This window comes from Leptospira borgpetersenii serovar Javanica, assembly GCF_003046425.1.
GTDB lineage: Bacteria > Spirochaetota > Leptospiria > Leptospirales > Leptospiraceae > Leptospira > Leptospira borgpetersenii.
The window spans coordinates 67,501-112,500 of record NZ_QAJG01000001.1 but is presented as its reverse complement, the minus strand read 5'-3'; the positions used below and the strand labels follow the sequence as shown (position 1 = coordinate 112,500).

The 45,000-nt window shown below is 40.7% G+C and carries 39 protein-coding genes and 1 pseudogene (2 of these 40 cut by a window edge); 27 read left to right on the top strand and 13 right to left on the bottom strand.

What is annotated here, in order from left to right:
- Together CLV95_RS00465 and sppA are read right to left on the bottom strand one after the other, a co-directional pair.
- On the bottom strand, positions 1 to 186 hold the beginning of the coding sequence (locus tag CLV95_RS00465; RefSeq protein ID WP_002731759.1) for an MBOAT family O-acyltransferase. It extends 1,236 nt beyond the left edge of the window; only the first 186 of its 1,422 coding nucleotides appear in the window; it begins with the start codon at positions 184 to 186; the stop codon falls past the left edge of the window.
- Positions 187 to 225: 39 nt separating this feature from the next.
- Positions 226 to 1,218, bottom strand: a complete 993-nt coding sequence (gene sppA, locus CLV95_RS00460; protein WP_002729280.1) for a signal peptide peptidase SppA — start codon at positions 1,216 to 1,218, stop codon at positions 226 to 228.
- Positions 1,219 to 1,404: 186 nt separating this feature from the next.
- On the opposite strand from sppA, the gene CLV95_RS00455 reads away from it, so the two are divergent.
- From CLV95_RS00455 to CLV95_RS00435, 5 genes are all read left to right on the top strand, one after another.
- On the top strand, positions 1,405 to 2,304 hold the full coding sequence (locus CLV95_RS00455) for an aldose 1-epimerase (RefSeq protein WP_026054903.1): 900 nt from the start codon (positions 1,405 to 1,407) through the stop codon (positions 2,302 to 2,304).
- A 183-nt stretch (positions 2,305 to 2,487) separates the two neighbouring features.
- Positions 2,488 to 4,197, top strand: a complete 1,710-nt coding sequence (locus CLV95_RS00450) for a DNA repair helicase XPB (protein ID WP_002729348.1) — start codon at positions 2,488 to 2,490, stop codon at positions 4,195 to 4,197.
- Between the two features lie 65 nt (positions 4,198 to 4,262).
- Positions 4,263 to 5,480: a pyridoxal phosphate-dependent aminotransferase gene (locus CLV95_RS00445; protein WP_002730562.1), complete on the top strand. Its 1,218-nt coding sequence runs from the start codon at positions 4,263 to 4,265 to the stop codon at positions 5,478 to 5,480.
- Positions 5,481 to 5,483: 3 nt separating this feature from the next.
- Positions 5,484 to 6,416 carry a hypothetical protein gene (locus CLV95_RS00440; protein ID WP_002729259.1) on the top strand — a complete coding sequence of 311 codons (933 nt, stop codon included), beginning with the start codon at positions 5,484 to 5,486 and terminating at the stop codon, positions 6,414 to 6,416.
- Positions 6,404 to 7,234: an alpha/beta fold hydrolase gene (locus CLV95_RS00435; protein WP_002729302.1), complete on the top strand. Its 831-nt coding sequence runs from the start codon at positions 6,404 to 6,406 to the stop codon at positions 7,232 to 7,234. The genes CLV95_RS00440 and CLV95_RS00435 overlap by 13 nt, the downstream gene beginning before the upstream one ends.
- On the opposite strand, the gene CLV95_RS00430 is transcribed toward CLV95_RS00435, so the two are convergent.
- A complete protein-coding gene (locus CLV95_RS00430; protein ID WP_107694826.1) occupies positions 7,191 to 8,666 on the bottom strand; it encodes a sodium:solute symporter in 1,476 nt (491 codons plus the stop codon). The two genes, CLV95_RS00435 and CLV95_RS00430, sit on opposite strands and share 44 nt — an antisense overlap.
- Positions 8,667 to 8,900: 234 nt before the next feature.
- Between CLV95_RS00430 and thrB the strand changes: the two genes are divergently transcribed.
- On the top strand, positions 8,901 to 9,866 hold the full coding sequence (gene thrB / locus CLV95_RS00425) for a homoserine kinase (RefSeq protein ID WP_032850695.1): 966 nt from the start codon (positions 8,901 to 8,903) through the stop codon (positions 9,864 to 9,866).
- 180 nt (positions 9,867 to 10,046) lie between these two features.
- Here thrB and CLV95_RS00420 read toward each other — a convergent pair whose 3' ends face one another.
- Together CLV95_RS00420 and CLV95_RS00415 are read right to left on the bottom strand one after the other, a co-directional pair.
- Complete coding sequence (locus CLV95_RS00420; RefSeq protein ID WP_100219945.1) at positions 10,047 to 10,637, bottom strand: hypothetical protein; 591 nt, start codon at positions 10,635 to 10,637, stop codon at positions 10,047 to 10,049.
- 66 nt (positions 10,638 to 10,703) lie between these two features.
- Complete coding sequence (locus CLV95_RS00415; RefSeq protein ID WP_016749692.1) at positions 10,704 to 11,009, bottom strand: hypothetical protein; 306 nt, start codon at positions 11,007 to 11,009, stop codon at positions 10,704 to 10,706.
- A 272-nt stretch (positions 11,010 to 11,281) separates the two neighbouring features.
- On the opposite strand from CLV95_RS00415, the gene CLV95_RS00405 reads away from it, so the two are divergent.
- The 9 genes from CLV95_RS00405 (at position 11,282) to serB (ending at position 19,745) form a co-directional block, all read left to right on the top strand.
- The gene (locus CLV95_RS00405) at positions 11,282 to 12,328 is read left to right on the top strand and encodes a DsbA family protein (protein WP_002731816.1); all 1,047 of its coding nucleotides are present in this window, start codon (positions 11,282 to 11,284) and stop codon (positions 12,326 to 12,328) included.
- A 26-nt stretch (positions 12,329 to 12,354) separates the two neighbouring features.
- The gene (locus CLV95_RS00400) at positions 12,355 to 13,335 is read left to right on the top strand and encodes a malate dehydrogenase (RefSeq protein WP_002729305.1); all 981 of its coding nucleotides are present in this window, start codon (positions 12,355 to 12,357) and stop codon (positions 13,333 to 13,335) included.
- A gap of 19 nt (positions 13,336 to 13,354) precedes the next feature.
- Positions 13,355 to 14,485: an aminotransferase class I/II-fold pyridoxal phosphate-dependent enzyme gene (locus CLV95_RS00395; RefSeq protein ID WP_002729342.1), complete on the top strand. Its 1,131-nt coding sequence runs from the start codon at positions 13,355 to 13,357 to the stop codon at positions 14,483 to 14,485.
- On the top strand, positions 14,485 to 15,150 hold the full coding sequence (bioD, locus tag CLV95_RS00390; RefSeq protein WP_002729292.1) for a dethiobiotin synthase: 666 nt from the start codon (positions 14,485 to 14,487) through the stop codon (positions 15,148 to 15,150). Before CLV95_RS00395 ends, bioD begins: the two co-directional genes overlap by 1 nt.
- Entirely contained in the window at positions 15,147 to 16,448 is a 1,302-nt protein-coding gene (bioA, locus tag CLV95_RS00385; RefSeq protein ID WP_002731775.1) for an adenosylmethionine--8-amino-7-oxononanoate transaminase, read from the top strand. Before bioD ends, bioA begins: the two co-directional genes overlap by 4 nt.
- Before the next feature lie 41 nt (positions 16,449 to 16,489).
- Positions 16,490 to 17,554 carry a biotin synthase BioB gene (gene bioB, locus CLV95_RS00380; RefSeq protein ID WP_002729323.1) on the top strand — a complete coding sequence of 355 codons (1,065 nt, stop codon included), beginning with the start codon at positions 16,490 to 16,492 and terminating at the stop codon, positions 17,552 to 17,554.
- Positions 17,555 to 17,924: 370 nt separating this feature from the next.
- A complete protein-coding gene (locus CLV95_RS18665; RefSeq protein WP_000875511.1) occupies positions 17,925 to 18,101 on the top strand; it encodes a hypothetical protein in 177 nt (58 codons plus the stop codon).
- 7 nt (positions 18,102 to 18,108) lie between these two features.
- Positions 18,109 to 18,852, top strand: a complete 744-nt coding sequence (locus tag CLV95_RS00375; protein ID WP_002729321.1) for a GDSL-type esterase/lipase family protein — start codon at positions 18,109 to 18,111, stop codon at positions 18,850 to 18,852.
- 11 nt (positions 18,853 to 18,863) lie between these two features.
- Positions 18,864 to 19,745, top strand: coding sequence for a phosphoserine phosphatase SerB (serB, locus tag CLV95_RS00370; RefSeq protein WP_002731826.1), 882 nt, complete (start codon positions 18,864 to 18,866; stop codon positions 19,743 to 19,745).
- Here the strand turns inward: serB and mutS are convergent.
- Both mutS and CLV95_RS00360 read right to left on the bottom strand, forming a co-directional pair.
- Positions 19,728 to 22,273: pseudogene (mutS, locus tag CLV95_RS00365) on the bottom strand (DNA mismatch repair protein MutS). The gene serB and the pseudogene mutS overlap by 18 nt on opposite strands.
- Entirely contained in the window at positions 22,270 to 22,920 is a 651-nt protein-coding gene (locus tag CLV95_RS00360; RefSeq protein ID WP_016749694.1) for a phosphoribosylanthranilate isomerase, read from the bottom strand. The pseudogene mutS and the gene CLV95_RS00360 overlap by 4 nt, the downstream one beginning before the upstream one ends.
- A gap of 84 nt (positions 22,921 to 23,004) precedes the next feature.
- Between CLV95_RS00360 and CLV95_RS00355 the strand changes: the two genes are divergently transcribed.
- Positions 23,005 to 23,706, top strand: coding sequence for a purine nucleoside phosphorylase YfiH/LACC1 family protein (locus CLV95_RS00355; protein ID WP_002731695.1), 702 nt, complete (start codon positions 23,005 to 23,007; stop codon positions 23,704 to 23,706).
- Between the two features lie 2 nt (positions 23,707 to 23,708).
- Here CLV95_RS00355 and CLV95_RS00350 read toward each other — a convergent pair whose 3' ends face one another.
- The 4 genes from CLV95_RS00350 to CLV95_RS00335 are packed head-to-tail and all read right to left on the bottom strand — an operon-like array spanning position 23,709 to position 28,207.
- Positions 23,709 to 24,116 carry a response regulator gene (locus CLV95_RS00350; RefSeq protein WP_002729311.1) on the bottom strand — a complete coding sequence of 136 codons (408 nt, stop codon included), beginning with the start codon at positions 24,114 to 24,116 and terminating at the stop codon, positions 23,709 to 23,711.
- Between the two features lie 16 nt (positions 24,117 to 24,132).
- Positions 24,133 to 25,209, bottom strand: coding sequence for a 3-isopropylmalate dehydrogenase (gene leuB / locus CLV95_RS00345; protein ID WP_002729313.1), 1,077 nt, complete (start codon positions 25,207 to 25,209; stop codon positions 24,133 to 24,135).
- Between the two features lie 17 nt (positions 25,210 to 25,226).
- Positions 25,227 to 26,447, bottom strand: a complete 1,221-nt coding sequence (locus tag CLV95_RS00340; protein ID WP_002731864.1) for an aspartate aminotransferase family protein — start codon at positions 26,445 to 26,447, stop codon at positions 25,227 to 25,229.
- Entirely contained in the window at positions 26,444 to 28,207 is a 1,764-nt protein-coding gene (locus tag CLV95_RS00335; protein ID WP_002729304.1) for a phospho-sugar mutase, read from the bottom strand. The genes CLV95_RS00340 and CLV95_RS00335 overlap by 4 nt, the downstream gene beginning before the upstream one ends.
- A 190-nt stretch (positions 28,208 to 28,397) precedes the next feature.
- On the opposite strand from CLV95_RS00335, the gene CLV95_RS00330 reads away from it, so the two are divergent.
- Both CLV95_RS00330 and CLV95_RS00325 read left to right on the top strand, forming a co-directional pair.
- Positions 28,398 to 28,664: a hypothetical protein gene (locus CLV95_RS00330; protein WP_032853405.1), complete on the top strand. Its 267-nt coding sequence runs from the start codon at positions 28,398 to 28,400 to the stop codon at positions 28,662 to 28,664.
- Positions 28,664 to 29,779, top strand: a complete 1,116-nt coding sequence (locus tag CLV95_RS00325) for a pyridoxal phosphate-dependent aminotransferase (protein WP_002729279.1) — start codon at positions 28,664 to 28,666, stop codon at positions 29,777 to 29,779. Before CLV95_RS00330 ends, CLV95_RS00325 begins: the two co-directional genes overlap by 1 nt.
- Positions 29,780 to 30,744: 965 nt before the next feature.
- On the opposite strand, the gene CLV95_RS00320 is transcribed toward CLV95_RS00325, so the two are convergent.
- The gene (locus tag CLV95_RS00320; protein WP_002727362.1) at positions 30,745 to 31,788 is read right to left on the bottom strand and encodes a hypothetical protein; all 1,044 of its coding nucleotides are present in this window, start codon (positions 31,786 to 31,788) and stop codon (positions 30,745 to 30,747) included.
- 140 nt (positions 31,789 to 31,928) lie between these two features.
- Between CLV95_RS00320 and rpmB the strand changes: the two genes are divergently transcribed.
- From rpmB to CLV95_RS00280, 8 genes are all read left to right on the top strand, one after another.
- Positions 31,929 to 32,213: a 50S ribosomal protein L28 gene (gene rpmB / locus CLV95_RS00315; RefSeq protein ID WP_002727368.1), complete on the top strand. Its 285-nt coding sequence runs from the start codon at positions 31,929 to 31,931 to the stop codon at positions 32,211 to 32,213.
- The gene (gene nth, locus CLV95_RS00310) at positions 32,161 to 32,859 is read left to right on the top strand and encodes an endonuclease III (RefSeq protein ID WP_016749696.1); all 699 of its coding nucleotides are present in this window, start codon (positions 32,161 to 32,163) and stop codon (positions 32,857 to 32,859) included. The genes rpmB and nth overlap by 53 nt, the downstream gene beginning before the upstream one ends.
- Positions 32,860 to 32,864: 5 nt before the next feature.
- Positions 32,865 to 33,287, top strand: coding sequence for an acyl-CoA thioesterase (locus CLV95_RS00305; protein ID WP_002727381.1), 423 nt, complete (start codon positions 32,865 to 32,867; stop codon positions 33,285 to 33,287).
- 5 nt (positions 33,288 to 33,292) lie between these two features.
- Positions 33,293 to 33,754 (top strand): peptide chain release factor family protein, encoded by a 462-nt coding sequence (locus CLV95_RS00300; RefSeq protein ID WP_002727377.1) that lies wholly within the window; start codon positions 33,293 to 33,295, stop codon positions 33,752 to 33,754.
- Between the two features lie 124 nt (positions 33,755 to 33,878).
- Positions 33,879 to 35,708: an excinuclease ABC subunit UvrC gene (gene uvrC, locus CLV95_RS00295; protein ID WP_002731802.1), complete on the top strand. Its 1,830-nt coding sequence runs from the start codon at positions 33,879 to 33,881 to the stop codon at positions 35,706 to 35,708.
- Positions 35,709 to 35,769: 61 nt separating this feature from the next.
- Positions 35,770 to 38,781, top strand: a complete 3,012-nt coding sequence (locus tag CLV95_RS00290; RefSeq protein WP_016762592.1) for an LIC11755 family lipoprotein — start codon at positions 35,770 to 35,772, stop codon at positions 38,779 to 38,781.
- On the top strand, positions 38,778 to 40,196 hold the full coding sequence (locus CLV95_RS00285) for an LA_2168 family protein (protein ID WP_002731889.1): 1,419 nt from the start codon (positions 38,778 to 38,780) through the stop codon (positions 40,194 to 40,196). The genes CLV95_RS00290 and CLV95_RS00285 overlap by 4 nt, the downstream gene beginning before the upstream one ends.
- Positions 40,193 to 41,992 carry a phospholipase D-like domain-containing protein gene (locus tag CLV95_RS00280; protein WP_002731868.1) on the top strand — a complete coding sequence of 600 codons (1,800 nt, stop codon included), beginning with the start codon at positions 40,193 to 40,195 and terminating at the stop codon, positions 41,990 to 41,992. Before CLV95_RS00285 ends, CLV95_RS00280 begins: the two co-directional genes overlap by 4 nt.
- A gap of 646 nt (positions 41,993 to 42,638) precedes the next feature.
- Here CLV95_RS00280 and CLV95_RS00275 read toward each other — a convergent pair.
- Positions 42,639 to 43,949 carry a glycosyltransferase gene (locus CLV95_RS00275; protein WP_002727358.1) on the bottom strand — a complete coding sequence of 437 codons (1,311 nt, stop codon included), beginning with the start codon at positions 43,947 to 43,949 and terminating at the stop codon, positions 42,639 to 42,641.
- A 108-nt stretch (positions 43,950 to 44,057) separates the two neighbouring features.
- On the opposite strand from CLV95_RS00275, the gene CLV95_RS00270 reads away from it, so the two are divergent.
- Positions 44,058 to 45,000: the 5' portion of an O-antigen ligase family protein gene (locus tag CLV95_RS00270; RefSeq protein ID WP_016757983.1), read on the top strand. The gene runs 368 nt beyond the window's last position; 943 of the gene's 1,311 nt are visible here — the first part of the coding sequence; it begins with the start codon at positions 44,058 to 44,060; the stop codon falls past the right edge of the window.

Below are 45,000 nucleotides of genomic sequence, written 5' to 3'. Positions count from 1 at the left end.
GAGCGAGAACCAATAATTCATTCCGATCACGAGAAGAAAATGAATCAAAAACGCAATATGGGAATATCCGTAAAACAGGATCGATGAAACGAGGAGTACTCTTTTTTTCGCGGGTCCGTCTACGTTCCAGTAGATTAAATACGTGATTAGAAATAAGAAAAGAAAGGGTAAAGAATTGAATAACATTGATATACCGGAAAATAGATTCTAAATTTCTAATGGAACTTAATAAGACCAGATATATAGAAAACGAACCTGACTTCTTATTCCGAGAATTTTCGAGATTGTAGAATCCTGTCTTAACTCGGGAGATTGAACCTGATAAAAGTTCGCCCTTTTGTCCGTACTCTGAGAATAGTAGATGATTCTCGGGCTATTGCTTCCCGGAGTTTTTCTGTAGTTCGGGAGGGCCATCGTCTCTTGAACCGCGTTGTCAAAATAACCGATCTTATCAATTAGCCCGTGCCCGAGGGCTTGGGACGCCGTGAAAATTCTTCCGTCGGCAATTTTGCGAAGTTCGGCGGGATTTTTTCCGGGTCTTCCGTTCTTTACGACTTCGAAAAATTTTTCAAAAAGATCGTCCACGATGGACTGAAGTAGTTTTCTTTGTTCGGGAGATAGATCTTCTAAGGGAGAGCCGATGGTTTTATTTCCACCAGAACGGATCGACTGATCCTTAACTCCGAGTTTGTCCAAACCCTCTTTTACATTGATTCCGGAAAGAATCACTCCGATGGAACCGGTTACGGAAGTAGGATGTGCGATGATGAGATCGGTCGCCATCGAAATATAATACGCACCGCTCGCCGCAGTATCCATAAACAAGGAGACCACGGGAATTTTCTTTTTCGCTTTAAATTGAAGAATCTCTTTGTAAAGGATGTCGCTTGCGGTTACAGAACCTCCTGGTGAATTGATTTTCAAAATCACGGCTTTGATCTCAGGATCCAGTTCGGCGAGTTCGAGTTGTTTTTTGACTCCAGCTAAGATCGAATCTTCTTGGCCCCCGAAAAAAGTTTTTTCTCCTTCGTCGCTGATTACCCCGTCTATGGGAATGATGAGAATTTTATCTTCGTTTTTACCGGAGAGAAGTTTTTCCCTCAATTCTGCGGTTTTCGAGGAGGGGGCGCCTAAATTTGCATTTACTGGAATATAACAATTGGAAAGAAAAAAACTTAAAAAAAGAATATGGGTCCAAGTTAGAATCGAGTGTTTCAAAGAAATTCTCCTGTCGTCAATTTTCCCTAGTTAAACAAGCTTTCAATTCCTTTCCATCTATTTTAAGGGAACGCTTCGAGTGATTCGTGGTTAGGTTTAGATGTTAAAGAAAATTCCGTGCCATAAAATGTGGGAGTTTTCAAAAATGGATGGAAAAGATTCGGAATTTCCAAGAAGTTTGTGGAAGTGCCGGAAATTTTTAGCGATTGTTCCCGATTAAAATTTACGGATAACGGAGAACAAATCCTTTCTTGGAGCTGGAAACATCCCTTAAGCGGCGAGCGGCTTGAGATTATTTCCGGGTATGACGAAAAAGAACCGTTCTTTTGCTCCGGTTCATATTTGATGTATCCTTGGGTCAATCGTCACACCGACGATCGGATTCGTTTAGGACAAGAGTGGATTTCGCTTTCTTCTATCGGAACTAAAGATAAGAGCGGATATCCTTCTCATGGACTTGTCTATTCTTGGAAACGCAGGATTGTTCGAAAGACGAATGATTCGATTGAATTCGAACTTTGTCCGGAAGACGTTTTATCGGGCTCTTTCTTAGGGAAGGTAATCGTTCGGGAAACATATTCATTATGGAGAATTTTGGACGAAGAGGTTCTTACTCTTGAAACTTCCTTTTTAAATCTCAATTCTTATCCGTTCCGATTTTGTTACGGTTATCATCCTTATTTTAGAATGAAATCCGATCGATGTCTTCTTCGATCCAACCTTAGAAAACAGATTCTTTTGCAAGAAGATTTAACTCCGGTCTATCCCATTGATGGAACGAAAACGGATCGATTTACTTTGAAGAATATCCCTGTGTTGGATTCTTTATTTTTTGGAGAAGATGCGTGGGTGTTATTGCAAGTTCCGGATGATTCCTATCAAGTTCGAATTCAGTCGAACGTTTCGATGGGGAACGATATACGGCTTTCGTATTTTCAAATTTATACGGACTTTGCGGGAAATCGAATTGCGATCGAACCGATGAGTGCTCCTGGAAATGCGTTTCTAAACGATTTTTCTTTGACGACTATTCTTCCGGAAGAAGAAAAGAGCGGAAGTTTTCAAATTCTGCTTTCCATGTTGTGATCTTTTCTTAGAACTCTCGCGAAGGAAATCGCTTTCTGTATTCTTCGGTTCTTTGCTCGAAAAGATGTTATGGCTCATTTGAGAAAACTCGGGAGTAACTTACCGATAGGATTCTTATGTTCGCATTCTTCTTGACAGAAAGGGGTTGATTTTCAGTCTAAACAAACAGGAAACCAGACACAAATGAGTAAACCCTTAATCGTTCAGAGTGATAGAACTATGCTCTTGGAGGTGGATAATCCGGAATTTGAAGCCTGTCAAAGTATAGTTTCCAAATTTGCCGAGTTGGAGAAAAGTCCGGAGTATCTTCACACATACAGAATTTCTCCTCTTTCTCTTTGGAATGCAGCATCGATCAAAATGACTGCGGATGAAATTGTAGAATGTTTGGAGAAGTTTTCCAGATATTCCGTTCCGAAAAACATCGTAAATGAAATCCGCGAACAGATTAGCAGGTACGGTAAGGTAAAACTCGTCAAGGAAGAGTCTGGAGAACTTGCGATCCTATCGAATGAAAAGGGATTTCTTCAAGAGATCGGAAATCATAGAGCGGTGCAACCGTTTATTGAAACCGTTTTTCCCGATAAAATTTATATCAAAAAAGAATACCGCGGTCACATCAAACAAGCGTTGATCAAAATCGGTTTTCCCGTGGAAGACCTTGCCGGTTACGACGAGGGAAATAAGTACGGTTTTAATCTGAGACCTACGAGTACCAACGGTAAAAAATTTGGAATGCGAGATTACCAAAGAGCCTGTGTGGAAGTATTCCATGCGGGAGGTGGTAACGAGGGAGGTTCCGGTGTTGTGGTGCTTCCTTGTGGGGCCGGTAAGACCATTGTAGGAATCGGCGTAATGCAGATCGTCGGGGCCGAAACCTTGATTTTGGTTACGAATACACTTTCGATCCGTCAGTGGAGAAACGAAATTTTGGATAAAACCGATATTCCTCCCGAGGACATTGGGGAATATTCCGGTGAAGTCAAAGAAATTCGTCCAATTACAATCGCGACGTACAACATTCTCACCCATAGAAAAAAGAAAGGTGGGGATTTTACGCATTTTCATCTATTCAGCGCCAATAACTGGGGACTAATCGTTTACGACGAGGTCCATTTGCTTCCCGCTCCCGTGTTCCGAATGACTTCCGAACTTCAAGCAAAAAGAAGACTCGGACTGACCGCGACTCTCGTAAGAGAAGATGGTCTGGAAGAAGATGTATTCTCTCTTATTGGGCCGAAAAAATACGACGTTCCTTGGAAGGAACTCGAAAGTAAGTCTTGGATTGCGGAGGCGAAGTGTAAGGAAATTCGAGTGAATATGGAAGATGATCTACGTCTGAAGTATTCCATTGCGGACGACCGGGAGAAATTTAGGCTTGCTTCCGAAAATCCGGAAAAGATGAAAGCGATCGATCTCATCATGAAAAAACATTCCGAGTCTCATTTGCTTGTGATCGGTCAATACATCAATCAGTTAGAAGAAATATCAAAGAAATTTAATATTCCTTTGATTACGGGTAAAACTCCGCTTCCAGAGAGGCAGACTTTGTACGATTCTTTTCGTTCCGGTAAGATCAAGTCTCTCGTAGTCAGTAAGGTGGCAAACTTTTCGATCGACCTGCCGGATGCGAATATTGCGATTCAGGTTTCGGGCACCTTCGGTTCTAGGCAGGAAGAAGCACAGAGATTGGGCCGAATTCTAAGACCTAAGGGACACGATAACACGGCCGTATTTTATTCTCTCATATCAAGAGATACGAATGAGGAACGTTTCGGTCAGAATCGCCAGTTGTTTCTCACCGAACAAGGCTACGAATACGAAATTTATACTTTGGATCAATTTAGAGAAGCTCAGGAAGAATTAGCTCAATTGCAACTGAATAATGTTTGATTCTTTTTTGTTAGAATTGGTCGGAAAAAAACGGATCGAAGTTAAAATATAAAAAGGGGAACAGAATGGATCTCAGCGCAAAAAGGCTGAATGTCATCGAACCTTCTCCCACGCTCGTAATTACCGCCAAGGCGAACGAGTTGAAAAAAAAGGGAGAAGATATTGTCAGTTTCGGAGCTGGAGAGCCCGATTTCGAAACTCCGTCCCATATCAGAGATGCCGCAAAGAAAGCGATTGATAAGGGGATGACCCGTTATACGGCTGTTTCTGGAACGGTTGAGCTTAAGGAGGCCATCGTTCACAAATTCAAAAGAGATAACGGACTTGATTACGAAAAAAACCAAGTCATCGCCGGAACGGGTGGAAAACAAGTTATCTACAATTATTTTCTGGCGACTTTAAATGCGGGAGATGAAGTCATTATTCCGGCACCGTATTGGGTCAGTTATGCGGATATCGTTCGTTTGTCGGAGGGTGTTCCTGTGATCGTTACCACCACCCCGGAAAATAACTTTCAAATCACTCCGGAACAATTGAAGAAGGCGATCACTCCTAAGACAAAATGTTTGATTTTAAATTCCCCTTCGAATCCGACGGGAGCTGGTTATTCTAAAAAGGATTTGGAAGTTTTGGGGGAAATCGTACTTTCTGCCGGAATTCAGGTGATGAGCGACGATATCTATGAAAAGATCGTCTACGACGGATTTACGTTTTCCAATCTTGCGATGTTGTCTCCCGAACTTAAAAAACGAACTTTTATCGTAAACGGGGTTTCTAAAACCTATTCCATGACCGGTTGGAGAATCGGTTATGGGGCCGGGGATATAGGAATCGTTAAGAATATGGAAACGATTCAAAGTCAGTCTACTTCTAATCCTTCTTCGATTTCTCAAGCGGCAGCGGAAGCGGCGATTGCAGGGGATCAGGTTTGTGTGGAAGAGATGAGAAAAGCGTTTGAAGCGAGAAGAAATCTGATCGTTTCCCTTTTAAATTCAATCCCTGGTGTGAAATGTAATCGTCCGCAGGGTGCGTTTTACGTTTTCCCATATCTCACGGATGTGTATAAAACTCCGGGTTTTGAAAAACTGAAAAAGGAAACTTCTGAAACGTCCTTGAGTAAAATCTTCTGCAGTGTTCTATTAGAAAAATATAAAGTAGCAGGAGTTCCCGGGATCGCTTTCGGAGAAGATAAAGCTCTTAGACTTTCCTATGCGATGGGTGAAGCGGATATAAGACGCGGGGTCGAAAGAATCGCGGAAATGATACGGGATCTGAGCAAATAAACAATGAGACGGATCGTTTTGGTCCTCATCTTTTTTATGGCTGTCCCGTACATTTTTGGGGGTGATCGTTTGGTTCTTAAGCCGAGTTCTCCCCTCTATTTATTTCCGGATAAAAAATCGGAAATCCTTCGCCGTTTGGGGTTTGGGGAAATCGTTCAGAGCAAAAACGAAAAACAAAACGATCGTAACTTTCGTTTCGTATCCGATTCTTCAGGATTGAGTGGTTGGGTGGAAGCCCAAGTCCTTTTCGATTTGGAGGGAAGGGGCGCGTATAAAATGATTTTACGTTCCATCGATCGTATGTTATATTCTACGAATACCGGCCTCAACGAATTCGAATCCGTTTTTCAATACTTAAATTCCCTGGAAGAAAACGGGATTTATCATTCGGACGAATATCTTTATCTAAAAATCAGAAGGGCGGTCGTTTTAGTCAGAATATTAGAAATGTTGCAAGAAGGCGAAAACAAACGTATGGAATCCAAGTTGCTCGGTTATCTTTCCAAAAACCCCGAAGACATTATTCCCGGAGAAAAAGGAACCCATGCAAAAATTAACCCGAATTTATTCTGGAAGATTGCGGAGGAATTTAGGGGTAAGGGCCCCGGAGATTTTGCCGCGTTTTTAGGAGTTAAACACACTCCGGAGGCAGATTGTAAAAGGGACGTTTTTTGTTTTATCGGCGATGAAAGAAAAAGAAGAATTCGTTATTTGCAACTCAATCCGAACGGAAACTATGCGAACGTATTCGCCAATCAGATTTCCAAAAGATTCGAAACTTTAACAAAAGATCTCGAAACTATTCAATGCGGCAAGGGAGAAGCGCGAAAAGAAATTTATGAATCTTTTCGCAGGGATTTGCAGTCTCTTCCTTATCGATACGGCAAAAAATACCACGGTTTTCTCAAAAAAATTCAGAAAGAATGCCTGCCGTAGATTTAAGTTTTCGTAAGATCGATTTTCAAAGGGGGAAGTTTTTTTCTCCGATTTGTGGCCCGATTTTAGTTTTACACGGACTTTTCGGCTCCTCTAAAAATTGGTTCAGTGTGGGCGATTTCCTAAGTCGATACGCAGACGTTTATCTGATGGATCTTCGAAATCACGGAGATTCTCCTCATTCGAACGAACATTCTCTTGTTTCTATGGTGGAAGACGTGGAAGTATGGATTACAAAGCAAGAAATCGAAAAACCGGTGATCTTGGGTCATTCCATGGGCGGGCTCGTGACGATGGGTTTTGCATTAAGAAATCCGAATATTCCTTCTTTCTTATTTGTGGAGGATATCGCTCCTAAGGACTATCCGTTTCATTACGAAAGCGAGCTTGCCTGTCTTCGGACTGACGTTTCCTACTTTAAATCTCGGCAGGAGATTGATGCGGCTTTGACGGAAATTCTTCCCAATTCGTTTATTAGAAACTTTTTAGAGATGAATTTGGAACGGCTTGAAAACGGCGGTTACCGTTGGAAATTGAACGTAGAGGGGATTGCAAATTCTCCCAGACTGTTACAGGATTTTTTCAGTAGATATGTAGAAAGTCCATACCCGGGACAAACGTATTTTATAACTGGCGGAGCTTCGGAATATTTTCGTAAGGAAGATATTGGACTTACTCGAAACTTTTTTCCGAATTCTCAATTTTACACGATTCCGGGTGGGGATCATTATATCCACTTCACAAAAATGTCCGAGTTTAAAAGAGTTTTAGAATCTATTTTTGAGAAGTTGGACGATTCTGAATTTGCAATAAACTGAATCCAACTAAGAAACAAGTTCCGATTCCAAAAGGAACGAGCAGAGTAAAGCCGAAACCGGTCCATTTTCCGAAGATCAAAGTCAGAATCGGAGTCAGTCCTATGGACAGGGACGCAAAACTATCTTTTAAATTCTGCATGTAAGAAAGCCCTTGAATTTTACCGCTTAAAAAAATCGCAATGATCGGACCGACCGTATAGGAAGCGATCGACAAACCCAGTTCTACTAGGCCCGTTTTTCCCGCCGTTAAAAAGAGCGGAAAGAGGGAACTCAAAAGGAGGATCGTTCCCCAAAATAAACTCAATGTTCCCGAACCGAACCTGTCAATTCCTAAGTCTACCTTGGTCGTTAAGGAAAGCGAATTAATCGAACTCGATAAAGTGGACATCGCGGAAGCCAAAATAGCGGCCAACAAAAATCCCGTGATCGGAGAAGGTACTTCCTCCATAATGAATTTGGAAAAAACCTTATCTTTGGAGATAGCGGAACCTTCATAATAAAAATATAATAAAATTCCGATACTTAAAAATAATACGAACTGAAAGAAAACAAAAACTCCCGAAGAGATCATCGCTTTCTTGGCATCCGGTTCGGATCGGCAAGCAAGAACTCTTTGTACGAGCATCTGATCCACTCCGTGGGTTCCTAACGTTAAAAGAATTCCCCCCAAAATCGCTGTCGGTGCAAAATATGCGGAAGTAAAATCATTCCATTCGAAAATTTTGAACTTATTTACCTGAAACGCATTCTGAATCAGATCGGAAACGTTTAAGCCTTTTTCTAAAAGTAAATTGCCTAAGTAAAAAAATGTGAAAATTCCTCCCGCAACGTAGATCAAAAATTGAATTGAATCCACCCAAACGACGGAACGAAATCCACCTTGAACCGTATAAAGAATCGTAATTCCCGAAATTAAAAGAAGACTCAGAATTTCTACGTTATGAGTCACTATCTCCATTACACTATATTGTTTTAAAAATACTTCCAATAGGATCGAGACCGGAATCGCGGAGGCGTACATTCTCACTCCGTCTCCTAAGATTCGGGTGAGTTTAAAAAGAAAGGTAACCGTTTTTTGGGAAATTTTTCCATAACGGATTCCTACCCATTCGTACACGGAAATAAACCCCGATTTGTAATACATTGGAATAAAAAGTTCGGCTACGATGATTCTTCCTAAAACAAAACCCAAACCGAGTCCGAGAAAGGTGAGATTACCGGAATAACTCAGTCCAGGAATATTCAAAAAAGTAAGAGTTGAAGTTTCTGTGGCAACAATCGAGAAACTCAACGTGATCCAGGAAATTTCTCTTCCTGCGAGAAAATAAGAAGAAGAATCTTTGTCTTTTTTTCTGGAAGTGAGCCATCCGGAAAAAAGGACCAATATTATGTATAAAAGTAGAACGATTAGATCTAAAATTGAAAAGTGCATAATCAGTCAAAATGTATTTCGGTAAGATCAAGAAAACTCTTTTTCCCTTAGAATCTGTTTCTCAATATTTCGGAATTGAGCATCGCTAATGTATCTCGTTTTTAAAAGTTATTCGAAGTGAACCGATTTGAAAATCTGGATTCTGGAAAACGAAAATCAAATGACGATTTGATTCGGAGAGAAATTGTGGTCGTAGTTTTTTACGATCGTTTTGTTGATCTACTTTCATTTTTTATGCCTTCGATTCGACAATATTCCATTCGCGTTCCGGGGACCTCGGCCAATTTAGGGTCGGGTTTTGATCTTTTTGGTCTTGCGTTTCGAGTCTACAACCGATTTCAATTTCAATTCATTCCCGAAAGGGGATTTAAAACCTCTGTAAAGGGGATGGAGACTCTTCCTTTCGATCCCGATGAGGATCTTGTTCTATTTTCGTACCAATCCTATTTTAGAAGATTTTTACCTGGTGTTGAACCGAGTCCCTATTCCCTACTTATGGATCTAGAACTTCCGATAAAAGGAGGGCTCGGTTCTAGTGCGAGTGCGGCCGTAGCCGGAGTCTGTGCCGCGAGATTTGCACATCAGAATTTTTATTCTATGATTCCTCTCCCTAAGGAAAACGAATTTCTGTTTCATCTCGGGCAGATCGAAGGTCATCCGGATAATACGATTCCTGCTTATTTGGGCGGTTTTGTATTTGCCTATTTCAATGGAAACCGTTTGGAATATGTTAAAAAGAAATTTCCAAAGAAGATACGTTGTTTTTTGATCGTACCGAATTTGGAAACTTCCACGCATCAATCTAGAAAAACTCTCCCCGGTTCTTATTCCACCGAGGACGTAATTTTTAATATGGGCCGCATCGCTACATGGATGGAATTTTTGGATTCGGGTAAAATTTCTCTTTTGAAACTTGCTTTGGAAGATCGAATTCATACTCCGTATCGAATGCACTCCGGGTTTGAATTAAACCCACTTTTGGCCGAGATAAGTGAGAATTTAATCGGACATTCTCTTTCTGGAAGTGGTCCTTCCGTTCTTTTATTTTCCGAGAGAAACAAAGCGGTTCGGATAGAAAAAATTCTCAAAGAAAAGGTCGCCGAGTTCGTTCAAAAAACTCATTTCGATTGCCAGCTTCTTTCCTTAAAAGTGGAGGAGGATGGGATTTTGGAATCCTGGAAAAGCATTCAAATTTTATAATATTCCTAACTATGTCAAATCTACTTCTAAAAAAAGAACGAACTAAAAATCAATTACACGACGTCTGAAAAATTCTACGTTTCCATTTCGTACTGCCTTTTCCCTCAAAAGGCCGGAAACGGTTTATGGGCACTTTTATTCGGATTAAAACGGTCGGAAATTTTTTCGGGATCGGGAAATCTATTCCTCCGATTCCTCTTTTTCTTCTTTTCCGAAAGCAAATAATCCCTTTTTGATCGGGACTTTTCGGTTGAGACCGGGATGTATTTTTGTGATCGTGAAAATGAATCGCATTCTTTCTTTTCCAAAATTATTGATAAAAAATTCAGAGGAAAGGCTGATTTCGAAATATTGAATCATTCTTTCTTTGACCACTTTGTCTGAAATTCGAAAGTCCGCATTTTTACCGATCACTTCGTAGCTATCCAGTTTTTCGGTGGATTCCATTTTGGAGAACGTGGGCATTCCCGGAGGTTTGAATAATACGAAAGAATTCCGTAATATTTGAATTTCATAATCTTCTGAGTCTTTCGCTTTTTTAAGATTAAATACCAGATGGTTGTCAGCGATTGCATTGCAGTAGGTTCGAATGTTTCCGGAAGTTTGGCCAACACTAAATCGAACGTTTCTCTGACTTTCGGAAACTACGAGTAAGAATCTATCTCCTTCTTCGGGAGGAGTTCCGACTCCGGCGCTTCCTTTTTTTATCGAGGGATAGATGACTTCCTTGAAAAATAGAAAGGTCAGACCGGTCAACGCGGTCAAACCCATGAGGATCAAAAAAACGTCTAAACCGACTGTATAGATAAGACCGAGGACAAAAAACAAATTTTTTCTCTATCGTTTTACGTCGATTTTATGGTCGGCCGGATTTTCACTCATTCTGGAACGTACCATCATGGAAAGAAGGTTTTTCATTTGTTCGGGACTGATCACCTGATTCATTCTTTCTTCAAGAGATATAGGGGAAGGTTTCATGACAAGCTCTTCCGGTTTGATTTCATTCACCGTCGACTTGGGTTTTGTCCGCGAAATCGATTCTGAAATTTTTGCGTCCTTTTCTTGGAGTTGTGTTCCTGGTTCTGCTTCTTTACTAAATTGGGGCAACGAAAAAGATTGGATCGTAATCCCTGTTACATTCATAAACCCGAACCTCCTTGAAATCCGGATTGGGAGCGTATAACTCTCTACTAAAACTATCGGTAATAGAGGATTCACTTTAGTCTTTTTTCGGATTTTTTTATTCCTTTAGAGTCGTTTTCCACTAGAATTTCCAAGTTCAGGAAAAAGGAAAATTTCAGAGAAGAGTGAAAAAAAGAGCCTGAATTTATCGTTTGCCACTCTACCTCGGATTTCTAAATTGGCAGTAGGGAAACTAAGTTGCTGTTTTCTAACTTCTGGAGGGGAATGGTTCCATGCAAGACATAATCGAAAAATTAAAAGCAAGAGAATTCAGGCCTTTGTTCATTCTCTCAGCCGTTTTTTTTATCTACATTCTGCTTACAATTTTTCCGCTCGTTACTTATTTTTCTTCAGATGGGGTTGTTCAAATTAACGGTAAAAATTACACGATCAAAGATGTCGAAAAAGACAATCCCCGGATCGCCCGTAAGTTTTATGCGGAAACGAACGATCGTCTCTATCGTGTACTTTCCGAATTTGCGAGTAAAAAGGTAGTTTCACTCGCCGCAAAAGAGCGAAATGTTTCCGAAAAAGATCTTTTAGAACCTTCGATCCAATCTCCGAGCATCGAGGAAATGCGCGCCGTTTATGAGCAATATAAAAATTCTCCAGCGCTTCAGGGTAAGTCTTTCGATCAGGTTAAAACCGAAATTGAAAATCATCTTGTTTCCCAAAAAAAGGAGGAAGCGAGAAATGCCCTTTTTTCCGAACTTCGCAATCGATACAATATTTCCATAAAAGTTAAAGAGTTGCCTCCTCTCAGAGATGATACGATTACTGCGGGTAACAATCCTTCTATCGGACCGGAAAATGCAAAAGTTACCGTCATCGAGTTTTCCGATTTTGAATGTCCTTTTTGCAAAAGGAGTCAGGATGTGAATGCTCAGTTAAGGGCAAAATACAAGGATCAGATTCGTTGGGTATTTAGAGATTATCCGCTTTCTTTTCACCCAAACGCGATGTTTGCGCATATCGCTGCAAATTGTTCCACGTCTCAGGGCAAATACTGGGAATTTTTCAAAGTGCTTTTTGATAATTCCGGAAACCTTTCAAAAGAAAGGGTTTTGGATTTGGCAAGAGGCGTGGGTCTCGACATGAAAACGTTCAACCAGTGTGTGAACGATGCCTCCGTTCGTAAAGAAGTGGAAGCGGATATAGCGGAAGGTGAGAAATACGGCGTCAGTGGAACTCCCGCTTTTTTTATCAATGGGATTATGGTGGAAGGTGCACAACCTATCGAAGTGTTTACGAAGGTGATCGATCAGGAACTTAAAAATTAAAATTGGAAAATAGGAGCTAGTCAAATATGGGTAAGACGGTGAAGGTTGCTGTTACAGGCGCTGCGGGACAAATTGGATATTCGCTTCTTTTTAGAATCGCTTCCGGGCAGATGTTTGGTACCGATACTGCGGTGGAAATTCAGATGCTTGAGTTGGAAGCGGCAATACCCGCGGCAAAAGGTGTGATTATGGAATTGGAAGACTGCGCATTTCCTCTTCTGCAAAAAGTAATCGTTTCTTCCGATTTGGATATTGCTTTTAAGGACATCAATTGGGCGTTGTTAGTCGGTTCCGTTCCTAGAAAAGCGGGAATGGAAAGAGGAGATCTTCTCAAAATTAACGGAGGAATTTTTATAAATCAAGGAAAGGCGATCGAAAAGAACGCGGCTTCCGATGTAAGGGTTCTCGTGGTTGGTAACCCTTGTAATACGAATTGTCTGATCGCAATGAACAACGCAAAAGGAATACCGTCAGATCGTTGGTTTGCAATGACTAAACTAGATGAGAACAGAGCGAAGTCACAGCTTGCTTCTAAAGCGGGTGTTCCCGTAAAAGAGGTAACCCATTTGGGAATTTGGGGAAATCATTCCTCCACTCAGTATCCGGATTTTTACAATGCAAAAATTTCCGGTAAACCGGTAACCGACGTAATTTCCGACCATGAATGGTTAAAGGGAGATTTCATTAAAAACGTTCAACAAAGAGGAGCCGAGATCATCAAAGCGAGGGGAGCTTCTTCTGCGGCAAGTGCGGCAAATGGAGTTGTAGATACCGTCCGTGCAATCATTACTCCGACGGCTTCCGGTGATGCCTTTTCAGCGGCCATCGTTTCTGACGGGTCTTACGGAACTGAAAAAGGCCTCATCTTCGGATTTCCTTTGAAGTCCGATGGTAAGAAAGTGGAGATCGTCCAAGGTCTTCCATTCAACGACTTTGCGAAGGAAAAATTCAAAATTACTCATGATGAACTCATTTCCGAAAGAAATGAAGTGAAGGACATGCTCTAGAATTCAAAAGAGAGGTTTTTTGAACCTGAATCCGTCTACATTCCTTCAGAAAGCCTCTTTTGTTTTAGAATCTCTGAAAGAGAATTTTCTTTTTCGATCCCTGGAAGTTCCTTCTGGGGTTGATTTGTCCTCCAACGATTACCTTGGTCTTACCCGCCATTCTAAACTCATCGAAAGCTTGAAAGAAGGTTTAGCTCTTTACGGAGCCGGTTCAGGAGCTTCCAGACTGGTCAGTGGACATAGAGATTCCTTTGAAATCGCGGAACAAACTTGCTCCGAATGGGTTGGAACGGAAACTTCTGTGTGGGTCGCCAATGGTTATGCGGCTAATCTAGGATTGATTTCTTGTATCGCAAACGCAAAGTCTGAAATTTTCACAGATCGGCTCAATCATGCTTCGATTTTGGACGGGATTCGTCTTTCGGGTGCAGAGAAAATATATTATAAACACCTGAACTTAAATCATCTCGAGGAACTTCTCCAAAAATCTAAAAGAAAGGAAAGAATTATCATATCCGAAAGTGTATTCAGCATGGATGGAGATTTTGCGCCGATTTTGGATCTTCTCTATCTCAAAAATAAATACGATGCGGTTTTGATTTTGGATGATGCTCACGGGATCGGAATTTTTGGGCAAAGCGGAGAAGGTAGAGTGGCACAGGTTTTAGGCCCGGAAAGAATGGAAGAGGTGGACTTTATTACTTATACGGCCGGGAAGTCTCTGGGTTTGGAAGGCGCTTGGATTGGAACTTCCCGGATCGGAAAAGAGTTTCTGATCAATAAGATGCGGACTTTTATTTATTCTACGGCGCCTATGCCCGCGATCACACATGCGGTTCCGACTTCCATTTCAATCGTGCGGTCCATGAGAAAGGAAAGAGAGGATCTTTTAAAACGAGCAGATCGTTTTCGTATTTCTCTTGAGGCGAAAAATTATCCGAAAACGACTTCCGAATCTCAGATTGTTCCTATTTTATTTCCTTCCGAAAAAACCGTTTTGGATTCCGCAGAAATTTGTAAAAACAACGGACTTTATGTTAAAGCGATCCGTCCTCCAACCGTGAGCGTTCCCAGACTTCGAGTCAGCATTCATTCCGATACAACGGAATCAATATTAGAAAAATTGATTTCTCTTTTGCCGGAGTTTTGATGGCAGTATTTATCGGAGCCACTGGAACGGACATAGGTAAAACTCTTTTTAGTTCCCTCATCTTGGGGAAATACGGAAAGTCCTTAGGACTCAAGTATTTTAAGCCCGTTCAAACCGGAAATGATAGCGATCGGGTCACTTTGATGAACCTTACGGGCCTTCACGAAAGTTATTTTCTCAAAAACTATTATTCCTTGTCTTTTGCCGGATCTCCTCACTATGCTTCCGAATTGGAAGGGGTTGAGATCGATTCGGATGAACTTTCCAGACATCTTTACAGCATTCGCGACGAAAAAATCATCGTGGAAGGAGCCGGTGGTCTACTCGTTCCGTTGACTCGAAAAATTCTTACTTTAGAATTGGTCCGACAATCCGAGATTCCTCTCATTTTAGTGGCTCCTGTTTCGTTGGGCGCGATCAATCAAACCCTTCTTGCAATCGAAGCTGTCCAAAATCGAAAGATCGATTTAAAGGGAATTTATTTCATAGGTGTCCCCGATAAAACCACGGAAGATAATATTCGAACGATCACGGAATGGAGTGGAGTGACTTTGCTTGGAAATTTTTTTCTGAACTCAAAAGAGAAAATGAGTCGGGAACGTTTTCAAATCGAATGTCTTTCCCGATTCGATCAGTGCGAAGTAATCAAGAAAATGTTCGTATGATTTGGTATCCGTTTACGCTTCAGTTCGAACCCGATCCCCCCTTAAAGATAAAGAGGGCAAAAGGAGAATTTTTGTATGACGAAAACGGAAACTCTTATATAGACGCTGTTTCTTCTTGGTGGGTGAGTATTCACGGACATAACCATCCTAAGATTATTCAAGCCGTTAAAAATCAATTGAATAAACTCGATCACGTTTTGCTCGCCGGATTTACACACGACCCGGCTGAAAAACTCGCGAGTGAACTTTTAAAAATTACGGATGGTTTGTTTCATAGGGTTCTTTACTCGGACAACGGTTCCACCGCCGTAGAGATCATGATAAAACTTGCGTATCAATATTTTCAGAATACGGGGGAAACGGATCGTAGAACATTCATAAAGTTTAATGCTTCCTATCACGGAGATACGATAGGGGCTATGAGTGTAGGCGGAAATTCTGTGTTCAATCGGGTTTTTCAAGGGTTGATGTTTCCGACGGAAGAATTTTTAACTCCGAATTGTAGTTTTTGTCCGATGAAAAAAAAGCCTGACTCTTGCAACGTGGAATGTGTGGATCCAATCGAAGAGTTTTTTCAAAAAAATCCTAAATCCGTTGCGGGAATCGTGATCGAACCATTGATTTTGGGTTCGGGGGGGATGATAATTTATAAAGAGGAAGTTCTTCAAAGACTCGAAAAGGTCTCCAAAAAATACGGGACTTTACTTTTGGTGGACGAAGTTTTTACCGGTTTTGGGAGAACCAGTTCGTTCTTCGCATATCAAAGAGCCAAAATCCGACCCGATTTGGTGGCGATGGCAAAGGGATTGAGCGCCGGTGCGGCCGCGATCGCAGCGACTCTTACGACGGATAAAATTCATTCCGCGTTCGTCACTCCCGAACCGGAAAAGGGGTTTTATCACGGGCATACGATGACTGGAAATCCGATTGCTTGTTCGGCGGCACTTGCTTCCATAGAACTTCTTTTAACGGAAGGTTATCTAGAGCAAGTCGCAAGACTGGAATTCAAACTCAGGGTCGGTCTAAAAAAAATTGCGGAAGAGTATCCGAAAGTGGTTCGGGACTGTCGAATTTTGGGAGCGGTTGGTGTTTTGGAATTGGAAGTAGGAAACGAAAGCGGTTACAATTATTCGGGGAATAAGATTCTCAAGAAGAAGTTTTTAGAAAAGGGAGTGTTGCTTCGTCCTTTGGGAAACGTGATTTATATCACACCTCCATATAACATCAAAAATTCTTCCTTGGAAAAAGTATTTTCTGCGATCCGGGAAACACTCTCGGAAATTTCCTATGGGAATTAGACTTTTCAAGAAAGCTTCTTCTCTTCAATCTGTCTGAAAAGATGTACGCAACACTTAAAACAGCCGAAAAAATATTCTCCGAAATTTCAAGCGTAATCACCAAACAAGAGGGCTTGGAAATTTTAAACGGTTCCATTCCATTGACTGCTTGTTTGGACAAGGCGTTTCAGGAAAGAAATCGATACTTCTACAATAAGGTCAGGATTCATATTTTAGATAACATCAAAAACGGTTATTGTCCGGAAGATTGCGGTTATTGCGCCCAAAGGAAGAATGCAAATTCGGGAATCAAAGAATATCCAATGAAGTCCGAGGCCGAAATTTACGAAGACGCGGTTCAGGCTAAAAAGAACGGAGCCTATCGTTTTTGTATGGTGACTTCCGGGACGGGCCCGAACCGACTTACCACTGAGAAACTCGCTTCTACAATTCGAAGGATTACAAACGAGCTTGGAATGAAAGTTTGTCTTTCTGCAGGTCTGTTAGATGAAGAAAAGGCGCAGGTTTTAAAATCGGCCGGTTTGGATCGTTACAATCACAATCTCAATACCTCTGAAAATCATTATCCTGAAATCTGTGATACTCATACCTACGTACAAAGAACACAAACCTTGGATTCCGTTTCTAAGGCAGGGATCGGAATGTGTAGCGGGGTTATCGTAGGAATGGGGGAATCGTTCCAAGATATCGTGGATGTGGCTTTTGAACTTAAGTCTTTTCGAGTGATTTCAATTCCGGTGAATTTTTTCATTCCGGTCAAAGGGCACGCGATCAAAAATCCCGGCATTTTGACTCCCGAACTTTGTGTGAGAATACTTTGTCTTTTCCGTTTAGTGAATCCGGATTCGGAAATTAGAATTGCAGCGGGAAGGGAAGGGCATCTTAGAAGCCTTTCTGCAATGGCTTTGTTTGCCGCTAATTCTTTATTTTCTTCCGGTTATTTGAATGTAAAGGGCTCAGAGATAGTCGAGACGGTCACGATGATTCGAGATGCGGGTTTTGTCCCGGAGCTTGTAGATGGGGGAATTCTTCCGGAAGAATCTGGGACGGAAATGTTGTACTCGGAAAAAAACTTCCCGGAACTTTACAAATTTAAGAAGTCTTGAAGTCTAAAAAATCCTTTAAAAAAGCTGTTTTTAGTATTTTTTAAGCTTTCCCGGCAACTTTTTTTTATTAAATTGAGTCTGAGAACAATGTAGATTGTTATATGCCGATTCGGGATTTGAAATTTTCCAGTGGATTTTGAGAATCAGAATTCGGTTTAAAATAGGTTTCAGCGAAAAAGGGAAAAATGCGATTTTTATACGAGAGATACGTTATGTGCTTTTCGTTTGAACTTTGGATTGGAAAAAATTTGAAAACGATATGGAAATGTCAGGGATAGTCTTTTTGAATTTGAAAAAGAGTCGTTCGTTTTTTAGAATCGATTGAAAGCCTGAATTGGTCTAAGAATCTGGCATTACTGGAGTTTAATAGATGAAATATAAGATAGAAATCAATAAGTTAAAAAACGGTTATATAGAAGCGAAGCTAATTGATACCGCCTCCAATAATCCCATTGAATTCAGAATTTGTGATTCAGAGGATTATCTGCAAGCACAGATTGCGGATTGGCACAAACGTTTTCATATGAAAGAACCGCAGGAACAATAATAGGTCTTTGGCAAAGTATCTTCCCATTCTTTCTTTGCTTTTTCTTTTTATTTCCTGCTCCGTTCTGATTAAAAAATCATACACAGATTATACCAGTTCCAATTTCGAATGTTGGGAGGGAATCGGATATCGTTCCTCTGAAAAGTTCGAACAGTATCGAAATCTTTGGCACAAGATGAGAAGTATTTATCGAGAAGAAAATCAGAAGATCAAAACGGCAAGTGCGGTTTTTGTAGGAAACTCTCTGATTCAGCTATTTCCGAATGAAATTCTTACAAAAGAATTTCCAGGCGCTGTAAATCGAGGAATCGGCGGGGATATGACGGAAACTCTTCTGGAAAGATTGGAGGAGGACGTAATTTCTTTAAATCCGAAAGCAATTGTTTTAGAAATTGGTGGAAACGATCTCATTCAGGGAAAATGTCTCTATTTGATCGAAAATAACTTGGTTAAAATTTTGGATAAACTTACCCGATCTCTTCCTGAGACAAAAATAATAATTCTGGGAATTCCTCCTGTGCGTGCTCGAAGTTTAAATAATATTTCTCCCGTGGTCAATCTGGCTTGGATTTCCATCATTCAGTCCTATAAAAATGTAATTTTTTTAGACAACTGGCAATGGTTCCGAGAAAAAGATCGTTCTGTCCTTCGTCAGGAATTTTGGCTCGAACGAGACGAGATCCACTTGAACGAAAATGCATACAAGGTTTGGGTTGAAAAATTAAAACCGATCCTTTTACCTTATCTCTAAAAGGTTTCCCTTTGCTTCTCATTCTTACTCAAAAACCTTATGAAATTCGAAAAGAACTTCTACTGGGAATCGGAAATTTCGTATCCCTCAAATCCGAAGAAACTTTTTTACTTTCTTCGGCCTCGGTTCGTACTCGAGGAGAATGGAGCTGCATCGAATGGAAAATTTCCAGAAATTTGGATTTGCAGGAGTTGATCGAACTGAGAGCAATGTTTGCAAAAAGAAATTCGGATCTTCTTCAGATAGATTATCTTTTAGATCCAAAGAAAAAAAGTTTTTTCGTTTTTGATATGGACTCTACTTTGATCCAGCAAGAAGTCATCGACGAGTTAGCGAGGCTTACGGGAGTTTACGAAGAAGTCGCTTCTGTCACGAAGGAGGCAATGGAAGGAAATTTGGACTTTCATGAGGCTCTTAAAAAAAGATGTGTTCACTTAAAAGGGCTTTCCTCCTCCATTTTTACGGAGCTTTATCCAAAACTAAAATTGAATGCAGGGGTCGAAAGTCTTCTGAGAAGTTTGAAAGAGAAAAATAGTAAGACCGCGGTGTTTTCGGGAGGTTTTATAGACATTTTGGAAATGTTCCAGAAGCAGTATGGAATCGATGAAATTCACGCGAACGTTTTAGAAAGACAAAACGGTCAATTTTCGGGGAATGTGGTCGGTGATATCGTTGATAAAAATAAAAAGTTTGAATATTTAAAGATGATTCGGGATCGGGAGGGAATTTCCAGATCTCAAGTGGTTGCTGTCGGAGACGGAGCAAACGATGCATTGATGTTAAACGAAGCGGGGATTGGAATCGGGTTTCATGCAAAAGAGGGTTTGAAAAAACTCATCGTCAATTGGGTGGATTTTGCTCCGTTAGATGTTCTTCTATTTTTGTTTTCTTAATTTTTTTTGAAAATCCTCTAGTTTTTTTAAGGCTTCCATTGGAGTCATTTCTTCCAATTTCAATTTTAGAATGGATTCTTCCGTTTCAGACGGGAGATTTTTGGGTTCCGGTTCGATAAATAAAGTAGGTTGGGCTTCTTGGATTCGAATTTCTTTCTTTTTGGATTCCAGATCGATCAGAAGCTCTGCCGCTCTTTTAACGATTGGTTCCGGAATTCCCGCGATTTTTGCCACGTAGATTCCGAAAGATTTTTTCGCCTTACCGACTTTTACCTTTCGTAAAAATAGGACCTTGTCTTCTTTTTCCAAAGTTTCCAGATATAGATTAAAAATTCCACTCAGACGGGAAAGCTCCGTAAGCTCATGGTAATGAGTTGCAAAGATTGTTTTGGGTTTTACGGACAAAGAGGAAAGATATTCCAAGATCGACCAGGCGATACTCATTCCATCATAAGTGGAGGTTCCACGTCCTACCTCGTCGAAAAGGATCAAAGAGTCTTCCGTGTAGTGGTTGAGGATATTTGCAGTTTCTTTCATCTCGACGTAAAATGTGGACTCTCCTGCAGTAAGATTGTCTCCCGCTCCGATTCGAGTGAAAAGTTTATCCACAATTGGAAGTCTCGCTGATTTTGCGGGAACAAAAGCTCCCATCTGAAACAAAATCTGATTGAGAGCGATTTGTCTCATGAACGTAGATTTACCGGCCATGTTCGGTCCTGTCAAAACGGCGATTGCTTGATTTTGCGTATCTAAATAGACAGAGTTTGGAACAAATTCTTGACCGGGGGAAGAGTTGCTTCCACGACCGGATGTCTGGAGTCCACCAAATTCAGAGAACGATCTTTGGAAAGTTCGGGGCGAATCCAACCGAACTTGTCTTTCGCAATTAAAACCGAAATTTGAAAATCAAGGTCCCCGATTTCTTCCGAAAAAGAAAGAAGCGCGGAAGAATATTTCAAAACTTCTTCCACCATACGATTGAATTCCGCTCTTTCGATTTCTTGAATGATTTCGTCCGCTTCCAAGATCGTGTGCTCTATCTCCTCCAATTTGGGAGTAGTAAAACGTTCGCTTCCCACAAGAGTCTGTTTTTTAAGATAGTCTTTCGGAGCTTGTTCTGCTTGGGCTCTGGAAATTTCAATAAAATAACCTACGATCTTATTATAACGAATCTTTAATGTATTTAGGTTCGTCCTTTTTTTCTCTTCTGCTTCTAAGCTTAGGATCCAATCCTTACCTTTAAAACCCGCTTCTCTCGCTTTATCCAGTCGTGTGGAGAATCCGGTCTTTAAAAAAGGACCGTTTCCTAAAATTACTGGCAGATCATCCCCCGGATGTAAACGTTCTTCGATGAATTCGGAAAGAACCTTTAATTCTTCCAAAGGAATGAGAAACGGATAAGATAGGGCTTCTAGTTCCTTTTTGAGTTTGATTCCTGTGGAAATAGAATTAAGGATGGAACGAAAATCTCTCGGATAGGAGTGATTTCCTCGGAAACGAGTGAGAATCCTTTCTATATCTCCTACGTCTCGGAGCGCGGCAATAAACGGCGCAAGAACTATCTTGAAAAGAATATCCTGCTTTTCCCAACGGGAATAAAGGACCATAGGGTCGCATTCCGGAAATAGAATTCTTTGTTTGAGGAGTCTTTTTCCCTTTGCAGTATTGCAAAAATTGAATATAGAATAGAGTGTGTGATTTTTTTCCTTGTCGTTCTCTACGAGCTCGAGGTTGAGAATCGTTTCCCGATCCATCTCGAGGAACTTCCCGGAACTTAAAATTCTCGGTTCTCTCAATACGAGTTTGTTGTCTCGATACGTTTCCCGGATGTATTCGTCCAAATATCGGGAGAGGATTTGAAACTGATCTTTTTCCGGAATTTCGGGTTGATCCTTTAAAACTGTGAATTCCTTATCTCTGAAATATTCCAATTCTTGAAAGAAAGAAAGTTCGGATTGAGGTACGCAGATTTCGGAAGGTCTGAATTTTTCAAGTTCTGCAACGAGCTTCTCTAAACTGGTAATAGGCGTGGAAGAATAGAACAATTCCCCTGTGGAAAAATCCGCCATTGCAAAATAAATTAAGCTTTTTTTGAGATGTAAAACGGCAAGATAGTTATTTTGAAATCCGGTAAGAAGATTTTCCTCGATTACGGTTCCGGGGGTGATGATTCGTACCACGTCTCTTGTCATCAATTTGGAGCCGGCTTCTTCGGGTTTGGATTGCTCGCAGATTGCGATCTTTTTTCCTGCGTTCAAAAGTCGAGAGATGTAATTGTCTTTGGAATGATACGGAATCCCACACATAGGAACCGCATTTTGTCTTTTAGTGAGAGCGATGTCCAAAATGGAAGAGGCTATCTTAGCGTCTTCCAAAAACATTTCGTAAAAATCGCCCATACGAAAGAATAAGATCGTGTCCGGAAAATCCTTTTTGATCGTTAGAAACTGTTTCATCATTGGAGTATTAAGCGCTTCTGCCAGATCGCTCCAGTACTCTGCGGATGTTCCTGTAATTTCTAAATTCATAAGCCCAACCTTACGTTCCTGATAAATTGAATTACTTTTTGTGAATCTTTGATTCCGGGAGAGGACTCGACTCCGCTTGCAACGTCTACGCCGTACGGCTTTACGGTTCGAATCGCATTTGAGACGTTAGACGAATTAAGTCCCCCGGCCAAAAGAAACTTTCTTTCAATCCGTGAAATGAAGTTCCAGTTGAAAGTTTCTCCGGTTCCCCCGCCGACGTCTTTGGAATAACTATCCAAGATTAGAAGTTCACTGGGGATGTTTTTGAGATCCTCGTTGTGAATGGGGGAGTGGACTCTATAAGAACAAATCTGGCGTTTTCCGAGAAGATTTTTCCGATCTACGAAAGTGAGTTTCGGATCGTCCCAAACCCATTGAATAAGATCGTGGTATAAAGAGGAAGTGACCGTTCGGATTTCTTCGGGCGAATTTTGATAGAACAGCAATACGATTTCGGGGGAATTTTTTGTGTCTCTGTAAAATTCCACTATCTTTTGAGCATCTTTAAGCGAGATCTTTCTGGGGCTGAAAGGAACAAAATTCAGTCCGATATAATCGGCTCCTTCTTCCCGGCAGATTTTTGCGATTTCGAGGTCTCGAATTCCGCAGATTTTAATCTTTGTCTTTTCGAAAGTATTCTCGTTCATGGTTTCCAGTCTTCCCGAAGGGTTTCTTGAGATCACGTACTTTAACACTGGTCAGTTTCTGCAGGAAAGATACTTTCGGATTTGATGGCCTTATTTCATTCCTTTTCTCTCTCGGAAGGAAAAAAGATTAAAATTTTAATCGCGGGTAAGAAGGAACTTCCTTCTGCCTCTTTGGATGTCCGGACCCAAAGAAAGGAAATTTCAAGACTTACCGAAATCCCTGAATCGAATGTTTATATTTTAAACCAGATTCACGGAGACGAGATTATCGATCTTGCAACCATGGGATCTTTTTCTTTTCCAAAAGGAGATGCTTTTGTCGGAGAAGAATCCGATAAAGTTCTCTGTATCAAGACGGCGGATTGTATGCCTTTGTTTTTTTGGTCGGAAAAAAGCCCCAAGTTTGTCGCGGTCCATTCCGGCTGGAAAGGAACATTATCCGGAATTGCGGAGAAAACCTTGCGGCTCGCGTTTGATGAATCGATCCTTACGAATGGAGCGCTTTTTGGTTATCTCGGACCTTACGCGAGCGGATTGAGATATGAAGTAGGCGAGGATGTGGCTCACTTGTTTCGAAAGGAATTTCCGGATTGTTTGAAACAAAAAGGAGCAGATAAAACTCTGCTTGATTTGGAATCCTTTCTGAAATTTCGTTTGGAGAAAAATGGAATTCAAGTTTTGCTTCGATCTGAAAAGATCTGTACGATGAAAGAGGGATCAGACTTCTTCAGTCATCGAAGAAAAGACGTCGGAAGAAATCTGAATCTGATTTGGAGAGAGGGTTAAACCTAAACCTTGGGGACTTTTTTGACCGCTGCGTTGATTTTTTCCAATACTTTCTCGCGTTTTACAGGTTTTGGAATGTAATCCATTGCACCTTCGTCGATCAGATTTTTCAGCACGGCGGGAGTATTTTCTTCGGAAACGATTACGATTCTTGGAAGAACCCCTCTTTCCTTAATCTCAAAGAAGGTTGCATATCCGTCCATCACCGGTAGATTGAGATCAAGAGTGATCAGATCGATACGTCTGTGCTCGTCGTAAAGTTTTACGAGTTCCTTTCCGTTTTCCGCAAATCCGATCACCTGATACCCCTCCGATTCCAAAATCTGAGCCAACTGTTTGGCTTGAAATCTGGAGTTTTCGGCAATCAGTACCTGATATGGTCTTCCGTTGGGAGCTACACCTGCTTTCATTTATATTTACCTCTTTTTAAAGAAAGGATTCGATTACTTGACCGATTTCTTTTGTTCCGACAACTGTAGAATCCGCTTCCGCGATGTCTCTGGTTCTTTTTCCGGAGGCGATCGTTTTTCGGACTGCGGCTTCTATTTTGGTCGCTTCTTCTTCCATGGAGAAAGAATACCGTAACATCAGCGCGGCGCTGAGGACTTGAGCGATCGGATTGGCTACACCTTTTCCTGCGATGTCCGGAGCGGAACCGCCAGAAGGTTCATACAAACCGAATCCTGATTCCGAAAGAGAAGCCGATGGAAGCATCCCGATCGAGCCGGTAATGATGGAAGCTTCGTCCGAAAGTATGTCCCCGAACATATTCTCACAAAGAACCACGTCGAATTGTTTCGGATTTACGATGAGCTGCATCGCGGCATTGTCCACATAAAGATGATTCAATTGGACGTCAGAAAATTCTTTCTTATGCAAATCGATTACAACTTCTTTCCAAAAAACGGAAGTCGTCAAGACGTTTGCTTTGTCAATGCTCGTGACTTTGTTGTTTCTTTTCCTCGCCGCTTGGAATGCGACTCTGGTAATTCTTTCTATTTCTTTTCTAGAATATTTCATCGTGTCATAAGCGAACTCTTCCTGGCCGACGCCTTCCCTTCCTTTCGGTTGACCAAAATAAATTCCTCCGGTCAATTCCCTTAGGATCAGAATATCCAGCCCGTTTCCGATAATGTCGGCTCGAACAGGAGAAGCATTTTTGAGTTCGGGATAAATGATTGCCGGTCTGAGATTTGCAAATAAGTCGAAATGTTTTCGGAGAGGTAGAAGCGCTCCTCGTTCCGGTTGTTTTTCCGGAGGGAGAGTTTCCCATTTCGGTCCTCCTACACTTCCGAAAAGAATCGCAGAGGATTCTTCGCAGAGTTTGAGAGTTTCCGGAGGAAGGGGATGTCCAGTTTTATCGATTGCAATTCCGCCCACTAAACCTTCTTTAAAATAAAATTCGGAAGCTTTTGCACTGAGAGCCTTTTTCAAAACGGAGAGGGCTACTTCCATGACTTCCGGCCCGATTCCGTCTCCGGAAAGTACTGCTACATTCTTCATTCTTTTTTGGGATCCTTTTAATTTTGTTTGAGTACGGATTCTAAAATGTCCAATCCCTGATTTAAAAAGTCTGTGGAAATCGTAAGTGGGGGCATGATTCGAATCACGTTATCCGCCGTTGCGTTTATTATGAGCCCCGCAGACAAACAAGCCTCTACCACCGGTCTGGAAGGAGTTTTCAATTCGACTCCGATATGAAGTCCTTTCCCTCTGACTTCGGAGATCACCGGATATTTTTCCTGCATTTCTCTCAGTCTCGTAAAAGCTATATCGGAACAAAGATTTACGTTGTTTAAAATTTCTCTGGTTTGAATGATTCGAATCGTTTCGTAAGCGATTGCTGCCGCAAGATGATTTCCTCCGAATGTGGAGCCGTGGGATCCTGGCGTAAAAAGATTCTGGTATTTTTCTCCCACGATTAGGGCGCCGATTGGAAAACCGGATCCGAGTCCTTTGGCAAGTGTCATCGCATCGGGCGCAAATCCCATCGTTTCAAAAGCGAATAATGTTCCTGTTCTCCCCATTCCGGTTTGGATTTCGTCGAAGATAAGAAGCGCGTCGTTTTCTTCGGTCAGTTCTCTGGAAAGTGTGAGAAAGCTCTTCGATAAGGGAATGATTCCGCTTTCACCTAAGATCGGTTCTTCGATCAATGCGATGATTCTTCCCTGGTGTCTTTCGAAAGCTGCGACAAGGGCTTCGTCGTTGTTCGGTTCTATGAACTCGATTCCTTTTAGAAGTTCTCCGTAACCTTTTCTGATTTTATCTTGTCCGGTTAAACTCATACCGGAAACGGATCTTCCATGAAAACTTTTTTCTAAGGAAAGGATAATCGGGTCCATGATACTTTTCGAATATGCATATTTTCTCGCGAGTTTAAATGCTCCTTCTATGGCTTCGGTTCCGGAATTGGTTAAAAACACTTTTCCCGGAAAAGAATTTAAGATCAGAAGTTCTGCGAGTTTTGCCGCTTCTTCAGAGTAAAAAAGATTGGAGGTGTGAAAGAGTTTATCCGCTTGAGAGCGAACAGTTTCGATGATATCTGGGTCCGCGTGTCCTAGATTTGTAACTGCAACTCCACAGTGAAAATCAATATACTGTTTATTATCAAAATCGAATAGAAGTTCGTTGACTCCGTAACGAAACGCTACGTCGTATCTTGAATACGTATTGAGTAGATAATGATCCGCTAATTCCTTAGTATGTTGGAAAAGTTCTTTGTGGATGTCTGTGTCGTTCATGAGAGTTCCGCCAGTCGTAAAAATATTTCCTCGGATACTTTGATTTCGGAAAGGAGATCTTTCATGAGGATTGGAATTTCTCCTTTGGAATTAGGAGCTTTTAAGCTTTGAAAGGAAGAATAGATTTTAATTTTCGGTTCCGTGCCGGAGGGGCGGATCGTAAGTTTTGCATTTCCTTCCAAAATGACTTGAATCACGTCCGAAAAAGGACAACCCGAAAATGCGGATTTCGATGTATTTCCCTTTGCAGCTCGAGTTTTATAATCTAAAATCCCGATGATCTTTCTTTGATGAATTTTTTTTCCTAACAGATCCGCGGTTCGGAGAGATTCCAAGGATTTACGGATTTTTTCTTTACCTGCACGTCCTTCCAACGTAAGTGATTTGAGACTTTCTTGAAAGAGACCGTATTTGAGATAAATCTCATCCATGTAGTTTAAAAGATCTTTTTTTTCCGTGAGAATTTCCAAAAGTAACAGCGCAGAAGAAAGTGAATCTTTGTCTCTCACAAAAGAAACGGGAAGATAACCGAAGGACTCTTCTCCTCCGAACAAAAAAAAGTCGGTTTTATTCTTATCGATTTTTGCCATCACTTGCGCGATGAACTTAAATCCGGTGAGAACGTTTTTATACTTTACCTTGTTCTTTTTAGCGATGATTTCTTGGAGATCGGTGGTGACGATCGTTTTTACGAGAATTGCTTTTTTCTTTTTTTTGCTCGTTGCATAGTTTTCGCAAAGATAAGCCGCCATGATAGAACCGATCTGATTTCCGTTTAATAAAACATATTCTCCTTGGACATTTTTGACTCCGATCCCGAGCCTATCCGCGTCCGGGTCGGTTGCGATAAAAGCGTGAGCGTTTTTTTGAATCGCAAATTTTTTGGAAAGTTCCATTGCTTCCGGTTCTTCCGGATTCGGATATTTTACGGTGGGGAATTCTCCATTCGGATCTTTTTGTTCTGGAACCAGAAATACATTTTTGTATCCGAATCCGTTTAAGAGGTCTTTCATACTTTTGGCGCCTGTTCCATGTAACGGAGAATAGACGATTTTCATCGCAGCCCTGTCTTTTGGTTTTAGAGTGACGGAAAGAATTCCCGCTTTAGAAAGTTCTTTTTTGTAGGAAGAAAAACAATCTTTTCCGGCGGGTTTTACCATCTTTTTATAAATAGGATCTTTGGGAGAAAGAAGAGAAATGGTATTCCAGTCCCGGATTGACTCTATTTTCGAAATGATTTTTTGATCATCCGGGGGGACGAGTTGTCCTCCGTCGGAAAGATACGCCTTAAAACCGTTATATTCGGGAGGATTGTGAGAAGCGGTGATGACGACTCCTCCCGTCGCTTTGTAGTAACGAATTGCGTAAGAAAGAAGAGGTGTGGGTGTTACTTCTTGGAATAAAATCACTTTAACTCCGAGAGATGCCGCAATTCCTGCTGTGACTTCCGCAAATTCTTTAGACTTCCTTCTGGAATCGTAGGCGATTACAATGGAAGCCTTTTTGTTTTTTTTGGATAGATAGCTTATGAATCCAAGTGCGGCGCGACCTACGGTAAATTCGTTCATTCTTCCGATTCCGTTTCCGAGTTTTCCTCGCATTCCGCCGGTTCCGAATTCAAGGGGAATCGAAAAAGCTTCCACGTCAGGTCCGGATTCTCCCTTGGAAAATTTTTCAAGTATTCGATTCGCTTCTTCACGGACCGTACTTGGGAAAGGCTCTTGTGTCCAGGAATGGATAAAGGATTCGGGATGATTCATAGGGTTCCGATTTAATTTTTTAAGAGGATTAAATTCATAAAAATTGGCTTTCTTTTGAGGTTCAACCCTAATTTTGGTCGATTCCTAAAGTATGGAATCGTATGAATTTGGTCAGGATGAAAACAGGGAATTTCTGAGGTTGAGTCGAGTTTTGAAACTTGCGTCTTTCTCTTTTTTTTGTCTTTCGGGTGTGTCTTTCTTTTCCGCATTCGTTTCGAGGGATATGGACAAACTCGTTTTGTTTCTTGTGCCAGGAATTCTATTTTTGCTCACGGGAATTTGGAGTTACAGCGCAGCGATTTCCTTTAAAAGAATCACGGATACAAAAGGAGAGGACTTGGATTTTTTACGGATTGGTCTTCGTAGTTTGCGAATTCATTTTTGGGTTCAGATTTCCTTTGGATTTTTTGCAATTCTATTTCTCTTAGGAGGGGCGATTCTTACTCTTGTCTCTTGATGGAACCTCGGGAATTTTGGATCGAAGAAAGACTTGAAAGATATAGAAAAATTTCTCTGTGCAATCTAGGCGAAAGTGGAATTCGAAATATCACACTTGGTGAATTGTTGTCTAGTTTGGATCTTTCCGCCGAGGTTTTGAATTCTATTTCCTTAGAGGACTCTCCCAATCGAGGCGATCTCGTCTTAAGAGAAGAAATTGCAAAACTTTATCCTGGTTTAAATGCCGATCGGGTATTAGTTACGACGGGAACCGGAGAAGCGCTTTACATTCTTTTTCACCTTCTTTGCAAAAAAGATTCCGTCGTTTCTTATTTGAATCCAGCCTTTCAAGCGTTATACGAAATACCAAAGATGATCGGTGCGGTACTCGAATCGATTCCCTTGTTGCAGAATTTAGAAAAGAACTCGAGTTCCTTTTTGTCGGAATGTTCCGTGTATGAATTGTTTGAAAGAGGAAAGGATCTCGTAATTTTCAATCATCCTCACAATCCTAGCGGATTATCCTTGGGTAAAAATTCAATTAAGGCTATTCAAGAAGCGGCTTTTCAATATAAAGGTTGGATCTTGTTCGACGAACACTACCGCTTCTTGGATTTTCAGAACGATCTCAGTTGGACCGGCGCAGGACTTACGGAGCATACGGTGAGTACCGGTTCGATCACGAAATGTTTCGGAGTGATGGGACTTCGGATCGGATGGATGACGGGACCGAAAGAGCTGATTGAAAGGGCTAGATCTTTCAAAGACTATTTGACGCATACCGTTTCGCCTATTTCCGAATTTTTGACTCTTCGCATTCTGCAAAATCGAGAACGTTTAATAGCCCCGATCAAAATATCTATTTTAAAGAATATTCAATTTTTTGAAAGTTATTGGAAAGAACTTCCAGGTTTGGAAAATTTTATAAAACCCGGGGGAGGAGTCGTTTCTTTTGTTAAATTAAAAGAAGGAATCGATTCTTCTCGTTATGCAGATCTTTTGTTGAATCGATGCGGGGTTTTTGTACTTCCGGGGCGGGATTTTGAGTGTGAAGGTTGGATTCGAATCGGCTTCGGAGAAACTCCCGAACGATTTCAAGCCGGAATAAAAAGGTGGGAGAATTTAAACTTGTGACGAATGGCAATATTCATTATTTTGACGGCAGAAAGATCTAAAAATAGCGTGAGTTAACAAATGCGAAAGCAATTATTATATTGCGATCCACAGCAAGCAGAACTTTAGTTTGAAAACCTCGCTCTCTGAACTTGAAGCATGACGTTTTTTATCTCCACAATTACTTCGATCTTTTCCGACAATCCTCCGTGAAACAACCTCGCCCCTGCAGAGCGACCCATAGGAAAGCCATAACCTTACCCACAAATACTTGGATCTGAAGATAAATCTGTCGGAATTACTACAAATCCTCTGTGAAACTTACGCCCCACCCTGATTTTGGGTGGAGGGGAGAGGCGGTGGGAAGACTCGGGAGGTTTTCTTTACCACAAAATCATACTTCTTGCAAGTAAAAAGCCTCATTCTTGTCGGAACACTTGAAAAATATCAGTTTTTGATCCTTATGATCCCAAAAGCCTTCTTAATTTGTGGGTAACGTTATGATAGGAAAGCTCTGCACTTTAGTTTCTTTGGGTAAGGTGGTTGGGAAGACTCCAGTGGTTTTTCTTTATCAGAAAATCATACTTTTTGCAAGTAAAAAGCCTCGTTCTTGTCGGAACACTTGTAAAAATGTGCGTTTAAATTCTTACTATTTCAAAATTCTTTTCAACTTATGGGATGATCTGGATCGTTATTTTCCAACTTAAAGTCCGACAAATTGTCTTCTGTAGGAGCGGCATTGCCGCGACACTGTGATAAGTCCTCTGAATGTGGGAACTCCCACGTTTTTTAAAAACTTACCGGATTGTTTAGAGATATTTTTTTTCAGGCTTTGTAAGACGGGTTCTTAGCTGCGCTAAGAGTCTTCGCCTAACGCTCCGCTGGCTACGACTATCTCGCTCTTTATGAATCGCTCGATAAACTTAAACTTTATGATCTTATGTAATAAAAATAACGCAAAGGCTTGGCACAGAAACTGTAAGGTCCTAAAATCTTTTCAAAACACGATTCGCAAAAACCATAGGATGAATGGTAAAGATCGCTCTTTGAAAGAATTTTCCTTTTAAGAAATCGCTCTTAAGAAGGAGTTTTTTTCCGCCGACTTGAATGAATTCGGAATAGGAAGAATCCTCGACCTCTGTCTCGATTTTAAATCGAATTTCCTTATTTAAGATTTTAAAAACCTGTTCTTTGGAAGAACTTTTCCATTGAAAATCGCTGGAAAAAAGATTTCGTTCTTTCAACCAAAGAGGCAAGTTGTTGCTTTTGAGTCTGGAAGAAAGGAATGTGCCTAAGTAGTAAAATTCCGGATTTTCCAAGTCCACACTTTTATCCGAGGTTTCTCTCAAATACCCCAGTGCGTAAAGATCACAGAAGGCGAGTTCCGGAGAATAAGATTCCTCATAAAATTCTTGTTTGGAAAAGGAGGCCGCTTTTGCCGCCACGAATCTGAGTTTGATTTTTTGGGAACCGCCGAACGGAATCCAGGAAATTGGAAGTGACGATTTCCATTCTTCCCAAGGAAAGATTTCCTCCCAAAAGATTAAAGAGCGTAGATACAAACGATACGGATTCGGAGAAGCCGCACTTAGTAAATCCGGAGAACTTTGTAATTTTTTCGAATCTGATTTTTTCTTGGGAAAAAAAGATTTCCAAGATTTTTCCCGGAGGGTGTAAAGAGATTTCTTAAGAAGTTTCCAGAATCGATATTTTATCTGTTTCGAAAAACTCGAATGAAGTTTCTGTTTCATCCTGAGCTTTTTCTTTCCTCCCGCAAATGAACTCGCATCGATTTCTAGTGCCGATGCGAATTCGGAAGGGATTCCATTTTCTAAAGAAAGATTGGTATCGTATAAAACATGGTGAAATTGTCTCGGATCCACGATTTGCTCTTTGGTGAATTCCTCATGAATGATCGACTGAAAACGGCGTGTAATTCGAACTCGTTTACTTTGAAAGAATGGAAAAATGTCGATCTTATAGATACGGTCCAGCCAAAGTCGAAAACTTGTAAAGGTAGGTTTGAGCACGAGTTGATTGGTAGTCTTTTTACAGGCTGTAAGATTCTCTACTTAAAAAAAGAAAAAAATCATTCAAAATTCTTTCTAAACGCCAGAAAATCGGCAGAAAGGTTGACTAAGGAGAGGTATAGGCCGATTCTGTCCTTACTATGGCCAGAAGATGTGAAGTAACCGGAAGAGGCACTGTCTCTGGGAACAATGTTTCCCATTCCCATATCAAGACAAGAAGAACCTGGAAGGTGAATCTGATCAAAAAAAGAATCTTTTTGGAGGATGAGAATCGCTGGGTTACGATTCGTCTTTCTACCAGAGCTCTTCGAACTCTGAGAAAAAAAGGAATTAAGGCCGTCATCAAAGATAATGGCGGGTCCTTGGGTGTTCTTGCTCCGAAAAAATACGCAGGAATCACAAAACAGGCACTTAAAAAAGCCTGATCCTGCGTTTTTAAAGTGGTTTTCCCGGATTTTTTCTCTTTTAAGAAAAGAATTCGGGGATGTACAAACCCCTCTTCATTTTAAACATAATTACGAACTTGCTATTGCCGTCATTTTGAGTGCTCAATGCACGGACGAACGAGTCAATCAAGTTACTCCCTCTCTTTTTAAAACCTTTCCCAGTCTGGAATCCTTTGCCAATGCGGATCTAAAAGATATCGAAGCTTTGATCTTTTCCACCGGATTTTATCATAATAAAGCGAAATCAATTCGGGGATTTGCTAAAAAATTGTTAAACGACTTTGACGGGAAAATTCCGAAGACGATCGCGGAGCTTACCACACTTCCTGGATTTGGTCGTAAGACCGCAAACGTGGTTTTGTCCGAAGTTCACGGACTTGTGGAAGGAATTGTAGTCGATACGCACGTAAATCGAATTTCGAAGGTTTTGGGACTTACCACTAAAAACGATCCGGTTCAGGTAGAGAAAGATCTTATGTCGATTCTTCCCAAAAAATATTGGAGAGATATTTCCTTGTATTTGATTTTTTTAGGGAGAAAAAGTTGTAAGGCGCATCGCCGATTTTGTGGAGAATGTATCCTTAAAAAGGACTGCCCATCATCCTCGGTTGTCCAAGGAGTTTGATTTTTATGGAAGTATTTATCGATCAAAAATTGGAAGGAATGGAACTTGCTACTCAACATATCGTGATGTCCAGGGATCTCAATCAACACGGATTTCTTTTCGGGGGGCAGATGCTTGCCTGGATCGACGAGGGTTGTGCCATGTACGTTATGGAGAAAATCCGCTATTCGAATATCGTTACCGTGAGCATGGCAGACGTTGTGTTTAAAAGTCCCGGACTTTTGGGAGATATCATTCAGATCTTTTCTAAGATTGAAAGAATGGGAAACAGTTCTATCACGATTCGAAACACTTCCATCGGAAAAAGCCAAAGTAGAAAAGAACTCAAAGAGATCATCGATTGCAAAGTTACTTATGTTTGTCTGGATGAAAATGGAAGACCGTTCCCTTATTTCAAAGACCATTTCGAATTTCGGGATCTGAAATAATCTTTATGGCTTCTCGTTTTCCCGTTTCGGTCGAAAAGGAATCTAAGCTTTTGGAACTCATGGATGTTCTGGAAGTAAAAGAAAACGAGCTAGAGGAGAGTTTTACGAGAAGCGGGGGCAAGGGCGGGCAAAATGTAAATAAGGTTTCCACCGCGGTTCATCTCAAACATAAACCTACCGGAATTGAAGTCAAATGTTCTCTCTACAGAACCCAAGGTCTCAATCGTTATAAGGCGCGTGCCATTCTTTGTGAAAAAATCCAAGAAGAGAATCGAAAGAAACAAGGCACGGTCAGCGACGAACGCAAAAACACGATTCGAAACAAACAAAAAGACGCAAAACGAAAGAAAGAAAAGTATTCCAGAAAGGATCAGAATTCTTCTTCCATTCTCACCGAGCTCAAAGAAAGTTTTGAATCGGAGTGGGACGATTCGGAAGTTTCGAATGAAAGCAAGGTCGAAAATTGAAACGATCGTTTTGAATTTCGAATTTTGTCTAACTAAGGGAGATGGTCGTTTAAACTCGAAATCACCTGCCGATTTTCGATAGAGTAAGAACCGAGTTCTATCGCAATCATCAAAAAGGTTCATTATGCCTGAAATTTTAAATCATATTCTGATTCTGGAAAAAATCAAAAACTTAGGCATTTCTCCGGGCTGTTATCTTTGGAAATCCAGAAAGGGAGAGGTTTTATACGTAGGTAAGGCTAAAAATTTGGACAAAAGAGTCCGTAATTATCTCAAAGAAAATCATCCCGATATAAAAACACGAGCGCTTCAAAAGGAAATCTTTGATTTAGATTGGATTGCAACTGGAACCGAAAAAGAGGCTTTGATTCTAGAAGCGACTCTCATCAAAAAACACAATCCTCGTTTTAATGTCCGTTTCAAAGACGATAAGAAATATCCGTATATCTGCGTTTCTCTTTCGGAGTCCTTTCCAATGGTTTATATCACAAGAAAACTAAAAGACAATGGGGATCGTTATTTCGGTCCTTATTCGGACGTAAAATCCACAAGAGAAACATTAGACATCATTTTAAGAATCTTTCCGGTTCGTAAAACGAGACAAGTGCTCCCGTTACCGAAACCCAGAAGACCCTGTTTAAACTTTGATATGGGGCGTTGTCTCGGCCCTTGCCAAGGAAATATTCCCGTAGAAGATTATAAAATTGTAATCGATCAAGTGATTCAATTCTTAGAAGGTAAAAAAGAATCTCTTGTGGGGGATCTCAGTATCAAAATGAATGCGTCGTCGAATCGTATGGATTTTGAAAAAGCCGCTCGTTATCGGGATATGCTCCAGCGAATTCAAAACTTCCGAGAAAAACAAACTGTGGTCAGCGCGGAAGGCGGGGACGAGGACGTGATCGGATTTGCCAGGAAGAAGGACGAAGGTCAGGTTATTCTTCTTGAAGTTCGGGGCGGAAGGTTGGAAACCAAAAAATCTTTTCCGATTCAAGGAGTTTTGGATGCGGAAGATTCGGAAATTCTAGGAGCTTTTTTCAGGGATTATTATTTAAATGCGGCTTTGGTTCCGCCTTTGATTTTTGTTCCGGCGGACATTCAAGAGGAAACTGCCGCGGTTATGGATGTGCTTCAGGAGAAAACGGGTTTCAGACCCAAACTCAAATCCCCTCGCGGTGGAGGTAAACGTTCCCTTTTGAAAATTGCGGAGAAAAATGCGGAACTTGGATTGACCGAAAGACTACTTGCAACTCACTACAGAGATCAAACAGCTTCTTTGAAAGAAATTCAAGAGATGTTTTCTTTAGAACATCCTCCTCATATCATCGAATGCTACGATATCAGTCACTTTCAAGGTTCTGAGCCGGTTGCAAGTGGTGTGATGTTTGTGGAAGGAAAACCTTTCAAACAAGGATACAGAAAGTATAATATAAGGGGTTATAAGGGAATCAACGATCCCGGAATGATCCACGAAGTGATTTCTAGGCGTCTACAAAGAATCGCCAACGAGGAAAGTGTTTTTCCGGATCTCATCGTGATCGACGGAGGACCGACCCAGCTGGCCAAGGCCTGCGAAGCCGCAGTGGAAGCGGGAGCGGAAAGAATTCCTATGATCGGTCTTGCAAAGAAGAGAGAAGAGATCTATTTTCCGGGAGACAACGAACCTTTTATCTTTGATATGAATTCATCCGGAATGAAACTACTTCGTCATCTTCGGGATGAGGCGCATCGATTCGGAGTTTCACATCATAGATCGCGTAGGAACAAGGAGACGATGCGCTCTCTCATTCAAGATGTTCCGGATATCGGTTTGAAAAGAAGTAAACTACTCCTCAGACACTTTTCGGGAGAAAAAAAAATCGAAGACGCAACCAAAGAGGAGCTTCTTGCTGTTCCTGGAATTGGGGAAAATCTCGCCGAAAAAATCCTAAAACGAATTAGAAAAAAAGAATAAAAAATCTCTAAAATTCAAAACGAGTCGAATGTTTTCGAAACCGTACCGGATGGAGGAAAACATGAAACTCAAATCCGTGTTTACAGCGATTTTTCTTCTTTTCGGGCTCGACTCTTGTCGTGGAAAAGAAAACTCCGCGTTTCTTTTTCCGATCACAAACGCGGGAGAATTCAAACTCTTTTATGAACCGATAAACACCGTCGTTTCGGAGATTCCGAGGGAAATTTTCGAAGAATGGAAACATCCAGGTGTTAAAATCAAAACGGCTCCCGGAATTGTTTGTTTATTCAGTGGAACGATTTCCGTATTCGGAATTTCAATTTGTTTTCCGGACCGGAAAGGAAACATTGAATTAGAATTACAAAATATTCTAAAGTTATGGAATGAGAATTCGAATTCCAGGACGGAGCCGGAGTTTTTCGAATTTTCATCCAATGGACAGGCGAATATAAGGATCCAACAGGATCGAGATCTTCTCGACGGCATCAACGAGGATTGGTTGATTCTTTCCGGTTCAAAGGAATTGGATCGAATGCTCCAAAAGGAAAAATTTCCGGAACCGAATCGAATCAGTGTTTTTTCTGAAAATTCGATTTTAAAACCGCATTCCACGAACGCGTTTGTCGGTTTCAGCGTTTTGGCTACTAATGAAAAGATTCGGGTCCTGTTTTCTTCCGAAGATTTTATTTCTTCTAAGAATACGCTCGTTGTGGAGATTCCGGGTGACGTTTCGATTCTCTCCGAATTTTTTTTGGAAATTCAAAAACAGAATCTTCAAATTACGAGTTTATGCAAAACGGACCTTCCCGTTTTAAGCGAGATTTTTGGAGGAACTGAATCCCCCATCGGAAGATTTTTGGAATTCAACAATCCCCGGAAAGATCCGATCTGTTTTCAAGATCTGGAGTTGAAAACGAGTTCGGGAACGTATTCTCTTCTTGCGGGACCGCAATTTTTAATTCCCGGTGAAACGATTCTCAAAGTGGAAACGGGCAGTGTCCTTTTTGGGACCGAGTCCGTTTCTTTTCCTTGGTCGGATTTAAAGAAAAAAGGGGATTGGGTTTTAAAATCTAAGGATGCGGAGAGTGTTTATAAAAATTCCGAAAAAACTTTTTTGGAGGGAGGAAGATATTATTCCTCGCATGAAAATTTCTATTCCATCTGCTCCAATTTTTTCCTCTCTAATGTCTTAGAAAGATTTTGTATGAATCCCGGATTTGGAGTTTCGAATCAAATCCAAGAAAGCGGGATTCCTCCTTTTTGCGATTCGAATATGTTCCAAATCGAAGAGGCGAATTTTACGGGTTTGTATCTAGATGGAAAAGTGGATCAGAAGCAAAAGTTTATTGATTTGGAATATTCTGGAAATAATATATGTAATCCGAATTCCTTGTCTTTGGAAAGTAACGGAACGGAAATCCCAATTTGGCTGGATTCGAAAGTTATACGACCTGGGAGCGTTCTCACGTTAGGGAAACTGGATTTTTTGAAGAAAGACGTTTTTGTTTCCTTGTCCGAACTAAAGGATTTTGAATTCGGAAAATCCGTTTTTTTAAAAGATCGAATCTCAAAAAATGTCAGTATCCTTTTGAACGATTTTTCGGAAACCCCGATTTTGACAAGAACAGACGGTTCCGTGGTTTCTCTTTTACGGAGGGAGAACGTTTGGATTCCACATCCGATATCTTCTTCGGATACCCTCTCCCTTGAAATTCAAAATTCCCATTCCATGAATCCGGGCAAAAAAACGGATCTTACGGCTTTGGATCTGAATACTTCCGTAGATATTTCCGAAATTTCCTGGATGGGGTCGTATGACGGAACTACATCCGTAAGTGCGGATCGTTTCATCGAGATCGATTCTAATTCTTTAACGTCTAGAATTCTGGAAATTCTTTCCGGAAATAAAAGTTATCGGTTTATTTTACCTTTGAAGCCGGGAAAAAACGTGTTATCTATCGGCAAGTTGGTCTGCTTTCCCAAAGTCGAGACTTGGATTGCTCCCGAATTAAGTTTAGGAAGTAAAGGAAAAATCCGACTTCTTTCCGTGGACGGAAAGATAGAAAATGATTGGGTAAGTTGGGACTCTCTGGGAATCAATTCCACTTCCCAAAAGTTGAGGAGATCCGCGTCCAAGATCCGAACTTTATCCGGTGCAAGCGTTTGGAAAAACAGTGCACTTTCCGAGGTTTCTTCAAGAAAAACAAGTTGTATCGGAACGGAAGCAAGTCCGGAACTTGAAAATAGGAGTCTTCCGTTTTTTCAAAAGGAATATTCGGAAACCCTAAATTCTGTTTTAGATCCTTGGATCAGTTTTAATTTGGATCGGAATAGTCCGAGTGACGGATCTATCCAGGTCTTTACGTTTCAACCCAACGGTTCCGTTTGGTTATCGACGTCAGGGTTCTTAAATTTATGGAGCGATCTTCGATCTGGAATTTTAGGATCCTTGAATATTCGAAAAGAGGTTCTTAACTATCTCGTCCCTGTCGGAGGCGAAGAACTCGTCGGAATTCCCGGTTCTTCCGGAATTTTGATTTCGGCCGTATATCCGAATCCCACCGTATCTACAAACGAATGGCTGTCGATTTGCAATCGAGGTTTTGAGTCTGTGGACGTCCGCAGTTTGGAAATTCGGGACAGTTCCTCTTCCGATCGTTTGGTGGAGTATTCCTTTCGTTTCGGAGTTAATCCTCCGCTTGGTTGGATAAATTATAATCCAACTTCATTCGATTGGATTTTTTCGGATAAATTTCTAAATTCGGGAGAATGTGGTTACGTTCTTTCTCCCAATTTTAAAAATGAATCCGTTCCCTTTCATTCCGCCACGTTTCGAAAAATTTTTACGATCGATAAAACGACCACGATCGGAAACGGAATTGGTAAAAACGAAGGCCTGGATCTTTTTCAGGAAATTCAAGGGAACTTCGTTCACATTCACAGTTATGGAAATCAATTTTCTCCATTTCCATTTTCCATCGACGCTGATACGGACGATTTGATCCTTCTCAAGGAAAATCGCTCCGGCGACTCTTACTCCGATTATGAAATCAGAAGGAAGGGGAGTTTATGAGAAAGTTTTTCATATATTCCTATTTTATAATGTTTTTCCAGATTTCCGCGTCCGAGAAAAATAAAGGGTGGGCTCAAATCTCTTGGATGGGATGGGGACTTGTGGGAAGTCAAAAAACTTCCGATCTTTCTCAAGTAAAAGAAGATCGGATTTATAAGGAACTGCGGATCAATTCCTCTTTGATTCACGGTGGGATTGACCGAAGTTTGGAAACGTCTCGTGTGAATATAAAATTACAGGCGGATCTAATCGCTTCCAGCGAGTCCAAACTCGCCTTTTTTGCGGGAAAGAATTTATTTTTCGAATTTAAGAAAGAACATGTTTCTCTCGTCGTAGGTAGAACTCAAGAGGAGATGAAGGGATCCGCATTTACGGATTGGATAGACGGAACGGACGGAATCGTAATCAAAGCAAACTTCAAAGAATTGGGACGCGTTCGTTTCGATCTCTTTGATTTTTATTCCGGTTATTTCTTATTCGAAAAGAATGGACTTAAGAATACGATTCTTAATACAAAAAAGACTCAATTTGATCAGGCCGGTGAAATTGAAGTTCAGGATTCCATTTTCAACACATTCAAAAATCGTTATAGAGGAGGAGTGGGCTATCGTTATGATCTGCCTTATTTGGAAACCGGATTTCGTTTTCAATATCTCAATCTCCAAAATTGGGGAAGATATGCGAATGATCTGATTTCGGAGACGGGGAACGTTTCCTCAGGCGATCGGGATTATCTCACACATTCTACGATAGAACTGAAGTTGAAATATTCTCGGTTTCATTGTTTTTTTGCAGGAATTTTGACGAGAGGACAGGATAAGACCGGTTGGAATCGAATCCGAAAAGCGAGTGCGATTCCAATTACGGGGGAAGCCGTTTTGATTTCCACCGGAGTTACTTGGAATTTTTGGAAGTTTGATGTTTTCGGTTTTCTTCCCGATCGGGATAAAAGAAGCGAGAACGGAGAAATTCTGGAACTAGGTTTTATCGGAATCGGTTCCTCTCCTTCTCCGGTATTCAGCACGAATCAGAGTTTGGATTTTTATCCTTCCGCTTGGATTACGGATCGAGGTTTGGAAAAACAATCCGGAATTCAAAACGGAAAACGTCAATCTGCCTGGACAGGAATCAATTTAGAATATAAAGAATCTATAATTCGATTTCGCTTGTATATTGCTTCTTACTTTTTTCTTTCCGATACGAAAGGAAATGAAGGAGCGCTTACGATGTCCAGGGAAGGTTTTCGAAAGGATTATCTCAGAGAAGCGCTGATTGAAACTCTGGTTTATTTTCCTTCCGAAAATACGAAGTTCGATTTTTTGTATCTGAAAGCTTCCTTGGGAGGTTCGTGGAGCGATCCTGAAAGTGCAAGAAAAGAATCATTCTTTCAAATCGTTTCAGGTATCGTTTTATGAGAAAAATTTCGAACGCTTTCGTTTTAATTTTTCTTTATATCTGGTTTTTTCTTTCCTTGGCAACTTGTTCCAGCCGCCACGATTCCGATTTTTTCTGGCTGGAGTGGGCGAAAACGCGTAATGTGGAAGCTAGTTTTTCGTATCCTGGACGTTATGTTCACACTTTCAAAAGAAGGAATGTACGAGATAAGATTTTACGATTGATTGAAAGTGCAGGATTTGCGATCGATCTTTGGGTCTATTCTTTCGAAGATCCCGAAATTTTGAACGCTTTGAAGAAAGCGAATACAAGAGGGGTTCAGATCAGAATTGTGGCCGATCCGGAAAGGGAATATATGGACGAATTCAAAAATCTCGGTGTGTTTCGAAAATGGGAAAGGTCAGGTTTACAACATTCTAAAATACTCATCGTGGATCGTAAAAAGGTATTTTTGGGCTCCGGGAATTTCACTTGGTACGGTCTTGAAAACGACCTAAACGGTTATGTTTCCTTCGATTTATTTGATTCCGAAATAGAAAACTTTTATGCTTTTTTGGAGGAAGATTCAGGAATTACTTCGCTTAACATTCCTCCGTTTCAATTTTATATCTCTCCGGAAAAGGGAAGATTGATTCAAAATCTGATCCTAAGGGAAGTCGATCGTGCGCAAAGAGACATTCGATATTTGATTTTCGATCATTTCGATTCCGTCCTGACCTCTAGATTGGCTTTGGCGGATCGTAGAGGGGTGAATGTCAAAGGTATTTACGATTCCCCCGTGGATGAAGAAGGCAAGTATCTCGCCAATGTATTTGAGAATCCCGGTTCCGAGATTGCGGCAGATGGAAATGAAGAGGTAATCGAGTCGGGTTCCTTCGGTAAGGGCGGGCTTTTGCATCATAAAACGATGATCGTGGACGGTAAAACTTTGATTTCTGGTTCGTACAATTTTTCGATCAGTGCCAGAGATAATAATCGAGAAATTCTTTTTAAAACCACTGATCCGTATTTGGTCGCTGTTTACGTAGAAGAGTGGGAACGAATTCGAGTAAATTCGATCGTTTATAAAGCGACTTCGTTTGGAACAGAAAATGGATCGAATGGTATTTACTTCGGCTATTCCGGAAATTCAATTCCGATCGGAGTCGAACAAACGATCTGTAGAACCGATACAGCCAAGGAAGAGTCTTTTTATTTAGAATCCGGGAACGCTTTTCTAAAATCAATTTTGGAATATACTTTTCTTCCTACGGAATCCTGCAAAGATGTTTCGAATTTTACGCCTCCCAGTAGCGGTTTTACCGGGAAAAAAACCAATCATCCGGTCAAGACGAAAAGTTTTAGGGAAGAAGGGGTTTTACTGACGAAACGAGGAAAACCTTTTTTCATTTCGACGACGAACGACTTTCAAGCGGACTTTGAACGCAAACCTGTATATTTATTTATTCCTACGTTTTATTCCGTTCAATCGGGAAATTTGTTTTTTCCACAAGACCTAATCGAATTTAAAAATCCGGTTTCCATTTTCTTCTATCAAAAGGGGAACGGTCCGGTCACAATTCCTTGGAATACTTCGGGGAATACTTTTTACGTCGTTTCTCATTCGACTGAGGGAATGATTTTTTTGGAATATGAGTCTTTTTTCCTTGCGTTTTGTTTTCACGAATATTCAAAAAAAGGAATGGAATATACAGAATTGATCCAGGAGATTCTTTCGTATCGAGGAGACGCTTTTTTGCCTGAGGTGAGTTTTTCAGCAGAAAAGGTTTCAATCGACGTTAGAAAAAGATTTGGAACGTACTGTTACCGGTACTGATAACGTGAGTTGTGTATAACAAATGCGAAAGCGATACGCCGCAATTTTCTTATACCAAGTTCACGCTAATAACTGATATCGTTTAAGATTCGAATAATAAAAAGATCGAGATTCGCTAAAATTACAGCGATTGAATCGAATTTTCTTTGGAACTTGTCTCAAAACCTCGATAGAAATATCATCGTGAATTTTTCACAAAGCGAAGGAGTTCCTACATTCAGAGAACTGATGACAATGTGCCTTTCCCACAGAAGACAGTTTTGAGACACACCTTTTTGAATTTGTTCGTAAAATGGTAATTTGCTGTAGTTCCAACATTTTAAGAATAAATTTACAAAGTTCTTCGGATTCCAATTTTTTAGAAAGACGAATCTTCTCGCGCCGAACTTATGTTAAATATTGATCCAAATGACCCAGAATTCGCTTTAAAACCAATCGAACCTGAGGCCTGCTAAAAAAAGATCGGATAAGAAATTTTTATTCTTACCGCCAATTTGGAGAAATGGTTTCGATAGAAATAATCAATAGAATTTTTGAAAAATTCCATAATTCAGATTAACAAAACTGCTTTAATCGTGACTGTTTCCATGAAGCAGAAGCAGGTGAAGAATTAATTTTTCAACAACTCTAATATACAAACTTTATTCTATTCAAAATATCTTAAGAATTGATCCAGAGGATCAGGAAGGGAAAAAAGCATATTGATCAACGTATTTCTTTTCTTCTTATTCTTAACGCTTGCAACTGTTTGATAAACCTCTTCCATTTTATCGACACAGGCCGTCATTTCATGTGCTTTGGAGATTTTAATGGATTCTTTCGAGAACGTTTCGTAAAGAGGAGAATCTTTCAAAATTGTCACTGCTTTTTCGGCGATTCCTTTTACGTCGAAAGGTTTTGCGATGTATCCGTTTCTACCATCGTGAATGAGTTCCGGAATCGCAAAAGAATCCACTCCAACGGCGGGAAGTCCACAAGCAATGGATTCCAAAATCACAAGCCCTTGGGTTTCCATCGTGGATGCGGTCAGAAACAAATCGTATTTCGGATATTCTTCCGGAAGCTGTTCCCTCTTTATGAATCCGGTAAAAGTAACGACATTCTCCACGCCTAAGTTTCGAGCTTGAACTTTCAAGGATGGGAGAGCTGGGCCATCCCCAATGATCGTAAGAGTGGAATCCGGAATTTCATCGTGAATCAGCTTGAATGCATTTAATATCACATCACAATTCTTCTCATAGGAAATTCTCCCTACATGTAGAAGTTTCGGAGCAGGAGTTAACTGTTTGATACTTCCTTTAAAACTTGTAAGATCAAGGCCGTTCGATATGACCGCAATTTTGGTTTTTAATCCGAATTCACGAAGTTGTTTTTCGATTAGATGAGACGGTGAAATGATAAGATCACAACGTTCGTAGATATTGTTTGAAATCTTAAGAATGACCTTTTTGCGAATGTTGAATTTATCGAATTTTTCGATCTTACTTAAATCCTTTATCTTCAACTTCTTGTCGGATTTACTCACTTTCAAAAAAAGTTTGTCCAGTTTGAGAAGTCTGTAAAAAGAAAGATACATGTCTTGTTCAGACATCAACGTATGATAGGTTCCTATCGTAGGGATTCCATATTTCTCGGTCGCATTAATTCCATAAAGTCCCAACAAGCCCGGAGTATGAATATGAACCAAGTCGGGCTCGAATTCCTTGATGATTCTTTTGATCTTGGTCGGGGAAGGAAGAACAACTTTAATATCGGGATAACTCGGAAGGTATCCGCTCCTGAATCTTTCAATTCGAATCGAATCACCTATGTGATGGAAATCCCCTTCGCCATATTTCGGACAGCAGATCGTAAACGTATGGCCTCTTTTTGCAAGAAGGTCCGCGAAATTTTTCATGGAGATCGCAACTCCGTCTACCTTAGGAAGGAAGGTGTCGGAAAAGTAAAGAACTCTCATCAAAGATCTCCTCATTCACAAACTTATGTTTCAAATACGATTGAAGGAAAATATCGAATTTACAATTCCCAGGTTTGATAGAATCTGGATTTCAATCGATTAGAGAAGATGCCCGAACGTCTTAGAAAAATCACTCTTTTTTTATTTTGCGCAAGTATTGTGACAATCGGTTTATCCGTATCCCTTAGCCAAGGATTCTTAGTACTTGCGTTTCTAACATCGTTATTCTCTTCGAAAACTTCCGGTTTTTGGAAAGAGCCCTTGACCCTCATCGGAATTTCATTTTTTGGTTGGTATCTGAGCGATTTTGTCATTCATTCCTTTCAGGAAGAGAATTTTCGAACTTATTCTAAAATCGCATTCAATGCAGAACTCAAAGACATTTTTCTCTTCATAGGATTCGTTCTGGCTTGGAATCTAAAAAAAGAGGAATTTCCGGTAATTTTAAAATCCCTAAACGTGCTCTTTTGGATTCTACTCATAACCGGATTTATTTCTAGTTTCTCTCCGGTCCGTCTTTCTAGACTTGTCAGTGACTTATATAGGGAATCTTCTAATTGGAAATTCACTCATCCCATGGGTCATGTTGGAGGATTGTCTCTTTACCTTCCAATCGGTTTGATGAACACTCATCTAACGTTCGGGGGACTTTTACAGTTTTTTTTTCCTGTACCCGTTTTTCTTTTTTTGAGATCCTTATTCGATCGGAATTTTAAAAAAGCCGGAATTCAAGGAATCATACTCTTAAGTTTCCTTTATGTAGTTTTTTTAAACAACGCCCGCTCCTCTATGTTGGGCGCGATTTTTTCCTCAATCACCGCATTTCTTGTTTTAGGAATTGTTCGTAAAGAATTACCCTCTGCAAAAATTTTGCTCTTTGCCAGTGGTATTCTCATGCTTTTGCTTGTTTTAGGAATCGTACTTTCGTTTACACAAGTCGGCCAAAAGATTACAGACCCTCTCTTTGGAAAAGAAAAACATACAGATTCTGGGAGAACTTTTATCTGGGATTCCACATTCCCTTTGATTCGGGATAACTTTTTCACAGGAG

Excerpts from the sequence above, each read along its gene's own strand:
- CLV95_RS00450 (WP_002729348.1), top strand. The coding sequence starts at position 2,488 with ATGAGTAAACCCTTAATCGTTCAGAGTGATAGAACTATGCTCTTGGAG.
- leuB (WP_002729313.1), bottom strand. The coding sequence starts at position 25,209 with ATGAAGAATGTAGCAGTACTTTCCGGAGACGGAATCGGGCCGGAAGTC.
- CLV95_RS00415 (WP_016749692.1), bottom strand. The coding sequence starts at position 11,009 with ATGAATGTAACAGGGATTACGATCCAATCTTTTTCGTTGCCCCAATTT.
- CLV95_RS00400 (WP_002729305.1), top strand. The coding sequence starts at position 12,355 with ATGGGTAAGACGGTGAAGGTTGCTGTTACAGGCGCTGCGGGACAAATT.
- bioB (WP_002729323.1), top strand. The coding sequence starts at position 16,490 with ATGTACGCAACACTTAAAACAGCCGAAAAAATATTCTCCGAAATTTCA.
- CLV95_RS00290 (WP_016762592.1), top strand. The coding sequence starts at position 35,770 with ATGAAACTCAAATCCGTGTTTACAGCGATTTTTCTTCTTTTCGGGCTC.
- uvrC (WP_002731802.1), top strand. The coding sequence starts at position 33,879 with ATGCCTGAAATTTTAAATCATATTCTGATTCTGGAAAAAATCAAAAAC.
- CLV95_RS00325 (WP_002729279.1), top strand. The coding sequence starts at position 28,664 with ATGGAACCTCGGGAATTTTGGATCGAAGAAAGACTTGAAAGATATAGA.
- CLV95_RS00430 (WP_107694826.1), bottom strand. The coding sequence starts at position 8,666 with ATGCACTTTTCAATTTTAGATCTAATCGTTCTACTTTTATACATAATA.
- CLV95_RS00405 (WP_002731816.1), top strand. The coding sequence starts at position 11,282 with ATGCAAGACATAATCGAAAAATTAAAAGCAAGAGAATTCAGGCCTTTG.
- CLV95_RS18665 (WP_000875511.1), top strand. The coding sequence starts at position 17,925 with ATGAAATATAAGATAGAAATCAATAAGTTAAAAAACGGTTATATAGAA.
- thrB (WP_032850695.1), top strand. The coding sequence starts at position 8,901 with ATGCCTTCGATTCGACAATATTCCATTCGCGTTCCGGGGACCTCGGCC.
- CLV95_RS00335 (WP_002729304.1), bottom strand. The coding sequence starts at position 28,207 with ATGAATCATCCCGAATCCTTTATCCATTCCTGGACACAAGAGCCTTTC.
- rpmB (WP_002727368.1), top strand. The coding sequence starts at position 31,929 with ATGGCCAGAAGATGTGAAGTAACCGGAAGAGGCACTGTCTCTGGGAAC.
- CLV95_RS00340 (WP_002731864.1), bottom strand. The coding sequence starts at position 26,447 with ATGAACGACACAGACATCCACAAAGAACTTTTCCAACATACTAAGGAA.
- CLV95_RS00435 (WP_002729302.1), top strand. The coding sequence starts at position 6,404 with ATGCCTGCCGTAGATTTAAGTTTTCGTAAGATCGATTTTCAAAGGGGG.
- CLV95_RS00420 (WP_100219945.1), bottom strand. The coding sequence starts at position 10,637 with ATGGGTTTGACCGCGTTGACCGGTCTGACCTTTCTATTTTTCAAGGAA.
- bioA (WP_002731775.1), top strand. The coding sequence starts at position 15,147 with ATGATTTGGTATCCGTTTACGCTTCAGTTCGAACCCGATCCCCCCTTA.
- CLV95_RS00360 (WP_016749694.1), bottom strand. The coding sequence starts at position 22,920 with ATGAACGAGAATACTTTCGAAAAGACAAAGATTAAAATCTGCGGAATT.
- CLV95_RS00280 (WP_002731868.1), top strand. The coding sequence starts at position 40,193 with ATGAGAAAAATTTCGAACGCTTTCGTTTTAATTTTTCTTTATATCTGG.
- CLV95_RS00275 (WP_002727358.1), bottom strand. The coding sequence starts at position 43,949 with ATGAGAGTTCTTTACTTTTCCGACACCTTCCTTCCTAAGGTAGACGGA.
- CLV95_RS00350 (WP_002729311.1), bottom strand. The coding sequence starts at position 24,116 with ATGAAAGCAGGTGTAGCTCCCAACGGAAGACCATATCAGGTACTGATT.
- CLV95_RS00355 (WP_002731695.1), top strand. The coding sequence starts at position 23,005 with ATGGCCTTATTTCATTCCTTTTCTCTCTCGGAAGGAAAAAAGATTAAA.
- CLV95_RS00305 (WP_002727381.1), top strand. The coding sequence starts at position 32,865 with ATGGAAGTATTTATCGATCAAAAATTGGAAGGAATGGAACTTGCTACT.
- CLV95_RS00445 (WP_002730562.1), top strand. The coding sequence starts at position 4,263 with ATGGATCTCAGCGCAAAAAGGCTGAATGTCATCGAACCTTCTCCCACG.
- bioD (WP_002729292.1), top strand. The coding sequence starts at position 14,485 with ATGGCAGTATTTATCGGAGCCACTGGAACGGACATAGGTAAAACTCTT.
- CLV95_RS00440 (WP_002729259.1), top strand. The coding sequence starts at position 5,484 with ATGAGACGGATCGTTTTGGTCCTCATCTTTTTTATGGCTGTCCCGTAC.
- CLV95_RS00300 (WP_002727377.1), top strand. The coding sequence starts at position 33,293 with ATGGCTTCTCGTTTTCCCGTTTCGGTCGAAAAGGAATCTAAGCTTTTG.
- CLV95_RS00285 (WP_002731889.1), top strand. The coding sequence starts at position 38,778 with ATGAGAAAGTTTTTCATATATTCCTATTTTATAATGTTTTTCCAGATT.